A 54,859-nucleotide genomic window follows, 5' to 3' on the forward strand; every position below is an offset into this window, starting at 1 on the left:
CTTGCCGGTGCGGCTGAAGCGGAAGAAGGCGAACAGCGCCACCGTCACCACGATCGCCCCGGCCCCGGCGCGCAGCCGCACCGCGTCGAGCAGCAGCGGCCCGATCTCCACCGTGTCGAAGCTGTAGGGCACCATGACGTTGCGCGAATCCGGCCCGAACAGCATCAGCATGGCGTTCAGGATGATCGTCGCGATGCCCAGCAGCAGGATGAACTGCATGTGCTCGGGCCGCTCCACGAAGCGGTTGACCAGCCCGCGCTGGAGCAGCCAGCCGAAGGCGAACAGCACCGCCGCCACGATGGGCGCCGCCAGGATCGGGTCGAGCCCGAGCAGGCTGGCCAGCAGCACGGCGCCGTACATGCCGGCGACCATCATCTCGCCATGCGCGAAATTGACCACGCGCACCACGCCGAAGATGACCGACAGGCCGAGCGCCGCCAGCCCATAGACCAGTCCGGTCAGCAGGCCCGACGCGGCGATGTTCAGGTAATAGTCAAACGGCATGCATCATTCGCCCTTGGGAGAGCCCCGGATGGCCAAGCCTGAGCGGCGTAGCAGTCCTTCGTAGTCGTGACAAGTTTCCTGTGCGGATCGGGCGGCGCTCAGCGGCGCTTTGCCTCCTCCAGTCGCACGCTCAGGGCGTCGCGCAGGCACGCCTCCGCGGCGGCGGCGACCGCCGGGTCCTCCTCCATGCCGCGGCGGACCCAGCAACGGGCGGTGATGCGGTCGTCGAAGCGGCGCTCCTCCTGGAGCAGCGCGTAGGCCGCGGCGTCGCGGCGCTCCGCCGGCAGGGCGGCGAGGTGGCGCTGGTGCAGTCCGCGCGCCCGCCCGTCCAGCGCGGCAAGGTCCGGCACCGTGCAGATCATCCGGCGCAGCGGCGCGCCGGCCGTGGCGCAGCGCGGATCGGGCAGGATGGGAAGCGGCGGCGCAACCTTTGGCGGCGGTGCCGGAATCGGTGGCGAGGAAGTCGCCGCGGCGACCGCGACGGCGGGTTGTGGCGACGGGAGGACGGCCGACCCGGAGACGACTCGGACAGGGGTTCCGACCGGCACCATCTCGAACAGGACGGCGATGTCGGCGGGCAGCATGCGGAAGCAGCCGCCGCTGGCCCGGCGGCCCACCGAATCCGGCTCGTTGGTGCCGTGGATGGCGATGGCCGTCCAGCCGAGGTCGAGCGCGAACTTGCCCAGCGGGTTGGATGGCCCCGGCGGCACCGCCACCGGCAACGCCGGATTCTCCCGGCGCTGGTTGGCGGTGGGGTGCCAAATCGGGTTGCGCCGCTTGCGCAGAACCCGGCTGTCGCCCAGCGGAATCGCCACGCCGGGCCGTCCGATGGCGACCGGGAAGGAGCGCGGCGGGCGCCCCTCCTCCAGCAGATGAAGCCGGCGCTTTGTCAGGCTGATGACGATTCGCCGCGGCGGAGTCACCCCGGCGGTGGTTTCGGAGGTGGTGCCGGCATCCTGCGCGCGCAGGACGCCAGGCGAAACGAGCGCGAGGGCAATCGCCAGGGTTGCCGTCGGGACAAGATGCCACAAGAATGTCGCGGTGCGCTGCATGGGAAAAGTTCAGCGCATCCGCCCTAAAAGCGCGTAAACATGCCGTCAGGGACCAAGCAGCAGGAACGCCGACCATGGACACCATCGAACAGACGCTGGCCGTTGCGACCGAACACCACCGCGCCGGCCGCACCACGGAGGCGGAACGCCTGTACCGGGAGGTGCTGGCGGCGTCGCCCGGCCATCCGGACGCGCTGCACCTGCTCGGCGTTGTCGCTCTGCAAGGCGGTCGTCCGGCGGAGGCGGTGGACCTGATCGGACAGGCGGTGGCCGGCGACCCGACCTCGCCCCTGCTGCAGGCCAATCTCGGCCACGCCCTGCACGCCACCGGCCAGGCCCGCGACGCGGCGTTGTGCTTCGCCCGCGCCCTGACCCTGCTGACCAACGAGGGCGAAGGCTGGGGCAACGTCAGCGCGCTGACCGGGCTGATCCGCCGCTACGACGACGAGACCCGCCGCGCCGCGGCCGCCGAGGTCGACGCGGCGTACGCCATGGGCGACGTGATGCGCCGCCATTCGCTGCTGTTCCTGCTCGACGGTGACATCGCCCACTACGCGGCGCTGACGGATGCCGTCCTGGAAGACCCGATGCGCTTCACCGTGCCGTCGATCCACTACGCGTTCTGGGGCATGGCGATGCAGCTGTTCCAGGGCGCGGCGCGGCGCGGCGACAGCGGCGCGTTCCAATCCGGGAATTTCACCGATTACTACCGCCTGATGGTGGACGAGACGGCGCTGCGTTTCCACCTGCGCCGCCGCATGAAGCGCGCCACGCCGCGCGGAGAGGTCAAGCGGATCGCCCTGATCACCAACCAGATGCTCGGCGCCGGGCACCAGCCCACCGCGGACGCCTTCGACTTCGCCCGCCGCCTGCAGGACGAGTTCGGGCGCGAGGTGGTCATCATCAACCCCAACGCCATGGCGATCACCGGCGAAAACGGCTTCGTCCCCGAATACACCTACAACATCACCGAGGAATACGAGGGGGAGCAGGTCATCGCCGCCTTCGGCGCGCGGGTCCGCATGATGTCCTTCCCGCAGAAGCGCTTCGACGAGGAGAAGGTGAACGCCATCGTCGATTACGTGGACGGCTTCGACCCCGACGTCATCGTCGCCTTCGGCGGGTCCAACGTGGTGGCCGACCTGTTCTCCGGCGCGCGCCCGGTGATCTGCCTGCCGACCTCCTCCGGCTTGCCGCTGTCGATGGCCCGGCTCGTGCTGGGCTATGGCGAGGCCGACACCACCCAGGGCTGGCCGGCGGACATGGCGGAACGTTTCCGCCCCTTCTCCTTCGGTTGGACCCTGCCGCCCGCCGGACCGGAGCGCAGCCGCGCCGATTTCGGCCTTCCCGACGCCGGTCCGGATGGCGGGCCGCTGTTCCTCGTGGTCGGCAACCGCCTGGACCAGGAGGCCGGGCCGGAGTTCCTGGCGCTGGCCGATTCGCTGCTCGACCGCCTGCCGGAGGCCCGCATCGCCGTCGCCGGCGGCGTGGAATCGCTGCCGCAGCGGATCGCCGCCCTGCGCAACGCCGACCGTGTCCACACGCTGGGTGACGTGGATGACGTGCGGGCGCTGCACCGCCTCGCCACCGCCTATCTGAACCCGCGCCGGCAGGGCGGCGGCGGCAGCGCGGCCTTCGCGCTGGCCGACGGGGTACCGGTGGTGACCGTCGCGGCGGGCGACGTGGCGGCCGTGGCCGGTCCGGCCTTCACGGTGTCCGACGACGACGCCTATCTGGAGCGCGCCGCCGCCCTGGCGAGCGATCCGGCCTTCCGCGACCGGCAGTCGGCCGAGGCCCGCGCCCGCTTCGCCGAGGCCGGCGACCGCCGCACGTCGGTGGAGCGCCTGCTCGCCTACGCGCTGGAAGCCCAGACGGCGTAAGGGAACGGCATGAAAACGAAGGGGACGCGGCCGCTCCGACCGCGTCCCCCCTTTCACTCCCCGTCGATCAGGCGCGCTTGCCCCAGCCCGGCATCGGGAACACCGGGTCCATCTCCGCCGAGTCCTTGGGCAGGACCACGGTCGGGCGCAGGTTGCGGTTCTGCAGGCAGGCGGAGACGAGTTGGGTGTTCTGCCCCTTCTCGTCGAAGGTGATGGCCGGGCCGACCATCATCTTGTCCTTCAGGTTGGTCTGGCGCAGCGCCTCCAGCAGGGTGGCCGGTTCCGCGGTCCCGGCGCGCTTGAAGGCGTCGGCGGCGACCAGGATCGCCTCCAGCGTGAAGGCGACGTTGAAGGCGTAGCCCTCGAAGCGGTCGTTCGGATACTGCTTCTTGAAGGCCGCCTCGACGCGCTTGGTCAGCTCCGCCTTGGGGTCGTACCAGGGCAGGTTGGTGATGGCGTAGTCGGCGTACTTGCCCAGCACCTTGTAGAACTGCTCGTCATACAGGCCGGGCGAGCCGGGGGAGACGATGCCCTTGGGCTCCCAGCGCTGCTTGACCATCTCGCGCACCAGCATGATGGCGTCGTTGGCGCGGGTGGTGACGATGGCGAGTTCGGCGCCGGTCGCCTTGGCCTTGGCCACCTCGACCGCGAGGTCCTGGGCCTTGGGGTCGTAGGAGATGCTGTCGACGATGCCGAAGGGCATGTCCAGCTTCGGGAACAGGGCGTCCATCGCCTGCTTGTTCGCCATGCCGAAGGTGTCGTTGGCGTGCAGGAACACCGCCGTCTTCGGGGTGACGCCGCTGACCGCGAACAGGTCCTTCATCAGCGCCAGCCCGTTGGTGACGAGCATGGTGGAGGTCGGGAAGTTGCGGAAGACGGTCTTGTAGCCCTGCTCGGTCAGGCGGTCGGCGGCGGCGATGTTCATCACCAGGGGCACGCCGCGCTGTTCGCAGACCTGGGCGGCGGCGGCGGTCTGGCCGCTGTCGAAGGCGCCGACGATGACGTTGGCGCCGTCGTTGATCAGCTTCTCGGCGCGCGAGCGGGCGACGTCCACGTTCGATTCGGTGTCGGCGGACAGGATCTCGACCTTGTAGCCGAGTTCGCCGAGGATGGCCGGTGCGATCTCGGCGCCGCGCTGGCAGGCTTGGCCCGCCTGGGCGAGCAGGCCGGAGCGGGGCAGCAGCACGCCCACCTTCAGCGCGGTGCCCTGCGCAAAGGCCGGCGCCCGGCCGAAGGCGGCGAGCGCGCCGGCCGAGAGGGCGACCGAGGCCGCGGCGGTGCCGAACTGACGGCGGGTGAGTCCTCCCATGGACCCATTCTTGCTGATGCGATGATCGTTCATTATCGGGTGTTTCCCTGAGGCGTGGTCCCGGAGCGGATGATTTCCCCGCAATTGCCTTTGTGTCAAAGTGGAATCCACCGGAAGGCGACACACGGACGAAACGGACCCCACCGAATGGCGACCATCGAGGAGGCGCTCGGCATCGCGCTCGACCATCTGAAGGCCGGGCGGCAGGCCGAAGCGATGGACCTGTACGGGCGAATCCTGGACGCCGATCCCGACAACCCGAACGCGCTGCACCGGCTGGGCCTGCTCGCCGCGCTGGACGGCGACCGGGAGCGCGGCATGGCGATGATCGCGCGTTCGGTGGAGCGGGACGGCGGGGACGCCGACGCGCACTTCAACCTCGGCGCCCTGCTCCACGTCGCTTGGCGGACGGAGGAGGCGATCGCCGCCTACCGCCGTGCGCTGGCGCTGCGCCCCGACTTTCCCGATGCCGAATATCACCTGAGCGAGGCCCTGCAGGCCATCGGCCGCATCGGGGAGGCGCTGGAGGTGCTGGACGCGCTGCTGGCCCGCCACCCGCACTTCGTGCCCGGCTGGCGGCAGAAGGGCGACATCGAGGCCGACCTCGGCCGCCCCGGCGCCGCCGTGTCCTTCTACGAGATGGCCCTCGCCATCGACCCGCGGGACGAGGGGTCGCGCGACCGGCTGGCGGCGCAGGCCACGGCCTACCGCGCCCGCCGGGCGATCCTCGACGGGGCCGGGCCGGACGGGCGGCTGGACCTGCGCGACGTCACCATCCTGGTCCCCTTCCGCGCCGACAGCGAGGACCGCAAGCGCAACCTGCGCTGGATCGTCTCCTTCCTCCTCAAGCACGCCGACACCGCCGTCCTGATCGGCGAGGACAAGGCGGGGCCGAGCGACGTCGCCGACGCGCTGGGGCCGGAGTTGGCCGCCCGCTGCCGGCACCTGCATCTGACCGGCAACGACACGCCCTTCACGCACAAGGCCCACCTGCTCAACCGCATGGTCGAGGCGGCGGAGACCCCCATCGTCGCCCTGCACGACACCGACGTCGTGGTCGACCCCGTGCAATACGCGCTGGCCCGCGACGCGGTGCGCCGCGGGGCGGCCATGGCCTTTCCCTACAACGGGCTGTTCTTCTGGATTCTGGGGCGGGAAGTCCACCGCTTCGGCCACACCCTGTCGGCGGCGCCGCTGAACGCGGTCTGCCCGCGCTTCCCGCTGATGCACCGCGATTCTCCGGGCGGCGGCGCCTTCTTCGACCGGGCGGCGCTGCTGGCGGCGGGCGGCTACAACGAGCGCTTCGTCTCCTGGGGCTATGAGGACGACGAGATCGTCGAGCGGCTGCGCCGTCTGGGCCTGCGGGTCGAGCGGGTGCCCGGGCCGCTCTACCATCTGGAGCACGCACGGCCGGAGAACTCCACCGACCGGAACCCCTTCATCGACGCCAACAAGGCGGAGCTGGAGCGCATCCAGGCCATGGACGCCGACGCGCTGCGCGCCGAGATCGCAGCCGGGCGCCTGCGCCGCCCGCTGCTCTCCAGCGCGGGGTAGGAAGGGGGGCCGGTCAGCCGGCCTTGTCCAAGGCGAACTGGTCCGCTGCAAACTGGGCGAACGCCTCCATCGCCATGCCCACGACTTCCTCTAATTTAAGACTTTCTAATTCATTGAAATTGTACGGCCTCGCAAAGGGAAAAGGGGAGCAACCCTGCCCTGCCCGCTGTTTCGGTGTGGCTCCCTTCACCATGCCAGCGACCGATCATGCCTCTGCGCTCCGCGCCACCTCTCGCCGACAAGGACCCCTTCGACATCGACGAGGCGTTCCGGCGCCTGCGCCAAGCCGTGGCCGGACGCCCGAAGGCCGCCATGTTCGCGCTGCGCGACCGCGGCTACGGCAGCCCCTTCGAGCAGCTGGTCGGCAGCCTGATCTCCGCGCGGACGCGCGACGAGACGACCATCGTGGTGTGCGAACGGCTGTTCGCGGTGGCGCGCACGCCGCAACAGATGGTCGCCCTGACGCCGGAGGAGCTGACCCGTCTGCTCGACGGCGCGACCTTTCCTGAGCCGAAGGCCCGCGACATCCGGGCGCTGTCCCGCCGCATCCTCACGGAGCACGCCGGCGAGGTTCCCGACACGCCGGACGCCCTGATGGCCTTCCACGGAGTCGGCCCGAAGATCGCGGCGCTGACCCTGGCGATCGGTTTCGGCATTCCGGCGGTGGCGGTGGACGTGCATGTGCACCGGATCGTCAACCGCTGGGGCTTCGTCGCCGCCCCGACGCCAGAGCGCACCATGGTCGCGCTGATGGAGTTGCTGCCCCGCCATTACTGGGTGGAGATCAACGAGCGGCTGGTGCCCTTCGGCAAATGGATCTGCACCGGTGACCGCCCGCGCTGCTCGACCTGCGCCATGCTGTCCATGTGCCGGCAGGTGGGGGTGACGACCCACCGCTGAGGGGCCGTTGGCCGCGGCTTTGATGCAGATCATCGCGCCGCTTTGCGGGATTCCGTCCTTCTGTCCAGCAACGGGCCCGCCCGAGGACGACCCAAGGAAGACCGCCGATGATCCTGTACGCCCTGCGCTGCGCCTGCGGCCACGAATTCGAGCAGTGGTTCAAGAACATGGCCGATTACGACACCCGCAAGGCCGACGGCCTGCCCTGCCCGTCCTGCGGCGGGACCGAGGTGTCGAAGGCGATCATGGCGCCGCGCGTCGGCGCGTCCAAGCCGTCGCCCGCGCCGATGCCCGCCTGCAACCCGTCCGGCTGCGGCAACGCCATGTGCCCGATGTCGCAGATGGCCTGAAGCGAGATGGCCTGAGAAGACGGAGTCCTACCGCCGGCCGCGCCCACCGCTGCTGAGCGGCGGCAGGGCGCCGGTGGTCAGCTCCTCACGGCGGCGNNCGCTGCCGAAGCTCGGTTCGCGGCGCTGNTCGCGGGGGCCGTCGTTGCGCGGCGCCGGCCGCGNAGCGTTGGCCCGCCCNCTGCGCCACCACGCGAAGCCGATGCCGAGCACCGTCGCCCCGATCACCCCCATCACGCCGTAGCGGGCGCCGTTGGCGGCCCAGCCCGGCAGCATCGATCCGNTGTCCGCCGCCGCCTCGACCACCGGCACCGGCTGACCGGACGGCGTGGTCGCGGTGACGCTGGCCCGCGGCGCGGCTTGCGGCACCGGCCCCTGTGACGACGCCGTGGCGGAGGTGGCGGGGGCCGACGAAGCGGGAGCCCCGGCCCCGCCCGACGAAGAACTGCTGCTGGTCACGGGCGGGCCGGCGCTGAACTGCGCGCCGCCGCCGACGCTGCCCGTCCCGCCGTCGATCCGCTGGGTGGGCGCGGCGCGGGGCACCACCTCGCGCTGCGGCTCGCGCGGCGCCTGTCCGGGACCGCCGCCGCCGACCTTCTGCTGGGCGAGGTTCCCGACCGTCGCGGGGGCCTTGCCCTCCCGCTCGCCCATCATCTTGGCAATGGTCGCCTTGTCGAGCTGGTTGGTCACCGGCAGTCCGTGGGCGGCCTGATACTTGCCGAGCGCGGCCTTCGTCTCGGCGTGCATCTGGCCGTTGGCCCGCCCGCCGATGTTGTAGCCCTTGTCCTTCAGGATGGTCTGGGCCCATTGGATGTCCGCGGTCGATTGCGCCCGAACCGGAGCGCCCGCCAGCAGACCCGTCGCCAGAACCGGCATTACCACAGCCAACGCGACCGCGCGGCGCGCGCGGTGCGAACCACCCGTCATGACCATCCTCCGTCCGAGACGCCAACCGAACATCACTTGCCCAATATCGCGGATGCCCGACCGTGTTACCAGATTGCGGCGGATTTCCGGGCGCGATTTTTGTGCGCCTGCGTTGCGGCCGCATCAGGTCCCCCTCCCCTTGGTGCCCCCGGAAGGAGCGGCGGATTCCCCATCCGTTAACCGATGCGCGCGCAAAAACGTGGTATAGATCCACACACGGTGCCTTCTGGGGCGCTTTGCGGGAGGCCATGGCATGGCGACTCTGAGACACGCGATCCTGGCCGGCGGCATCCTGATGCTGGCGGCCTGCGGCAGCACCCCGGCCTACCGGGAGTGGACCGCCACAGAGACCACGGCGACCGCCGCCTACGACGAGTGCACCGAGCAGGTGGACAACACCATGCGCCTGCGCGGCTATCCCTACCGCCCGTTGCCTGAGACGCCGCAGTTCCGCTACCGCAAGGAAATCTTCGCCCTGTGCATGCGCCGCAAGGGCTACACCGCCGAGGATTGAGCGCCCGTCATGGCCCCGGCAGGCCGTAGCCCAGATACAGCACCCCGCCGATCAGCAGCCCGGCCAGCACCACCGCGGCGTAGAATTTCAGGGGCAGCGGGACCGTCTCCCGCCGCTGCGGCCCCTTGGCCGCGATCCCGGCCCTGGCGGCGGAGCGGGGCGCCGTCCTCGCCGGAACGCCTTGCCGGCCCGCCCCGGCCGTTCCTCCCTGGTTCGGGTCGTGCAGCTCGATGAGCTTCCAGTTGAACTCGATGCCGTCGCCGCCGGCCCCGGCGTTGTGGTCGAGTTGAATCAGGCGGAAATAGGCGCGCGGGTTCACCCGCACCATCAGGTTGAAGCGGGCGCGGGCGTGGTCGAGGTCCTCCCCGACCTCCAGCGTCTTCCAGCCCTTGCCGCGCGCCTTCTGAATGGCGAAGCGCGTCGGCTGGCCGGCGGCAACAGGCGCCATGATCGCAACCCCATCCCTTTACGCCGAGCCCCTCACACCGAGGTCGGAACGCCCTTCTTGCGGATCACGTCGGCGTACCAGTGGTAGCTGGCCTTGGGACGGCGCTCCAGCGTCTGGCGATCCACTTCGATCAGGCCGAAGCGGCGCTGGTAGCCCTCGGCCCACTCGAAATTGTCGAGCAGACTCCACACGAACCAGCCCCGCAGGTCGACCCCCTCCTCCAGCGCCTGATGACCGGCCAGCATGTGGCGGCGCAGATAGCTGATGCGGTCGTTGTCCTGGACGAAGCCCTTCGGCCCCATCTGCTCGGGATAGGCGGCACCGTTCTCCATCACGTAGACCGGGGGGTTGCCGTACTCCTGCTTCAGCTCGATCAGGATCTCGGCGATGCCGTCGGGCTCCACCGGCCAGCCCATCCCGGTCGTCGGCGTGCCTTCCGGCGGGGAGCCGTAGCCGGTGCCGAACAGGCCCGCCGGGTCCGGCTGCTGGTGCATCCGGCTGTAGTAGTTGATGCCCAGGAAGTCGATGGGCTGGCGGATCGCCTCCAGGTCGCCGGCCTTGACCAGCGGGGCGAAGCCGTCGCGCAGAAGCTCCGGATACTCCCCACGCAGCAGCGGGTCGAGGCAGGCGCGGTTCCACACCGCGTCCCACATCAGCGAGGCCGCGTAATTGGCGTCCAGCCCGCCGACCGGCCAGACCGGCTGGAGCGACAGCACGGTGCCGAGCTGCCAGCCCTTGGCCCCACCTGCGGCGCGCAGAGCCTTCAGCGCCATGCCCTGGGCGAGGTTCTGGTGGTGGATCGCCTTGAAGTAGTTGCCCTTGCCGGTCATTCCCGGCGCGTGCCCGCCCAGCCCGTGGCCGAAGATGGCGTGGACGGACGGCTCGTTCAGCATGGTCCAGTGCTTGGCGCGGTCACCGATCCGCGCGGCGACGAGTTGGGCGTAGTCGGTGAACCAGCCGGCGATGTCGCGGTTGGTCCAGCCGCCGCGGTCCTGAAGCGCCTGGGGCAGGTCCCAATGGTACAGGCAGGGCCAGGGCGCGATGCCCTTGGCCAGCAGCGCGTCGGTCAGCCGGTCGTAGAAGTCCAGCCCCTCGGCGTTGGCCGGGCCGGTGCCGGTCGGCTGGACGCGCGGCCAGGCGACGGAGAAACGATAGGCGTTCATCCCCGCCTTCGCCATCAGGTCCACATCCTCGGCGTAGCGGTTGTAATGGTCGCAGGCCACGTCGCCGGTGTCGCCGTTCGCCACCTTGCCGAAGGAATGGCTGAAGGTGTCCCACACGCTGGGGCCGCGCCCGCCGGCGGTGACCGCCCCCTCGATCTGGTAGGAGGAGGTCGAGGCGCCCCAAACGAACTTGTCGGGGAAGGCGGCCAGCACTTCCGACGGCTGGGCCACCGCGGCGCGGCGCGTCGTCAGAAAGGCCCCGGCCGAGGCCGCCAGACCGGTGGCCGCCGCCGCCTTCAGGAAACTCCGCCGCCGCATACCGAATTCCTCTCGCCGTCCGGGTCGTCCGCGACAATGTAAGAAGACCGGGCGTCAGCGCAACAGGCGCCTCGCATCGGAATGCCCATGTAACCGGTTTGGCCGGTGTGGGCGTAACCTGGACCGTGAGGTATGATGGCGCCATGAACGGACTCGTCATGTTTCTGCTGATCGTGGCGCTCGGCCTCGTCGTGGCGTCGCTGTTCTCCGGGCTGTTTTTCATGGCGCGCGGTGGACAGGGCGATTCGCGCAAATCGAACCGGGCGATGCGGATGCGCGTGGCGCTCCAGGGGGTGGCGCTGGTGCTGTTCCTGCTCGCCATCCTGACCCACGGCTGATTGAGGACACCCACAGGAATCATGGTCAAGCTGACCCGCATCTACACCCGCGGCGGGGACCGCGGCCAGACCTCGCTCGGCGACGGGCGCCGCGTGGCCAAGCATGACCCGCGCGTCACCGCCTACGGCACGGTGGACGAGGCGAACGCCGTCATCGGGCTGGTCCGCCTGCACACCGCGGACCAGCTGGAGACCGACGCCATGCTGGCGCGAATCCAGAACGACCTGTTCGACCTGGGCGCCGACCTCTGCACCCCGGAGGCGGAGGACCCGGCCTACCCGCCGTTGCGCATCCTGGAGTCGCAGGTGGACCGGCTGGAGGCCGAGATCGACGCGATGAACGCCGACCTCGCCCCGCTCAACTCCTTCATTCTCCCCGGCGGCTCGCCGGCGGCGGCGCATCTGCATCTGGCCCGCACCGTGGTGCGCCGGGCCGAGCGGCTGATGACCGAGCTGGCGGAGGTGGAACCGGTCAGCCCGACGGCGGTGAAATACGCCAACCGCCTGTCCGACCACCTGTTCGTGCTGAGCCGGAAACTGAACGCCAACGGAACGGCCGACGTGCTGTGGGTTCCGGGCGCAAACCGTTGATGCAATTCCGCCTCCTTCGCGCTTGCGGCGTAGGCGGCGTTGACAGCCAAAACGTCAACTCCTATGGTCGCAGCGCTGTCACAAGCTGCCCGATTCGGCGCCAGCGGCGAAGGTGCGCCTGCATAATTCAAGAAAAGGGTGGGATATGAAGGTCCTCGTCCCGGTCAAGCGGGTGGTCGATTACAACGTCAAGATCCGCGTCAAGGCGGACGGTTCCGGCGTTGAGACCGCCAACGTGAAGATGAGCATGAACCCCTTCGACGAGATCGCCGTCGAAGAGGCCGTCCGCCTCAAGGAAGCCGGCAAGGCGACCGAGGTCATCGTGGTCACCGTCGGCCCGACGGCCGCCCAGGAGACGCTGCGCACCGGCCTCGCCATGGGCGCCGACCGCGGCATCCTGGTGCAGACCGACGCCGAGACGCAGCCGCTGGCCGTCGCCAAGGTGCTCAAGGCGCTGGTCGACAAGGAAGGCCCCCATAAAGACGGGATTGGGCTGGTCATCCTCGGCAAGCAGGCGATCGACGACGACTGCAACCAGACCGGCCAGATGCTCGCCGCCCTGCTGGGCTGGCCGCAGGGCACCTTCGCCTCCAAGGTCGCGCCGGGCGACGGCTCGGTCACCGTGACCCGTGAGATCGACGGCGGGCTGGAGACGGTGCAGCTGACCCTGCCGGCCGTGGTCACCGCCGACCTGCGCCTCAACGAGCCGCGCTACGCCTCGCTGCCCAACATCATGAAGGCCAAGAAGAAGCCCATCGAGACGCTGGCCCCCGACGCGCTGGGTGTCGACGTGGCGCCGCGCCTGACCACGCTCAAGGTCGCCGAGCCGGCCAAGCGCAAGGCCGGCGTCAAGGTCGCCGACGTCGCCGCCCTGGTCGACAAGCTGAAGAACGAAGCCCGCGCGATCTGAAGGGCCAGCGTGCTCTGAAGGGAAAGTGATCTGACATGTCCATTCTCGTCATCGCCGAACACGACAACGCCGCGCTGAAGGCGGCCACGCTGAACGCGGTCAGCGCCGCCGCCAAGATCGGCGGAGAGATCCACGTGCTGGTCGCCGGCCAGGGTGCCCAGGCCGTCGCCGAGGCCGCCGCCAAGGTGGCCGGCGTGGCCAAGGTGCTGCTGGCCGACGACGCGGCCTACGCCCACCCGCTGCCGGAGAACGTTGCGCCGCTGGTCGTCGGGCTGGCCAAGGGCTACGGTCCCGAAAAGTATGAACATCTTCTGGCCGCCGCCTCGTCGGAGGGCAAGAACCTGCTGCCGCGGGTCGCCGCGCTGCTCGACGTCGCGGCGATCTCCGACATCACCGGGGTGGTCTCCGCCGACACGTTCGAGCGGCCGATCTACGCCGGCAACGCCATCGCCACGGTGAAGTCCGCCGACCCGATCAAGGTCGTCACGGTGCGCACCACCGCCTTCGAGGCGGCCGCCGCCACCGGCGGTTCGGCGACGGTCGAGAGCATCGCCGGGACGGGCGACGCCGGTTCGGCCAAGTTCGTCGGCCAGGAGCTGACGAAGTCGGAGCGTCCGGAGCTGACCCAGGCCAAGATCGTGGTGTCGGGCGGGCGCGGCATGCAGTCGGGCGAGAACTTCAAGCTGCTGGAGGCGCTGGCCGACAAGCTCGGTGCGGCGGTCGGCGCCAGCCGGGCGGCGGTGGACGCCGGCTTCGTGCCGAACGACTACCAGGTCGGCCAGACCGGCAAGATCGTGGCGCCCGAGCTGTACATCGCCGTCGGCATCTCCGGTGCCATTCAGCACCTCGCCGGCATGAAGGACAGCAAGGTCATCGTCGCGATCAACAAGGACGAGGAGGCGCCGATCTTCCAGGTCGCCGACTACGGCCTCGTCGCCGACCTGTTCAAGGCGGTGCCGGAGCTGACGGCCGCGCTGGACAAGGCGTAACCGGCCAGTCCTCTTCCGAAGACCAGCGGGCCAAAGACAAGCGGGAAAGCTCATATGTCCACGATCAAGAAGATTGGCATCATCGGTGCCGGCCAGATGGGCAGCGGCATCGCCCACGTCTGCGCGCAGGCGGGGTACGAGGTCGTCATCTCCGACATCAGCGCGGAGATTCTGCAGAAGTCGGTGGCCGCCATCTCCAAGAACATGGACCGTCAGGTTCAGAAGGGGAAGCTGACGGAGGCCGACAAGACGGCGGCGATCGCCCGCATCTCCACCGGCTCCGACCTGTCCGTGTTCCATGACGCCGATCTCGTGGTCGAGGCCGCGACGGAGAACGAAGCGCTCAAGCGCGAGATCTTCAAGAAGCTGGTCCCGAACCTGAAGCCCGAGGCGCTGATCGCGACGAACACCTCGTCGATCTCGATCACCCGCCTTGCGGCGTCGACGGACCGCCCGTCCAAGTTCATGGGCATGCATTTCATGAACCCGGTGCCGGTGATGCAGCTCGTCGAGCTGATCCGCGGCATCGCGACCGACGAGGCGACCTTCAACGCGATTGCCGAGCTGACGGCGAACATCGGCAAGACCGCGGCGGTGGCCGAGGACTTCCCGGCCTTCATTGTCAACCGCATCCTGCTGCCGATGATCAACGAGGCGGTCTACACCCTCTACGAGGGGGTGGGCGGCGTCCAGGCCATCGACACGGCGCTGAAGCTGGGCGCCAACCACCCGATGGGCCCGCTGGAACTGGCGGACTTCATCGGTCTGGACACCTGTCTGGCGGTCATGCAGGTCCTCTACGAGGGTCTGGCCGACAGCAAGTACCGCCCCTGCCCGCTGCTGGTGAAGTATGTCGAGGCCGGCTGGGTCGGCCGCAAGGTCGGCCGCGGCTTCTACGACTACTCCAAGAACCCGCCGGTCCCGACCCGCTGACGCGGCGGCTCCGAACGGACGTTTTGGCGAAGCCCGTTCCGGGAAACCGGGGCGGGCTTCGTTCTTTTGCGGAACCGCTGCGCTCGCGCTCTGTTCGTCCCGCAGGGGAACGGCGGAAAGGACGGGGGCGATGCGGCGCGGCTTCCTGACGGCGATGCTTGTGGTCGGCCCGCTGGCGGCCGGTCTCTCCGGCCCGGCCCTGGCACAGACACCGGGCTCCATCCCGGCGTCGCCCTCCACCCTGTCCCGGCAGGAGCGCAACTTCATCGCCGAGGCGCTGGCCGACGGCATGGCCGAGCAGGCGCTGGGCAAGCTGGCCCAGGACCGGGCCGAGACGGAGCCGGTCCGCCGCTTCGCCCGCCGCATGGCCGACGACCATGGGCTGAAGACCGACCGGCTGGCCGGCATGGCGCTGCGCCACGGCATTCCCATCCCGCGCGAATTGGGCCTGTCCGCCCGCGCCCACATGTCCAGCCTGCGCGACACGCCGGAGGAGGCCTTCGACCGCCGCTACATGGCCGCGGAGGAGGAGACCCATGCCCGCGCCATCAAGCTGTACGAGGCGCAGGCCGAACGCGGCGGCGAGACGGGCGATTTCGCCCGCGACGCCCTGCCCATGCTGCACAGCCATTTCGAGGAGGCGCGGGGCATCATGGCCGAGTTGGCGCGCGGCCCGGCCCCGCCGCAGACCCAGGCGCCGCCGGGGGATGCCCCGCCGGGGACATCCGGATCGTCGGAGTGACATGAATTCCCTCGCCCCAGAGGGGAGAAGGAGCTTGGCCCGCATCACCCGCCCGTCTTCACCACCCCACCGCGGCTGTCGCGGTTCGGGCCGCCGCCATGGCCCATGTGCTTGCGCAGGAAGGCGATGACCTCCGGCGAATCCCACTCCACCGCGCCCTCGATGCGGCCAAGCTCGCGGCCTTCCTGATCCACCAGCAGGGTCGTCGGCAGGCCGCGCAGCTTCAGCGTCTGCATGGAGGCGCTCGACGGGTCGAGGTAGAGGGCGAGGTTCTTCACGCCGGTCCGCTGGTAGAAGGGCTGCACCTGATCCTTGCCGCCGCGGTCCACCGACAGCGCCACCACCTGGAAGCCCGGCCCGCCCAGCTGCGCCTGCAGGCGGTCGAGCGCCGGCATCTCCTTCACGCAGGGCGCGCACCACGTCGCCCACAGGTTCAGCAGGACCAAGCGGTCCTTGAATTCCGAGAGGTCGACCCGGCGCCCCTCGCCGTCCAGGAAGGGCAGTTCCGGCACCGGCGCCAGCGGCTCCATGTAGCGGAACTTGTCGAGACCCACCGCCGTCACTCCGGGAGAGGGCTGGTCCAGCGTCAGCACGGCGGGCGGCGGCGGGGCCGACGGTCCGGCCAGCGCCATCCAAAGCCCGGCACCGCCCAGCGTCACACAAAAGATTGCGGTGGCCGCCAAAGTCCGCATACTCACGCTTCCCGTCCTCCCATCCGTATTGTGTCCGTCATGAGCGCCGAACAGCCCAAGCCGAACTCACAAGACCGCGCCACCCAAGACGGCTCGGCCCCGGCCGCCAGCCAGATGTGGGGCGGCCGCTTCGCCCGCGGTCCCGCCGCCATCATGGAGAGGATCAACGCCTCCATCGGCTTCGACAAGCGGCTGGCCGACCAGGACATCGCCGGGTCGAAGGCCCACGCCGCCATGCTGGCGCGCCAGGGCATCATAACCCAGGCCGACGCCGATGCCATCCGCGAAGGGCTGGACCGGGTCAAGGAAGAGATCGACTCCGGAGCCTTCACCTTCAAGGTGGAACTGGAGGACATCCACATGAACGTGGAGGCCCGGCTGGCCGAGCTGATCGGCGAGCCGGCCAAGCGCCTGCACACCGGGCGGTCGCGCAACGATCAGGTGGCGACCGACTTCAAGCTGTGGGTGCGCGACGCGCTCGACCGCGCCGATCAGGGGCTGAAGGCGCTCCAGGCCGCGCTGATCGATCTGGCGGAGAAGCACACCGACACCGTGATGCCGGGCTTCACCCACCTTCAGGCCGCCCAGCCGGTCAGCTTCGGACACCATCTGCTGGCCTATGTGGAGATGTTCGGGCGCGACCGCGGCCGCCTGCGCGACGCCCGCGCCCGGCTGAACGAATGCCCGCTCGGCTCCGCCGCGCTGGCCGGCACGCCCTACCCCATCGACCGCTTCATGACGGCGGAGGCGCTGGGCTTTGACCGGCCGACGGCGAACTCGCTGGACGCCGTGTCCGACCGCGACTTCGCGCTGGAGTATCTGGCCGCCGCCAGCATCTGCGGCATGCACCTCTCCCGCTTCGCGGAGGAGATCGTGCTGTGGTGCTCGGCCCAGTTCCGCTTCATCAAGCTGACGGACGCCTTCACCACCGGCTCATCGATCATGCCGCAGAAGAAGAACCCGGACGCGGCGGAACTGGTGCGCGCCAAGGCCGGGCGCGTCATCGGCAGCCTGAACAGCCTGCTGGTCGCCATGAAGGGCCTGCCGCTGGCCTATTCCAAGGACATGCAGGAGGACAAGGAGCCGGTCTTCGAGGCCGACGACACGCTGGCCCTGTGCATCGCCGCCATGGAAGGCATGGTGCGCGACATGCAGCCGAACGTGCCGGCGCTGCGCGAGGCGACCGACCGCGGCTTCCTCAACGCCACCGACCTCGCCGACTGGCTGGTGCGGGAGCTGAACATCCCCTTCCGCGAGGCGCACCACATCACCGGGCGCGCCGTGAAGGCGGCGGAAGACAAGCGCGTCGGCCTGACCGCCCTGACGCTGGAGGAGTTGCAGGCCATCGAGCCGCGCATCACCGAATCCGTCTTCCCGGCGCTGAGCATCGAGGCGTCGCTGGACAGCCGGCGCAGCTTCGGCGGCGCCTCCCCCGTCCGCGTGCGCGAAGCCGTCGCGGCGGCGCGGGAGCGCTTCCTGTGAGACGCCCGCTGCTGATCCTGGCGACCGCCGCCGTCGCGCTGACGCTGGCCGGCTGCGGCAAGAAGCCGAGCTTCGTCGATCCCCCGCAGGGCCGGGAGGCCGACAAATTCCCCGGCACCTACCCGAACCCGAAGACCGATCCCAAGCCCGGTCAGCCGTCCTCCGGAGCCCGCTTCCCATGAGCGCCTTCGCCTACCGCAACGGCGTGATGCACGCCGAATCCGTGCCGCTATCCACCATCGCGGCGGAGGTCGGCACGCCCTTCTACTGCTACTCCACGGCGGCGCTGGAGGCGCATTACAGCGCCTACGCCGGGGCCTTCGCGGGGCAGGACGCCGACGTCTGCTACGCGGTGAAGGCCAATTCCAACCTCGCGGTCATCCGCGCCTTCGCCCGGCTGGGCGCCGGCGCCGACGTGGTGTCGGGCGGCGAGATGCGCCGCGCGCTGGCCGGGGGCATCCCGGCGGGCAAGATCATCTTCTCCGGCGTCGGCAAGACGCGCGAGGAGATGCGCGCCGCGCTGGAGGCCGGAATCCACCAGATCAACGTGGAGTCCATCCCCGAGGTGGAGGCCCTGTCGGAGGTGGCGGTCAGCCTGGGCGTCACCGCGCCCATCGCCTTCCGCGTGAATCCGGACGTGGACGCCAAGACCCACGCCAAGATCGCGACGGGCAAGAAGGAGAACAAGTTCGGCGTCGACTACGACCACGCGCGGGAGGTCTACGCCCAGGCCGCCAAGCTGCCGGGGATCAGGCCGGTGGCCATCGCCGTCCACATCGGGTCGCAGCTGACCGACCTCGCCCCCTTCCGCGCCGCCTACGAGCGGGTCGCGGCGCTGCTCCACGTCCTGCGCGAGGACGGGCACGACATCACCCGGCTCGACCTCGGCGGCGGGCTGGGCATCGTCTACAAGCACGAGGCGCCGCCGGACATCGCCGACTACGCCGCCATGGTGAAGTCGATCACCGGCAACCTCGGCTGCCGCATCTCGCTGGAGCCGGGCCGCTCGCTGGTCGGCAACGCCGGCATCCTGGTGTCGCGGGTGATCTACCTGAAGCAGGGGTTGCACCGCCGCTTCGTCATCATCGACGCGGCGATGAACGACCTGATCCGCCCCACCCTCTACGAGGCCTACCACGGCATCGTCCCGGTGACCGAGCCCGCCAAGGGCGCTGTCACCGAGCCCTACGACGTCGTCGGCCCAGTCTGCGAGAGCGGCGACACCTTCGCGCTCCAGCGCGCCCTGCCGGCCATGGCGCCGGACGAGCTGGTGGCGATCCTGTCGGCGGGGGCCTATGGCGCGGTCATGTCCTCCACCTACAACACCCGCCCGCTGATCCCGGAGGTGCTGGTGAACGGCGACCAGTTCTCCGTCATCCGGCCGCGCGTGTCGGTGGAGGAACTGCTGGCGCTGGACCGCGTACCGGGCTGGCTGAAGGCCTGATCCAGCTTTTCAACCCGGCGCTTCACACGCGCCGGTGGAACAGCGTCAGGAAGGGGGCATCCAACCCGAAGGGAGCCCCTTTCCATGACGTCCATCCGCCTGAACGGCGCCTTCCGCGACGCCGTCGCCGACATCACCCTGGCCGTCGCCCAAGACCCCAACCTCGTCGCGCTGGTCATGCGCTGGAACGAGGACGACACTCTCCTCTGGACGCTCAACTCCCTGCCCAACGGCCAGAACACCGTCCCCGGCGGCGGTGCGGCGCACGCCGAAGAGGCGCTGATCGTCAATTGGGCCGGTTATGTCGCGCAGAACAACGGGAACGAACCCGACACCGTCGAAATCCTGCTGACCAAGAGCCCCTGCATGGACCGCTCCCCGGCCCGCCAGATGGCCGGCGGCGCCTGGGCGCCGGGCTGTTCGTCCAAGCTGCGCCAGCTCGTCCTGGCGAAGCCCGCCAACGATTGGCGCATCTGCTTCCTCACCTACTACCAGGAGGACATTCGCATCGACGCGCAGGCCTATGGCGCCGTCGCGGAATTCACGGGAATCGCCAAAGCCGACGTCTATCTGTGGGCCGACCGGCACAGAGGTTGAACCGGGAGCGCCCGCAGCGCGCAATAACCGCTGCACAGAATCACCCGTAAGGCGTATGATTCCCCGTTCGAGAAACGGGCGGGGAAGATCATGGAGTGGGACGCGGCCTATGCCATCGGCCAGAGCGCAGTGGACGGAGACCACCAGCGCCTGTTTCAGCTGTTCAACCAGTTCAGCGCGGCCATCGCCGCCGGCGAGACCCGGGAATCCGCGAACCGCTTCCTGCGTGAGCTGGCCGATTACTCGGCCTATCATTTCCGCCGCGAGGAAGGGCTGATGCACGCCATCGGGTACCCCGACTACGCGAAGCACAAGAAGATGCACGACACCTTCGCCGACTTCGTCCGCCGGCAATCCGACTCCGAAGAACGCGATTTGGAGGAGGTCCAGTTCCTCCAGAGCTATGTCGAGATGTGGCTCTGCGGCCATATTCTGGTCATGGACAAGTGGTTTGGTGAATGGCTCGATGGCCGGGCCGGGAAATCCGGCGCGGCAGAGCCTATATCCTGACGGGTCCCCGGCTGCCGCCTCTCCCCCCAGGCCGGGACCAGGACTGCGGCAACCGGCTGGACGGGAGTGCGGGATGAGCGACAGCAACGACGGGTTCCGGTTCCCCCTGCGCAAGGAGGCGCCCCCCGCCCCTGTTCCGCGGGAGCCCCGCCTCCGCATGGGGCAGGCCCGCGCCGCCCTGCTCTGGGAACGTCTGTGGCCAGCGCTCTGGGCGCCCATCACCATCGCCGGGGCCTTCCTCGCTTTGGCCCTGCTGAACGTCTTCCTGCTTCTGCCGGGCTGGCTGCACGCGCTGGTCCTGCTGCTGTTCGTCGCCGCCATCGGCTGGACGGGGTGGCGCGGGCTGCGCGCCTTCCGCCTGCCGGACGAGGACGCCGCCCGCCGCCGGCTGGAGCGCGACAGCGGCCTGCCCCACCGTCCCCTCCACGCGCTGCGCGACAGGCCCTCCGGCAACGACCCCGTCGCCGCGGAGCTGTGGCGCCTGCACCAGGAACGGGTGCGCGCCGCCATGCGGCGGCTGCGCGTCGCCATGCCGCTGTCGGACGGCCTCGCCGCCCAAGACCGCTACGCCCTGCGCGCTCTGGTCGCCCTCGTGCTGGTCGCCGCGGGCGGCGCGACCTGGGGCGACTGGAAGCCGCGTCTGGCCGCCGCCATCACCCCGCATTTCGGCGGAACGGCGACGGCGTCCGTCGCGACGCTCGACCTCTGGGTGACGCCGCCGGAATACACCGGCCTGCCGCCGGTCTTCCTGAAGTCGGCCAACCCCGCCCACACGCCGAGCCTTGCCGACCCCGTGCCGGTTCCCAAGGGCAGCCTCGTGCTGGCCCGCGTCACCGGCGGCGGCGGCACGCCATCGTTGGAGGCCGGCAGCAAGTCCGCGTCCTTCGAGGCGGTGGACTCGTCCACCTTCCAGATCCAGCAGCCCATCGAGGACGGCAACCGCATCGCCGTGACCCAGGGGTCCACCCTGCTGGGCGGCTGGAATGTGCGGATCATCCCGGACAACCCGCCGACCATCGCCTACGCCAGCCCCCCGGCCAAGGGGGAGCGCGGCGCGCTGCGGCTGGACTACACCGCGCAGGACGATTACGGGCTGGCCGAGGCCAAGGCGGTCGTCCGGCTGGACCTGCCGGAGGGCGAAGCCCCGGCGCTCGACCGCAGCCCGCTGGAGCTGCCGCTGGCCCTGCCCGGCGTCCGCCCGCGCGAGGCGCGCAACGCCGCCTTCCACGACCTGACCGCCCATCCCTGGGCCGGGCTGAACGTCACCATCCGCCTGACCGCCCTCGACGGCGCCGGCCAGACCGGCAGCACGGAGGACGTGGCGATGGTCCTGCCGGAGCGCGTCTTCAACCACCCCGTCGCCCGCGCCATCGTGGAGGAGCGCAAGAAGCTGACCCTGCGGCCGCAGCAGCTCCGCATCGAAGTGGCCCGCGCCCTGGCCGAGATTTCCTCCCGGCCCAGCCAGTTCGGCGGCGATCTGGTGGCCTTCCTGGCAATGCGCACCGCGGTGAACCGCCTGCTGCTCGACGAGGAGGGGGCCTCCGTCCCCGCTGTCCAGAAACTGCTGTGGGAGACCGCGCTGCGCATCGAGGACGGCGGCCTGTCGCTGGCCGAGCGCGACCTGCGCGACGCCGAGCAACGCCTTGCCGAGGCGCTGGAGCGCGGTGCCGACGACCAGGAGCTGAAGAAGCTGATGGACGAGCTTCAGGCGGCGCTCGACAAGTTCCTCGACGCCATGGAGCAGCAGATGCGCGAGGCGCTGGAGCGCGGCGAGCAAATCCCCATGGTGCCGCCGGAAATGGCCGACCAGATGATGGACCGCCAGGACCTTCAGCGCATGATGGAGCAGATGCGGCAGATGGCCGAGACCGGCGCCCGCGACGCGGCGCGGCAGATGCTGTCCCAGCTCCAGCAGATGATGGAGCAGATGCGCAACGGCGCCATGGCCCAGATGCAGCAGCAGGGCCAGAACGAGGCGGCGCAAATGATGCGCGAGCTTCAGGAGCTGACGCAGCGGCAGCAGCAGCTGCTCGACCAGACCTTCCGCCAGTCGCAGGAGCAGATGGGTCAGCAGGACGGGCAGCAGGGCCAGCAGCAGGGGCCGCGTAACCGCCAGGGCCGTCCGCAGCAGGGGCAGCAAGGCCAGCAGGGCCAGTCCGGCAGCCCGCTGATGCAGCAGCAGGCCGAACAGCAGGAAGCGCTGCGCCGCCAGCTCGGCGAGCTGATGCGCCGCATGGGCGAGCAGCAGGGCGGAGAGATCCCCCGCCCGCTGGGCCGCGCCGAGCGGGCCATGCGCGACGCCGGCCAAGCGCTCCAGCAGGGACAGCCCGGCTCCGCCGTTCCGTCGCAGACCCAGGCGATGGACGAGCTTCAGCAGGGCATGCAGGCGATGGCCGAGCAGATGATGCAGCAGATGATGGGCCAGCAGGGTCCGGCGATGAGCGGGCAGCAGCCCGGACAGGCGCAGCAACGCCAGGGCCAGGGCCGCAACCGCGACCCGCTGGGCCGCCGTCCCTCGGGCTTCGGCAACTACAACAACGAGGACGTGAAGATCCCCGAGGAGGCCGAACTCCAGCGCGCCCGCGAAATCCTCGACGAGCTGCGCCGCCGCTCCGGCCAGTACGGCCGCCCGCAGATGGAGCGCGAGTACATCGACCGCCTGCTGAAGCAGTTCTGAGGGTGTGCCCCCTCCCCGGCCCTCCCCCTCTTCGAGGGAGAGGGTGCCTTAAGCGAAGCGGCGTCCGTCCCCTCCACCTCGGAGAGGGGGAGGGTTAGGGAGGGGGCAGAGTCGAAGCCCAAGCGTCATTGCCCGAATGTCGAGGACAAAGGCGTCCCGCATGGTAAGCAGACCCCGTGCCTTTTGCGGGGCCGGGGGACCGGGCGGCTTTACCGGAGGGCGACGCTGGTGCAGTATCCGCCGCGCAAGGCGTCGCCGCTTGCCCTTCCGGCACGGACGCCCCCGGACACAACGAACGTTTCCTCATGGTCGCGGTCCTTTCGAACCACGGGTCGGGCGGGCTGGCCCCGCAGCGCCCGGAACTGACGCTCGGCAGCAAGTTCCGCATGATCAACTGGGGGCTGGTGCTCCTGGTCTGCATCATCACGTCGGTCGGGGTGGCCCTGCTCTACTCGGCCGCCGGCGGCAACTGGAAGCCCTGGGCGCAGCCGCAACTCGTGCGCGCCGTCCCCGGCCTCGTCCTGATGCTGATGATCGCGCTGGTCGACGTGCGGCATCTGATGAAGTCGGCCTACGCCATCTTCCTGATCGTGCTCTGCCTGCTGGTCGCGGTGGAGTTGATGGGCCGCATCGGCATGGGCGCCCAGCGCTGGATCGACCTGGGTTTCTTCCAGCTCCAGCCGTCGGAGCTGATGAAGCCGGCCCTGACCCTGGCGCTGGCCCGTTACTTCCACGGCATCTCGCTGGACCAGATCGGTCGCCCGCTGCTGCTGATCCCGCCCTTGCTGCTGGTCTTCGTCCCGGTGGCGCTGGTGCTGATGCAGCCGAACCTGGGCACCTCGCTGCTGCTGATCATGGGCAGCGGGGCCGTCTTCTTCGCGGCGGGCGTGAGGATCTGGAAGTTCCTGCTGGTCATCGGCGGCGGGCTGGCGGCGATCCCCGTCGCCTGGGAATTCCTGCACGATTACCAGAAACAGCGCGTCTACACCTTTCTCGACCCGGAGACCGATCCGCTCGGCGCCGGCTACAACATCCTCCAATCGAAGATCGCCCTGGGGTCCGGCGGGCTGTTCGGCAAGGGCTTCATGTCCGGCTCGCAGAGCCAGCTGATGTTCCTGCCGGAGAAGCACACCGACTTCATCTTCGTGGTGCTGGCGGAGGAGTTCGGGATGGTCGGCGCGCTGATCCTGCTGGCGCTCTACCTGATGCTGTTCATCTACGGCGTGGTCATCGCGCTGAGCTGCCGCAGCCAGTTCGCCCGGCTGGTCGCGGTCGGCATGACCGCGCAGTTCTTCCTCTACGTGATGGTCAACGTGTCGATGGTGACCGGCCTGATCCCGGTGGTGGGAATCCCGCTGCCGCTGGTGTCCTACGGCGGGTCGGCGATGATGACGCTGATGATCGGCGTGGGGCTTCTGCTCAGCATGTCGGTCCACCGCGAGGTCCGCATCCCCAAAAGCGGCGTCACCGAGTTGTGACGCTGCCCTTCGGAGCGCTCTGTCAGCCCTCCGAGATTTCGCCGTTCTCCTGGATCAGCACCTTGTCGATGCGACGACCGTCCATATCGACGACCTCGAAGCGCAAGCCGTTCCAGTGGAAATTCTCCGCGGCGGTGGGCACATGGCCCAGCCGGTCGAGCATGAAGCCGGCGATGGTGTGGTAATCGCCCTCGCCCTTCAGCCCCCTCACGCCGACCAGCGACTCCACCTCCTCCACCGGAGTCATGCCATCCACCAGCCAGGAGCCGTCCTCGCGCTGGACCGCGAAGCCGTCGCCTTCCTGCCCTTGTTCGGGCATCTCGCCGGCGATGGCCTCCATGATGTCGGTCACGGTGGCGATGCCCTCGACGCTGCCGTACTCGTCCACCACCACGGCCATGTGGATGCTGGCCTGCTTGAACAGCTCCAGCAACCGCAGGACGGGGGTGCCGTCATGGACGATCAGCGGCTCCACCATGGCCTCGCGCAGGTCGAAGCGGCGGCCCTGGAGCGCCTGGTTGAGCAGCGCCTTGCTGGACACGATGCCCTGCACCTCGTCCACGTCGCCGCGGCAGACCAGGAAGCGGGAATAGCCGCTGGCCTGGATTTCCTTGGCGATGGCGTCGGGCGGGTCGTCGAGGTCGATCCACACGAGGTCCGGGCGCGGCGTCATGATCGACCGCGCCGTGCGGTCGGACAGGCGGAACACGCCCTCGATCATCTGCCGCTCGGCGGGTTCGAAGACGCCGCTCTGGGTGCCCTCCTTGATGAGGCTCTTGACCTCCTCCTCGGTGACGGTCTGCTCGCGCGCGGTGGGCAGGCGCAGCAGCTTCATCACGCCCTCGGTCGAAACGCCCAGCAGCCAGACCAGCGGCATGGCGATGCGCGACAGCACGCTCATCGGACCGGCCACGCCGGCGGCGATGCGCTCCGCGTTGACCAGCGCCATGCGCTTGGGCACCAGTTCGCCGATGATCAGCGACAGGTAGGTGATCGCGGCGACGACCAGCGCGAAGCCGACCTGCTGCCCATAGGGGGCGATCCAGGAGACGTTGGCGTCCAGGACGGTGCCAAGCCGGTCGGCCAGGGTCGCGCCGCCATAGGCGCCGGCGATGATGCCGATCAGCGTGATGCCGACCTGCACGGTGGAGAGGAAGTTGCCGGGGTCCTCCGACAGTTTCAGCGCGGCGCGGGCGCCCTTGCTGCGCGTTTCCTCGGCCATCTGCTGAAGCCGCGCGCGTCGCGACGACACCAGCGCCATTTCCGACATCGCGAAAAAGGCGTTCAGCAGGATCAGCAAAATGATGACCAGAACTTCCCAGATCATGGCGGCGAGCCCGTGGGCGCTCCCTTTTATGAAAACAGTTTGTGGAAAATCAGCATGCCGGCCTGCCCGAAACCGAACAGGACGGCGGCGACGATGACGATGGCGATCAGACCGGCAATCAGGCCGGCGACGACGAAGGCCCCGTCCTTCTCGATCAGCCCCAGCGCGATCAGCGCGATGGCGAAGGCCGGCGGCTGGTTGCCGAAAACGATGGGAAGGGCCAGGATTCCGGCCAGGATCATCACGGCCACGCCGAGCAGCCGCTCCGCCGTCGGGGCGGTCATCGCCGGAAGGCGCGGGCGGAGATGCCGCTCCAGCCGGTCGACGTGGGGCTTCGCCTTCGCGATCACGCGCAGGAAGGCGTCGCGGTCGAGCGTGAGGGCGGCCAGCCGTCGCGGCAGCCAGGGGCGGTCGCGCCCGGCGGCGATCTGGGCGCCGATCAGCAGCATCGGCAGGCCGGTCGCCGTGGACAGGCCCGGCACCGGCAGGATGTTCGGAATGGACAGGATCAGAAGCAGGGCGCCGAAGGCGCGGTCGCCCAGAATGCCCACGAGGTCGCCCAGCGCGATCCGCGCGCCATGGTCGTGGTTCAGGAAATCGTCCAGCACCGCCGAAGCGGGGTTCACCGGCGGGAAACCGGTGGTCGCGGCATCGCCGCGGTCGACGCCCTCCGGAGGCCGAAGGTCCGGGGACGTGTCGGGAGGTCGGCCGTCGCTCACGGCGCTCCCCACGGAGGCCGCCCGAAACGGCGGAAGGGTAAACCCATGGACCTTTCGCGTCGCAACATCGTAAGGGCTCCTTTTACAGCATCGCCGGTCGGCGCGCCAGCCCGTCTGTGGAATGCCCCGCCTCTCAAGGGGATGATGCCACCAACGGCAGGTCCACCGTGAAGGTCGAGCCGCGCCCCGGCGCCGAATCGGCGGTGATGCGCCCGCCATGCCCCTCGACGATGGAGCGGCAGATGTACAGGCCGAGGCCGACCGTCCCTTCCCCCTCGGTGCCCAGCCGGCCGGTGCGGGCGAAGGGCTGGAAAAGCTGCGCCAGCTCGGCCGGAGGAATGCCACGCCCGTCGTCGGACACGCGCAGGCGCGCCCGGCCGCCCCCTTCGCCGCCCACCTCCCCCGCGGCCTCGCTGAGGGCGACGCGAACCCGCCCGCCCCGGTCGGAGTATTTGACGGCGTTCGACAGGAGGTTGTTGAGAAGCTGATCCAGCTTGGCCGGATCGACGTCGGCCATGGGCAACGGGCGTTCGGGCACGGACAGCTCGATGGTGATGCATTTGCCCTCGGCCAACACGCGATTCATCGAGACGTTCCGCCGGACCAGCGCCGCCAGATCGGACGGTCGCCGCGCCAACCGCAGCCGCCCCGCCTGGAGCGCCGCCAGGGACAGCGCGTCCTCCACCATGTGGCGCATCGACAGGCTGGATTCCCGGATACGCTCCAGGCAGGCGCGCTCCGTCGCCTCCAGCCGCCCGTCCAGCCGCTGCTCCAACAGCTCCGCGAAGCCGACGACGACCTGGAGCGGCGTGCGCAGATCGTGGGCCAGCATGCCCATCAGCCGGTTCTTCTGCTCGTTGCTGGCGGCCAGTTCGGCGTTGGCCTTGGCGAGCGCCCGCTGGACGTTGGCGAGTTCGTTGTTGAGGAGGGTCATCTCGTCGAACAGCGCGTCCGCGCCGGGAAGCTCCGGCGTCGCAACCGCCGACCCGAGGGGGGCGAGCCGCCGGGCCAGCCGCGGATTGAGCGCGTCCAGCGCTTCCGTCAGCGCCGGGAACCCGCCGGGCGCCCGCGTCACGGCCAGCACCATGCCCTCCGCGTCGCTCAGTCCGCTGACATGGAGCACCCCGGCAGGGTCGAGCCGGCTGGGCACGGGATGATCGAGCGCCCGGCCCGACTTCCGCAGGCCGCTGAACAGGTCCAGCGCCCCCGCCACCGCGTCCGGGCCGAACAGGGCCGGAAAGGGCGTGCCGGGCTTTCCGGTCAATCCTGGCAGTCCGGCCCCCACCCGGTGCAAGGCGCGCAGCCGCCCGTCGTGGTCGCAGGTCAGGACCAAGCCGTCCATGTCCCCTCCTTCACGCCACGCTCATCAAGCGATACTCATCAGGCAACACCGGCGGCGCGGTCGGGGACGGCCGGACCGATCAGCCGCTCCGCGATGGCGACGGCCTCCTGCGCGCCGGGGGCGAAGGCGTCGGCGCCGACCGTCCTCCACAAATCCGGGACGAGGTTGAAGGGGTAGCCGCCGACCAGCACCTGCGGCGGCCGCTCCCACGGTTCGGCGCGCACCGCGGCGACGAGGGCGGCAACCCGTCCGACATGGGCGGTGATGGTGGCCGATACCGCCAGAATCTGGGCGTTCCGCTCCCGCAGCGCGTGGACGATGCTGCTCGCGGGCGTGTTGGCGCCGAGATAGTGGCTGTCCCAGCCGGCCATCTCGAAGAAGTCGGCGACCATGCGGATGCCGATCTCGTGCTGCTCCCCGCCGACGCAGGTGGCGACCATGGACAGGCCGCGCCGCTCGGCGGCGAAGATCGCCGGGTAGAGCTGGCCCATGATCGCCTGGGTGGCGGCGGTGGCGAAATGCTCGTGCGCCACGGTGATCGCCTGCGTCTGCCACAGCCGCCCGATCTCGCGCAGGGCCGGTTGGAACACATGCAGGTAAAGGTCGGGCACCGTCGCCCCGGCGGCCGTGGCCTCCGTCACCAGCGCCGCCGCCCGGCGCCGGTCCCCGGCCAGCAGCGCATCCACATAGGAGCGCGCGAGCGCGCCGAGCGGCGCGTCCGGCCGGACGAAGGGCGGCGCCTCCCGCGGCAGACCGGGCAGCGCCGACAGCCCCTCCTCCACGCAGGCATGCGCGCGCGCCGCCGTGGCGGGATCGACCCGGACGGCCACCACGTCGCGGAGGATTTCCAGGCTTTCGCCCAGTTCCTCGTCCGGAATGCCGATCCCGGCGAAGAGGATCTTGACCCAGGCCACATACTCGCGGAACAGCGCCGGGCTGTCGCTCGCCACCGCCTCCGCCAGATACAGAAGGTGAAAGCCGACATCCTCGACGCAACGTTCCCGACCGGCCTCGCCGTAACGGGCGTAGAGCGCCGGCCAGCGCTCGAACTGGATGGCGACGACGGCGCGCGCCAACTCCTCGCGGCGGTCCACGATGGGATTCGAGGCGATCCGCAGCGGACCTGGAATGGGCCGGACGGTCCCCGGCATGGCACGGCGTCTCCGGTCAAAGGGGTGGTCGGAAAGAAGGTGCCCCCTCGCATCCGTTCCCGCAACGCCTGACTGCACCAAATGGGTCAGTTTCCGACCGATCACTCCTTATGATTGCGAAAGCCCTGTCACCGGCCTTTCTGAAGGACGAAGCTCAGACGCTTCACGAGGTCGGTCTTCGACACCGGCTTCACCAGATAGCCGGAGATGCCGTAGGCGATGGCCCGCTTGACGGTGTCCGCCTCGCGGTGGCCGGTCAGGACGATCACCGGAAGGTCGGCCAGGGGATTGCCCGTGGCCGTCCGCAGGGCGTGCAGCAGGTCCAGCCCGCTCATCCGCGGCATCTCCAGATCGCAGATGGCGAGGTCGACCTTTTCGGGATGGTCACGCAGGATGGCCAGCGCCGACACGCCGTCGGACGCCTCCCACACTTGGCGGACCTTCAGATCCTGCAGCAGGCGGCTCATCAGCCGGCGGGTGAAGTCGTCGTCTTCGATCAGCAGGACGCGCAGGTCGTTGATGCTGCGGTTCAGCACCCCATCCTTCGCAGGCTCGTTCAGCATCGGCGCGGCCATCCCTATCCGTGTCGTTGCACTGGGGAAACGCAGGCATACGTTACATCGACCGGAACGACCGGAGAAGCCTGTAAATGATGCAAAATTTGTAACTTATGCAACCCAGGGCGAGCGCGGGCGCGGCGCCGTCACGGTCGATGGCGGCCTTGCGCCGGGGGCCGTTGTCCGCCCCGTCCGCGATCTGCTAAACCCGCGCAGCCCGATCGAGCGATCGGGTCGACGGCCGGGGCCAGCTCTTGAGCATGGCCCCGCACCCCGCCCGCGGTTTGGAACGGTCCCCACCATGCAACTCGATCTTCTCAAGAGACCGGACGGGCGCACCGCCATCCTGATGCCGTCCGGCTTCGTTCTCGACCTGCTGACGCCGGACGCCACAGGCATGCCGATCGAGGACATCGCCCAGTGCCTGTCGTCCCAGCCGCGTTGGGGCGGGGCGGCCCGGCCCTGGTACTCGGTCGCCGAGCATTCGGTGATGGTCTCGCGTCTGGTGCCACCGCCCCTGGCCTACTCGGCCCTGATGCACGACTGCGAGGAGTTTCTCGGCGACTGGCCGTCGCCGGTGAAGGTGATGCTGGACCGCGACTACGTCAAACAGCGGCTTCATCCGGTCAAGGACGCGCTGCGCCGCTGGTTCGGCTTCGACGACGAGGTGCCGGCCATCAAGCAGGCCGACCTCGTCTGCATGGCGACGGAACTGCGCGACCTGTTGCCGCCCGCCTGGCTGGATTGGGGGCATCTGCCGCCCGCCCACCCGGACAGGATCGTCCCGGTCGGCCCCGATCGGGCCTACGCGCTCTTTCTGAGCCGATACGAGGAGTTGAAGCACCTCGCCCAGCCGCAAACCAAATCCAAGAAGGCCAAAGTCGCGCGGAGCGGGCGCAAGCCGCAGCCCTGAACACCACGCCAAGACCGCACCGAAAGGGCGCACGTACACCCTGTACGTCCCGCAAATCCTCCCTGCCCGCCGGACTGCGGCAAGTATCATACAGTAATCTACCTGCCGTGCGTCTCCGGACGCTCCAAACTGGAGCGCGATGCAATTTCAGGGATGAGCCCATGACGGCGATCCACCAGACGGCGATCCACCACGGTCCGGGAGAGGCGTAACCATGGCCGTTCCTGCGATCCAGGCGGTGCTGGTCGGCGCCTATGTGCTGCGCCAGCGCCTCAAGGGCAACCGGCGCTTCCCGCTGGTGCTGATGATGGAGCCGCTGTTCCGCTGCAACCTCGCCTGCGCGGGTTGCGGCAAGATCGACTATCCCGACCCGATTCTGCGCCGTCGCCTGTCCGTGGAGGACGCCCTGGGCGCGGTGGACGAATGCGGCGCCCCGGTGGTCTCCATCGCCGGAGGGGAGCCGCTGCTGCACCCCGAAATCCACACCATCGCCGCCGGCATCGTGGCGCGGCGCAAGTTCGTCTATCTCTGCACCAACGCCCTGCTTATGGAAAAGCGGCTCGACCGCTTCACCCCCAGCCCCTTCTTCACCTGGTCGGTCCATCTGGACGGCGGGCGGGAGGAGCATGACAAGGCCGTCTGCCAGCCGGGCGTCTACGACCGCGCCGTCGCGGCGATCCGCGCCGCCAAGGCGCGCGGCTTTCGCGTCAACATCAATTGCACTTTGTTCGACGGGGCGGAACCGGAGAAGGTTGCCGCCTTCTTCGACGAGGCCATGGCCGCCGGCATCGACGCCGTCACCGTGTCGCCCGGCTACGCCTACGAGCGCGCGCCGGACCAGGAGCATTTCCTGAACCGCCGCAAGACCAAGGAACTGTTCCGCGAGGTCTTCGCGCGGGGGCGGGGCCGGAAGTGGCGCTTCTCGCAATCGTCCCTCTTCCTGGATTTCCTGGCCGGCAACCGCACCTACCGCTGCTCGCCCTGGGGCAACCCGACGCGCAACGTCTTCGGCTGGCAGCGCCCCTGCTACCTGCTGGGCGAGGGCTACGCCCCGACCTTCAAGGCGCTGATGGAGGAGACGGACTGGGACGCCTACGGCACCGGCAATTACGAGAAGTGCGCCGACTGCATGGTCCACAGCGGCTATGAGCCGACCGCGGTGGAGGACACGCTGCGCAATCCCCTTTCGGCGCTGGCGGTCAGCCTGCGCGGGCCGCGCACGGACGGGCCGATGGCACCGGAGATCCCGCTGGACCGCCAGCGCCCGGCGGAGGAGGTCTTTTCACGCCACGTCGCGGACACGCTGCGCCGGATCGAGGCCGAGCGGACCGCCGCCGAGTAAATCCACCGGAATGGCTCGGGCGGCCCTACGCAGCGACGCCAGGGCTTTGCCGAGGTCCCAGGCCAGCCGGCCCAGCGCGACGAGTTCGCGGGGGTCGGCGGCCAGCCGCGCCAGCACGGCGCCGGGGGCCATGCGCCCCTCCCCGTCCAGCCCAGCCAACGCCGCCGCGGGCAGCGCCCGCCACGCCGGGTCGGCAACTGCGCGCAGCACGGCGAAGGGCCGCCCCCAGGCTTGGCAGGCCCGCGCAACGGCAAGGCTTTCAAGATCGACCGCCGCGGCGCCGGTCAGAGCGCGCAGCCGGGCCTTGTCCCCGACCGTCACCGCGGGCATCCGCGCCCCCACCACCATGCCGGAATGGGCCTGCGGCAGGGCGTTGCGCAGGCGGTTCCGCCAAGATTGGCAGGTTTCATGGACGGCACCGTCCTTATCGACGACGGCGCTCGCCAGGACCAGCGAACCGGGCCGCAGGTCGGGCGCCAAGCCGCCGGCGATGCCGAAGCTGACAATCCCGCCGGCGCCCCCCTCCAGCAAGCGATGCGCTGCCGCCATGGCGGCGGCGTGCCCCGTGGCGCAGGCGACGGGCAGCCCGCCGCGCCGGGCGATCCGGGCCTCCAACGCCATGCCGGTGAGGATCGCGGCGGCCATCACTCGCCTCCCTATGGCGATAACCAGTAACGCAGCGTCAACGCCGTCTCCACGCCATCCCCCCCCACCGTCACGGCGGCGTCGCGGAAGCTCGGCGGGGCCAGGAGCACCGGGGCGTCGTTGCCGAAACCGAAGCCCTCCCGCGGCACGCCGAGGAGGTTGCGGTCCAGTTGCCCATTGCCGTTCTCGTCGTGGTAGGCGCGCAGGGCGTAGGTCCCCGGAGGCACGTCGGGCACGGTGACGCGCACCGAACCCTCGGCCGCCGGGGCGGCGACCCGGAAGGCGCAGCGCCCAGCCGGGTAGGCCGCTTCCTCGCAAACGGCGAGGACGATCAGCCCGTCGCCGTTGCGCACGCCCTGGACGGTCACGGTCAGCGCCGCGGCCAAGACCGCCGCCGCTGCCCTCACATCCGCCCCATCATGCCCGCCCCATCATGCCCTCAGGGCCCGGTAGCGGGCCAGCGCCCACAGCGGAAAGCTCGCCGCGTAGCCGTGGTACTTCAGATAGAAGACGCGCGGGAAGCCCACGGCGGTGAAGGGTTCCTCGCTCCACAGCCCTTCGGCGTCGCGGGCCGACAGCAGATACTCGACGCCGCGGTCGACCGCCGGGTGGTTGCCCTTGCCGGCGGCCATCAGCCCGAGCAGCGCCCAGGCGGTCTGCGAGGCGGTGGAGACCGGCCCCTCGCCGCGCGGGTTGCCGGCCCAATAGCTGGCGCCGTCCTCGCCCCAGCCGCCGTCCGCGCGCTGGTGCGCCAGCAGCCACTGGGCGGCGCGCTGCACGGCCACCGCGGAGTGCGGCACCCCGGCGGCGTTCAGGGCCTCCAGCGCCGACCAGGTGCCGTAGACGTAGTTGGTGCCCCAGCGCCCGAACCAGGCGCCGTCGCTCTCCTGCTCGCGCTCCAGGAAGGTCAGGCCGCGGCGGGTCGGCACGGTGTCGCGCCCCTCGCCCAGCCGGGCCAGCATCATGACGCAGCGCGCCGTCACGTCGGAGGTCGGCGGGTCGAGCAAGGCGCCGTGGTCGGCGAAGGGGATGTGGTTGAGGAAGTCGTGCTGGTTCTCGGCGTCGAAGGCGCCCCAGCCGCCGTTGCGGCTCTGCATGCCGACGATCCAGTCCCGCGCGCGGCGGATCGGCTCGCCGTAGCGGTCGGCGTCCAGCCGTTGCAAGGCCATCACCACCATGGCGGTGTCGTCGGTGTCCGGGTAATGGGCGTTGTTGTACTGGAAGGCCCAGCCGCCCGAGGCCAGCCCCGGCCGCTGCCACGCCCAATCCCCCTCGACGTCCAGGATTTGCCGGTCGATCAGCCAGTCCGCCCCGCACCGGGCCGCGGCGCGGGCCCGCGGGCTGCCGGTCTCCAGCAGGGCGTTGCAGATGATTGCGGTGTCCCAGACCGGCGACAGGCAGGGCTGGCAATAGACCCGCCCCGGCTGCCGCACCACCAGCCCGCGCAGCGCGCGGCGTGCCATCGCCGCGTCGGGATGGTCGGGCGGCATGCCCAGGCAATGGAACATCAGCACCGCGTTGACCATTGCCGGGAAGATGGCGCCCAGCCCGTCCTCGCCGTTCAGCCGCTCCGTCACGAAGCGCACGGCGCGGTCGATGGCCGTCTGGCGCCCGTTGGCCGGAAGGCGGGGCTCCACCGCGTGCAACGCCGCGTCGAGCGCGCGGAACAGCGTGGCCCAGCCGCCACGGCTGTTGTTGCTGTGCCAGTTGCGCACCCGCTCGGGCGGCTCGATGAACAACTCGGCAATGTCGATGCCGCGCGGGTTGCGGGCGCGCAGCCGGTGCGCCATGACGACCAGCAGCGGCACCACCACCGTCCGTGACCAGTAGGAGATGCGCGAAATGTGGAAGGGCGACCAGGGCGGCAGGTTCATGATTTCCACCGGCATGGCCGGCACGGCCCGCCAGGGTATCTGTCCGAACTGGGCCAGCAGGATGCGGGTGAAGACGTTGCAGCGCGCGGCCCCGCCCCGCGCCAGGATCGCCTCGCGGGCGCGGCGCATGTGCGGCGCGTCGAGGCTGTCCCCCGCGGCCTTCAGCGCGAAGTAGGCCTTCACGCTGCAGCTGATGTCCATGGCACCGCCGAAGAACAGCGGCCAGCCACCATCCTTCCCCTGCCGCCCCCGTATGAAGGCCGCCAACCCGGCCTCCAGTTCAGAGTCGATCTCGTCCAGGATGTGGTGCAGCAGCAGATACTCGGACGGAATAGCGACGTCGGCCTCCAGTTCGAACACCCAATGTCCGTCGTCCTGCTGGTGCCGGATCAGGGCGTCCGTGGCGTCCGCCACAGCATCGCCCACGGCCTTGCCCGAAGGCTCGGCTTGGCGAACCCGCAAGGTTGTGCTTGCGTTGTGGTCTTGCATCGGCGCTCCCGCTCTGCCCCCCATTTCCCCACCGCGGAGGTATCAGGGTATTGTGGTGCCGTACTTCGCCCATTGGTTGGAAGTAACATACAGTAGCGTACGTTGGGTGCCACAGGTTGTCCTGTCAGACTGCGCACGCTGCCAAAGGAGACGTACAGCGTGACGGAGAAGCAAGGGGTCCTTGACCGCATGGCGGACTTTGGCCGCGCCATGATCGGGGGTCTCGGCACCCTGTCCTGCCAGTGGCCTGGGGTGACGCTCGCCCTCGGCGTGCTGCTGTCCGTGCTGGCCGGCTGGTACTCCGCCGAAAATCTGACCATGAGCACCAGCACGGCGGACATGATCTCGTCGCAGGCGACCTACCGCCAACACACGGAGGAATACCGGCAGGCTTTTTCCTTCTCCGACGATCAGATAGTCGTGGTGGTGGACAGCCCTTCCCCCGACCAGTCGGATGCCGCCGCCGTACGTCTGGCGGAGCTTATGTCCGCCCGCACCGACGTGCTGTCGGCGGTGGAGGTACCCTCCACCGACCCGTACTTCCGCCAGTACGGCTTGCTGTTTCTCGACACGGAAAAATTGCAAGATCTGGCCACCCGGCTGGCCAACGCGCAGGCGGCGCTGGGCGCGCTGAACGCCGCCCCGAACCTCCAGGGCTTGGCCGACCTGCTGGACCTGATCCTGACCCACGTGGACGAGGGAGCGCCGGCCTCCCCCGCTGACCTGCTGAACCGGCTGGCGGTCAGCACGGCGACGGTGATCGACGGACAGCCGGCGCCGCTGTCCTGGACGGGGCTGGTGCAGGCCGCGGAGGAGGAAGACCGGGCGGCCAACCGCCGCTTCGTCCTGGCCCGGCCCGTTCTGGACAACAGCTCCTTCGGGCGGGGACGCCCCCCGGTGAACGCGACGCGCGAGGCCATCGCCGCCGTCCAGGCGGAGCCGGTCGGACAAGGGGTCGAGATGCGGGTCACCGGCACGGTCCCCCTGCGCCAAACGGAGCTGGACACGGTCGCCAACAGCGCCGGCCTCGCCACCATCCTGTCCTTCATCCTGGTGTCAGCGGTGCTGATCGCCGGAATGCGGTCGGGGCGGCTGATCGCCTGCATCATGGTGGTTCTGCTGCTGGGCCTGACGCTGAGCGCCGGGGCGGCAGCGTTGACCGTGGGGCGGCTGAACCTGATCTCCGTCACCTGCGCGGTGATGTTCTTCGGGCTTGGCGACGATTACGGCGGACATCTCGGCCTGCGCTATCAGGAGGAGTTGCGCCGTGGCCTGCCTCCGCGGGCCGCCGCCATCGAGGCGGTGCGGGCGGTCGGGCCGGCGCTGGTGCTCAGCACCCTGTGCGCCATCATCGGCTTCCTGTCCTTCGTGCCGACCGCCTATCTGGGACTGGCGGAGTTCGGCATCATCTCCGCGCTCGGCATGGCGGTGGCCCTGTTCATCAGCCTGACCCTCCTGCCCGCCCTGATCGTACTGCTGCGCCCCGGCCCCGGGGTGCCCCAGCCGGAGCGCGAGGACCGGGGGTTCGCCGGCTGGGTCACCCGCCGCCATCGCGCCATCCTGGCCCTGGCCGGTGCCAGCGCCGTCCTGTCCGTCGCGGCTCTGCCGCTGGTGCGGCTCGACGTCAACCCGCTGAACCTTCAGGACGAGCGGACAGAGGCCGTCGCCACCTACCGCGATCTGGCGGCCGTCCCGCGCACATCCCCCTATTCCGTCAATGTCCTGACCCCGAATCTCGAAGCAGCCCAGGCGCTGGCCGACCGGCTGCGCGCGCTGCCGGAATCCGGGGGTGTGCGCACCTTCGCCAGCTTCATCCCCAAGGATCAGGAGGCCAAGCTGCCCATCCTGGCGGACATGTCGCTGCTCCTCGGCCCCAGCCTGACCGCACCCGCTGCGTCGGCGGCACTGGATCAAGACGGGCTTGAGCGGGCCTTCGACATGCTGAAGACAGTGCTGGGAAGCTATCTGTCGGAAAAGCCGACTGGCCCGAACGACCTCCGCGCCGCTGTGCAGCGCTTTGCCGACGCACTGGCTCGCGTCCAACCGGCACAGCTCGCCACGCTCGACCGCGCGCTGACGGGAGGCGTTCCGCCGCTGCTCGACCGGCTGCGGGAGGGCATGGCAGTCGAACAGCCGGTCACCGCGGCCGACGTGCCGGACAGCCTGAAGGCGCGTTGGATCGCCGCTGACGGACGCGCCCGTGTCGAGGTCCTGCCCACCCATGACATTTCCGACAGCCGCGACATGGCCGAGTTCGCCGATGCGGTACTGGCCGTAGCCCCCAACGCCACGGGCGCCCCGGTGACGGTGACGGAGGGTGCGCGGGTCGTCAGTTCCGCCTTCCTGGAGGCGACGGCGCTGACGCTGGTGCTGATGGTGCTTCTGCTGGTCGCCGTGCAGCGCTCGGTGACCGGGATGGTGCTGATCCTGGCGCCGCTGGTCCTGGCCGCCCTGTGGACCATGGCGACCGCCGGGTTGCTGGACATTCCCTTCAACTTCGCCAACGTGATCGTCATCCCGCTGCTGTTCGCGCTCGGCGTGTCGAGCAGCATCCACATGGTTTCGCGCGGTCAGGATCTGGTGCGGGAAGGGGCGTCGGACAGCGCCTTCGGCATCGAGCTTCTGGTGACCAGCACGCCGCGCGCCGTCCTGGTCAGCACGCTGACCACCAGCACCGCCTTCGCGACGTTGGCGCTGTCCAACCACCGCGGGCTGTCCAGCATGGGGGTGCTGCTGGCGGTGTCGATCACCTACACGGTCATCTCGTCGCTGGTGGTTCTGCCGGCGCTGATGATCCTGTGGCACCGCTGGCGGCTTCGTCGCAGACCAGCAGCCCCGGTGCGGTCACCGACCCGATGACCAGCCGCCCGTTCCACGAGAGGGCGACCGTGGCGGCCGAAAAGCGTTGTCCATCTTCGTTCAGCAGGATCTCCACCCCGGCGGGGCCGAGCGCCGCGACGCGGGTTGGCGACGCCGCCCCGCCCGGCCAGCCGTAACGGTGCAGCGCCAATCGGACCGGCGACGGGTGCAGCGCCGCCAGCAGGCGGCCGTCCAGGGCCATCGTCAGGTTGTCCGGCCCGCCCGGCATGGCGATGCGCCGCGGCGGGGCCTGCGGGTCGGACAGGCGGTAGACGAGCAAAGCCTCCTCCCGCGTAGCGGCGACGGTCAGCCGGTCGTGGCTCGGGTCGGGGAACAGGCCGTTGGCGAAGCCGATCCCGCCGATCAGGACGCGGGCCGTTCCGTTGTCCACCACACCGACGAAGCCGTGGCGCCCGCCGAGGACGTTGTCCTGCATCACGGCGCCCCAGCCGCAGCCGCCGTGGCTGCTGGTGAAGAGAAAACGCTCACCGTCGAGGAAGGCCACGTCGTTGGCCCGGCAGAGCAAGGGGCTGACGGTGGTGCCCTGGTGGGTCAGGGTGGCGCCGTCCAGGCGGTAGCGCTCGACCGTCGCCGACCCTTCCTCCTGGCGGCTGATGGCGAGCAGGGAGAGCGCGCCGTCCGGTTCCGCGCGCAGGTCGATGCCCGCCGGGCGCAGGCCGGTGGCGAGGGGGACGGCGGCGACGGCCAGAGCGTCGAGGGATCGCAGGTTCAGCAGATAGAGCCCGCCCGTGGTTCCGGCCCGGCGGTCGTAGGCGGACAGCACCGCCTGACCGCGCGCGGCGTCGAGCGCCATGTCCTCGATGCCAATGACGGGAGTGCCGTTGGCGGTGACGGAGACCGTGCGGCAGGTAGCGTAGGCGGGGTGGGTGAGGAAAGTGAGAAGGAGAAGTGCGATTGCCCCCTCCATAACCCTCCCCCGCCTTTGGCGAGGGAGGGAACTTTGAGCGGAGCGGCGGCAGTCCCCTCTCCCGCGAAAGCGGGGGAGGGTTAGGGAGGGGGCAAAAGCCCTCACGCCACACCGGCCCCCCAGCGCGCGACGAAGGGCGCCCATTCGCGGTCCACCCGTTCGCGCCCCTCGTCGGACAGGCGGTGGCGGTTCTTCGCGTAATCGCTCACCGCCCCCAGATACGCCTCGAACTTCGGCCGCGCCACCGTGTATCCCGGCAACTCCAGCGTTTGGTACAGCCGCTCCACCTCCTCCAACGGCGCCCGCTCGAAGCGTTCGAACGGCACCTCGGCGAAGCGGTTCGCCGGCAGGTCGGCCGTGTCGTCGATCAGCGCCTGCATGATGCGCGGGTAGTGGTCCAGCACCACCCGCTCCACGTCGATGTGCCCGTGCGGCTGGAGCGCCAGCCGCGCCAGCAGCGTCCGGTAGAAGCCCACCGTGGACACGAACACCGCCCGCGGGTCGCGATGGATGTGGATGAAGCGCGCGTCGGGCCAGATCTCCCGCATCATGGCCACCCGCGCGCTGTAGACCGGGTTCTTCAGCAGGATGCAGCGCCCGCCCTGTGCGATCGACACCTTCTCCAGGAAATAGAGGAAGCGGCGCTTCCAGGCGTCCCGCTCCGCCGCCGTGCAACCATCGAAATAGAGGCCGCGGCGCAGGTTCTCGTCGAACCGTTCCGGAAAATAGAGGCCATGGTAGAAGGAGACCGGCGACATGTTCGCCAGCGCGATCTCGTCCTCTTGCGGGCTGTCGGCCTTGACCGGCACGTTGTCGATGTAGCGCCGCTCCGGCAGGGCGCGGGCCAGCAACGGCCGCAGGACCGAGCCCAGCCCCAGCATGTCCCAGGGCAGACCGACCGCGAAGGGGTCGATGATGCCGAATTGCGGGTCGCGGCTCAGCACGTTGTAGAGATGGGTGGTGCCGCTGCGCCAATGGCCCAGGATGAAGACCGGCGGCGGCAAACCGGCAGACATCCGGCGCCGCGCCGCCACCCACCCGGCCTCCGCCAGCGAGAAGGGCGCGCGCCCGACGGCCGAGCCCAGCGCCGCCAGCGCCGTCGTCCAGCCGCGCCCCTTCGGCCCGCCATTGCGCGCCAGCACGGTCAGCAGCGTGACGGCGTCGCAGCCATACAGCGGATGGTCCGGGATCGGCATCCATCCGCTTTCCCTCTTCGCCGATCCACCCATCCGGACACCTCCCTTCGACAGCGCCACGCAGGAGGATAGACCGGCCCGGACGCTGTTACATCCCATACGGACGGTTGAATCCATCTGCCCCGAACGGGCAGATTCCCATCGACTCTTGCCGGAACAGGACGGGGCGCACCGCGATGACTGGGTCTTTCTCACGCCGAACATGGATGCGCGCCGCGCTCGCGCTGGCCGTCCTGGCGGCTGGCCTGCTGCCGGTCCCCGCTGTGGCCCAGCAAGCCGGCACCACGCCGGGCGCCCGCGCCACGGTGGCGCGGCTGAACGAAGCCATCCTGTCCCTGATGCGGGAGGCCGCGGGACGGGAGCCGGCGCGGGCGCGGCTTCAGCGCTTCCTGCCGGTGATGCTCGACACCTTCGACCTGGAAGCGGCGCTCCGCGTCGCCGCCGCTCCCTATTTCGACCAGTCGGCGGAGCCGGAGAAGCGGCAGGCGCTCGACGCCTTCGCCCGGCGCAGCGCCGCGCAGTACGTCGACCGGTTCGACAGCTACGACGGCCAGCGGCTCGAGATCGTCGGCGAGCGGCCGGCTCCGCGCGGGATGCTGCTGGTCGACACCGATCTGGTGCGCGCGGGCAAGACGCCGGTGCGCTTGAGCTATCTGCTGCGTCCCGAGGGCGACCGCTGGCGCATCCTCGACGTGCTGGCGAAGGGCACGGTCAGCCAGCTCGCCACCCAGCGCTCGGAATTTCAGAACACGCTGCGCGGCGGCGGGCTGGCCGCCCTGACCCGCGATCTGAACAGCAACGCCGACCGCATCCTCGGCGGGGCCTAGAGGCGGAGGCGGAGGCGCATGGGCATCACCCTCGTCACCGGGGGCTGCGGCTTCATCGGCGGGCATCTGGTGGCGGCGCTGGCGGCGCGGGGCGAGCGGGTGCGCATCCTCGACCTCCAGGATCCGCCGGACGGCCTGCCGCCGGACGTGGAGGTCCAGCGCGGCTCCATCCTCGACGCGGCGGCGGTGGGCGGTGCGCTGGAGGGGGTGGAGCGGGTCCATCACCTCGCCGCCGTCGCCACGCTGTGGGACCCCGACCCGACCGTCTTCGACCGAGTGAACCGGCAAGGCACGCGGGTGGTTCTGGACGCGGCCGCGCGGACGCCGGGGTTGCAGCGCTTCATCCATTGCTCGACGGAGGCCGTGATGATCGGCCACCCGCCGCCCCGCCGGCTGGACGAGCGCGCCGATCCGGGACTGGAGGCGCTGGCCGGTCCCTACTGCCGGTCCAAGTATCTCGCGGAGAAGGACGCGCTGGCCGCCGCGGCGCAGGGGCTGCCGGTGGTGGTGGTCAACCCCACGGCGCCCATCGGCCCCGGCGACCGGCTGCCCACCCCGCCGAACGCCATGCTGCGCCTGTTCCGGCGCGGCGGGCCGCGGCTGATCCTCGATTGCGTGCTGAACCTCGTGGACGTGCGCGATGTCGCGCAGGGGATGATCCTGGCGGCGGAACGCGGGCGGGTCGGCGAGCGCTACATCCTGGGGGGAATGGATATCGGGTTGGGCGATCTGGCGGAGCGGATCGACCGGCTGTGCGGCAGGGTGCCGCTCCGCCGCCATTCCGTGCCGCCCGCCCTGGTGCTGGCGGCCGCGCGGGTGGAGGAATGGCTGTCCGACCATGTGACCCGCCGTCCGCCCACGGCGTCGGTGACAGGCGTCCGGCTGGCGCTGGGCGGCGGCGGCTTCGACAGCGGCAAGGCGGTGCGGGAGTTGGGCTACACGGTCAGGCCGCTGGAGGCGAGTTTGCGGGCGGCGCTGGGGTAGGTGTTTGCCCCCACCTTCCCACGGCTTCGCCGCGGGCCCCTTCCCTCCCCCGCGATCGCAGGAGAGGGAGTTCATCCCCTCCCCTGCGTCAGCGGGGGAGGGTCAGGGTGGGGGCTCGTGGCAACAACTCACCCCACCCTCCTCCAGATCCCGCAGGATCGGGCAATCCGGCCGCTCGTCACCGTGGCAGGCGTGAGCCAGATGCGTCAGCGTGTCGCTCATCGCGCGCAGCTCGGCGATCTTGGCCTCCAGCTCCGCCACATGGTCGAGCGCCACGCGCTTCACCTCGGCGCTGGAGCGGCTGCGGTCCTGCCACAGCCCGACCAGGATCTGGATGCGCTCGATGCTGAAGCCCAGCGTCCGCGCCCGCTTGACGAAGCGCAGGACATTCACGTCGCTGGACGAATAGACGCGGTAGCCTGCCGCCGTCCGCCCGGCCGCCGGAATCAGGCCGATGGACTCGTAGTAGCGGATCAGCTTGGCGTTGACGCCGGACGCCTTCGCCGCGTCGCCGATGGTCATGCCGCCCATGCTCATGGCTTCCACCCCCGCAGCGACAGGGCGTTCAGGACGACGCTGACCGAACTCAGCGCCATCGCCGCCCCGGCCAGCACCGGGCTGAGCAGGCCCGAGGCCGCCAGCGGGATGCCCACCAGATTGTAGATGAAGGCCCAGAACAGCCCCTGGCGGATCTTGGAGTAGGTGCGGCGCGACACGTCGATGGCGCCGGCGACCAACGCCGGGTCGCCGCGCATCAGCGTGACCCCGGCGGTGTGCATCGCCACGTCGGTGCCGGTCGCCATGGCGATGCCGACATCGGCGGCGGCCAGCGCCGGGGCGTCGTTGATGCCGTCGCCAACCATGCCGACGACCTTGCCCTCCGCCTTCAGCGTCGCCACCACCTCGGCCTTGCCGTCCGGCAGCACCTCCGCGAAGACACGGTCGATGCCCAGGTCGGCGGCCACCGCGCGGGCGGCCCCGGCGCCATCGCCGGTGACCATCACCGTCTCCACCCCCTGCGCCTTCAGGGAGCGGACGGCGGCGCGGGCGCTCTCCTTCACCGTGTCGCCGAAGGCGACGAGGCCCAGAACGCGCCGCTCCGGCGCCGTTTCGGCGAGCCAGGACAGGGTGCGCCCGGCGGACTCCAGCGCCGCCGCCCGCGCCTCCAGCGCCGCATCGGACAAGCCGTTCTCCGCGATCAGCCGCTTGCTGCCCAGCAGCAGCGCACGGCCCTCCACGCTGGCCGACACGCCGCGCCCGGCCAGAGCCTTGAAGCCCTCCGGTGTGACGGCAGCCACGCCGCGCTCCGCCGCACGGTCGCGGACGGCGCGGGCGAGCGGGTGTTCGCTGCCGGTCTGGAGCGCCGCGGCCAGCCGCAGCAGCTCCGCGTCGTCGGCGCCGTCCGCCGGCACCAGATCGGTGACGCGGGGCTTGCCCTCGGTCAGCGTGCCGGTCTTGTCGAAGGCGACGGCGGTGATGGCGTGGGCGCGCTCCAGCGCCTCCGCGTCCTTGATGAGGATGCCGTGACGCGCCGCCGCGCCGGTGCCGACCATGATGGCGGTCGGCGTGGCGAGGCCCAGCGCGCAGGGGCAGGCGATGACCAGGACCGACACCGCCGTGATGATCGCCGTCTCCGCGTTCCCCGTGCCGATCCACCAGCCGGCGAGCGTCACCGCAGCGATGCCCAGCACCACCGGCACGAAGACCGCCGCCACCTTGTCGACCAGCCGCTGGATCGGCGCCTTGGACGCCTGCGCGCCCTCGACCATACGGACGATCTTGGCGAGCATCGTCTCGGCGCCCACCGCCACCGTCTCGACCAGCAGCAGCCCATCCACGTTGATCGATCCGCCGGTGACACGGGAGCCCGGCGCCTTCTCCACCGGCAGACTTTCGCCGGTCAGCATGGATTCGTCGACACTGCCCGCCCCCTCCGCCACGCGCCCGTCCACGGGGATGCGCTCGCCGGGGCGGACCGCCACATGGTCGCCCACGCGCACCTGGGCGATGGGCAGGTCCACCTCCACACCGTCGCGGCGGACGCGGGCGGTGTCGGGGCGAAGCTGCATCAGCGCGCGGATCGCCGCCGCCGTCCGGCCCTTGGCGCGGGCCTCCAGCCACTTGCCGAGCAGCACGAAGGTGATGAGCACCGCCGACGCCTCGAAATAGAGGTGTGGCGTGTGGCCCGGATGCGCCGTCAGCATCATGTAGACGCTGAGCCCCCAGGCCGCGGAGGTGCCGAGCGCCACCAGCAGATCCATGTTGCCGGACCCGGCGCGCGCCGCCATGAAACCGGCCCGGTAGAAGCGCCAGCCCAGCCAGAACTGCACCGGCGTCGCCAGTAGGAACTGCGCCCAGGGCGGCAGCATCAGGTTCAGCCCCAGCAGGTCCCCGGCCATGCCGACAACCAGCGGCGCCGACAGCGCGGCGGCGATCAGCACATGATGAAGGTCCCGCCGGTTGCGGTTCTGCGCCGGGTCCTCCGCCGTCATCGCGGATTCGGTGTCGGCGACGGGGGCGGCGGTGAAGCCGGTCATCTCCACCGCTTCGGCCAGCCGGGCGGCGTCCACCGTCCCGGCATAGGCGGTGACGTGCGCCCGCTCCGTCGCGAGGTTCACGGCGGCGGACTCCACCCCCGGAACGCGCAGCAGCGCCTTTTCGACCCGCGCGACGCAGGAGGCGCAGGTCATGCCGCCGACCGTCAGGTCGAAGTCCTGCCTCTGCGGTTCGAAGCCGACGTTTTCGATGGCCTCCGCCACCGCCCGCGGATCGGGATCGCCCGCGAAGGCGACCCGCGCCCGCTCGGTGGCGAGGTTGACCGACACGCCGGTGACGCCCGGCAGGCGCGACAGCGCCTTTTCCACCCGCCCCACGCAGGAGGCGCAGGTCATGCCGGAAATGCCGATGTCGAGGTCGGTGGTGGCGGACATGATCGTCCTTTCTTCGTCGTCAACCGGCTTCCCCAGACAAGGCTTCCAATGATTGGAAGGTCAAGGGCGCCGAAAACCTTTACGCGACCGGCAGCCCTTCGGCCTCGAAGCCGGCCTTGTCGAGAGCCGTCCGCAAGGCGTCGGCGCTGGGCGCCCCGCTGACGCGGACGTCCTTCGACTCCAGGTCGATCTGCACATCCTTGACCCCGGCGACGGCGCCGAGCGCACGGCGAACGGAGGCGGCGCAGCCGCCGCAGGTCATACCGGGAACCTTGAACGCAATCATGACGAACTCCTTCCCACAAGGTGGTGTTGCCGTCAGCTTCCGCCTTCCAACGATTGGAAGGTCAAGAGGAAATTCACCGTCCCGATCATGGACCCGATCACTGCCGTGGTACCGCCGGAACCAACCGCTCCGCTCGCGCATTCATGGGCCATGGACATCACCCGCCAGCGCAGCTTTCTCCATGACGAAGCTCAATTCGCCCGCGCTTTGGCCCGCGCATCGGCGGGGGCGATCATTTTCGCCCTGCCGCTGCTGATGACCATGGAGATGTGGGAGCTGGGCTTCTACATGGACCGCTTCCGGCTGGCCCTGTTCATCCTGGTGACCCTGCCGGTGCTGTTCGGCCTGTCCTACTTCGCCGGCTTCGAAGAGACCTTCTGCTGGCAGGACGACCTGATCGACGCGCTGTCGGCCTTCGCCGTCGGCTTCCTGATGTCGGCGGTGCTGCTGACCGTCTTCGCCATCGTGCGTCTGGACCAGCCGTTGCCGGAGATCATCGGCAAGATTGCCCTCCAATCCGTGCCGGCCAGCATCGGTGCCATGCTGGCGCGCAAGCAGCTCGGCCAGCAGGACGACGCCGACAGGGAGCGGCGCATCCGCTCCAGCTATCCGGGGGAACTGTTCCTGATGGGGGCGGGGGCGCTGTTCGTCGGCTTCAACGTCGCCCCGACCGAGGAGATGATCCTGATCTCCTACAAGATGTCGCCCTGGCATGCGGCGGCGCTGGCGGTGCTGTCGCTGGGGCTGCTGCACATCTTCGTCTACACGGTCGGCTTCGCCGGTCAGGAGAGCGCCGAGGACGACGGGTTCCTGTCCGTCTTCCTGCGCTTCTCGGTCGCCGGCTACGGCATCGCCCTGCTCATCAGCCTCTATCTTCTGTGGACCTTCGAGCGGATCGCCGGCCTGTCGATGATGGAGCTGGTGACCGCCACGGTGGTGCTGGGCTTCCCCAGCGCGCTGGGTGCCGCCACCGCCCGCCTGATCGTGTGACGGGAGGGACGCCGATGGCCGACATCCGGGAAAACGACATCACGTCGAGGGACGAGGACGGCAGCGCGTCGGTGTCGCGGTTGGCCTGGATCTCGTCGGGGCTGGGGCTCTTGCTATTCCTGGGCTCGGTGGGGGTGCTGGGTTACGAGGGCATCACCCGCGGCAGCGGCCCACCGGCGATCACCGCCGTTATCGAGGAGGTGGTTCCCGCCGGGCCACGCTGGCTCGCCCACATCCGGCTCACCAACGACGGTGGCAAGACCGGCGCGAAGGTCCAGGTGGAGGGACAGCTCATGGCGGGCGACGAGGCTTTGGAAAGCTCCGTAGTCGAGTTCGACTATGTGCCCGCCGGCTCCGAACAGAAGGGCGGCCTGTTCTTCGACCGCGACCCGCGGGCGCACGCGCTGCGCCTGCGCGTGCTGGGCTACGTGGAGCCCTGAACCAAGCGGCCCCCGGCCTGTTGTCGTGGTACCGGCAACAGAGGACACCGACCCCGCGATGACCCGCCTGACCATCGACGAGGCGCAGCAGCGCATCCGCCTTTTTCTGACCGGCGACATGGTGGAGGCGCTGCGCGCCGTGGATTACGAATCCCCGCCGCTGGCCGACCAGCCGTCCGGCCTGACGCTGGAGGCGGCACGGCGGGCCGCGGTGCGCTTCAGCCACGTCGAAGGGGCGTCCGACTGCCTGTACCGCGTCGACGCCTTCGATGAATCGCTGGTGATGCGGCTGCAACTGAACGTCCGCCGCTTCGTGGCGATCTATCAGGTGCCGGTCGCCGATCCGGTGGCCAGCGCCACCATCTCCCCGCATTTCGAGCGCTGGGCCATCGGCGCCGGCCACGCCGGCTGGACCATCGGCTGGCGCGACGGCGCCGATCCCTGGCAGCCCGACCGGCGCGTGGTGGAAACCTACTGCTACGCCATGCTGCCGGAGGACTTCCTCGACAACCCGCTGGAGCAGCTCTACTGGCGGACGGACCTCGTGCAGATGACCCGCGCCTTCATGCTGGAGGCCCGCCGCATGGGCATCCGTCTGGCCGTCCCGGAAGGGATGTGAAGATTCCCGAGATACCCTCTCCCGCCCCGGGAGAGGGAGGGACCCGCCGCGCGAGCGGCGGGAGGGTGAGGGTACCGCCGAGAATTCGCGCATCAATCCTCGCACGACCCTCACCCGGCCCTCCGGGCCACCCTCTCCCGGGACGGGAGAGGGGTTCATGCCTCACGCCAGATCGAACAGCAGCACCTCGGCGCTGACCACGCCGTCCAGCGTCAGGGATTCCTCCTTGCTGATCGCGGCGCCGTCGCCTTCCTTCAGGATCTCGCCGTTCAGCCGGACCTGACCGCGGGCGACCTGCACCCAGGCGTGGCGGCCCGGACGCAGCTCGTGGGTCACGCTGTCGCCCTCGTCCAGAAGCGTGGCGTAGAGGTCCACGTCCTGGTGGATGACCACGCTGCCGTCGCGCCCGTCCTGGGAGCCGACGAGGCGTAGGCGGCCCTGCTTCTCCTCCCGCTCGAAGGCCTTCTGCTCATAGCCGGGGACCATCCCCTCCTCGTTGGGCAGGATCCAGATCTGCAGGAAGTGCACCGGGTCCTTCTTGGACGCGTTGTACTCGCTGTGCCGGATGCCCGACCCGGCGCTCATCCGCTGCACGTCGCCGGGGCGGATGACCGAGCTGGTGCCCAGCGTGTCCTTGTGCTCCAGCGCGCCGTCCAGCACATAGGACACGATCTCCATGTCGGCGTGCCCATGGGTGGGGAAGCCGGCGCCGGGGATCACGCGGTCGTCGTTGATGACGCGCAGCGCGCGGAAGCCCATATGGGCCGGGTCGTAATAGTGGCCGAACGAGAAGCTGTGCTTGCTGTTCAGCCAGCCCATGTTGACGGCGCCCCGTTCGTCGCGGTTGCGGATCGTGATCATCTCTGCTCCTCCTCGTCCTGTGCGAGGCCCTGTGGCCCCTCGTCTGGAGAGGAATGTGCTCCCGTTTCCGCAAAACAACAATTGCCGGAGTTGCGGCTTATCTGTTCCATGAGACGCAACAAACGGCTATGATGGCGGCTCCCCTCAACCAGCGTCGCCGACCGCCATCATGCCCGCCATCATACCCGATGTTTCGCCCCTTCTCCTCGCCATGGACCTGACCGGGATCTTCATCTTCGGGCTGACGGGAGGGACGCTGGCCGTGCGGCACCGCCTGGACATCTTCGGCGTGATGGTGCTGGCGCTGGTCACGGCGCTGGCCGGCGGCGTGCTGCGCGACCTGCTGATCGGGGCGATCCCGCCGGCCACCATGCAGGACGAGCGGTACCTGATCACGGCGCTGGCCTCGGGCCTGTTCGCCTTCTTCTTCCACCCCTTCATCAACCGTCTGGTCAAGCCGGTGATGGTGCTGGACGCAGCCGGCCTTGGCATCTTCGCGGTGGCCGGCTGCGGCAAGGCGCTGGCCTATGGGCTGGGCCCGCTGCCCGCGGTTCTGCTGGGCGTGCTGACCGCCTGCGGCGGCGGGCTGGTGCGCGACGTGCTGGTGGCCGAGGTGCCGCGGGTGCTGCGCGAGGAGATTTACGCGGTGGCCGCCCTGCTGGGTGCGGCGATCGTCATCGCCGGGGCCATGCTGGACCTGCCGAAGGCGCCGGTCGCCATCGCCGGGGCGGCGGCGGCCTTCCTGCTGCGGGTGGTCAGCGTGCTGCGCGGCTGGAGCGCGCCGCGCGCCCCCGGTTCATGACATTTGCGGTGAACAACCAAAGGCTTCGGCTGTTGGAATGGGCATGAGCGACACCGTGACCGACAACCCGGCCATGAGCCGGTTCGAACTGGACGTGAACGGCCAGACGGTCTTCGCGACCTACCGCCGCCGCGGCACCATCCTGCACATCCCCTATGTGGAGGCGCCGCCGTCTCTGCGCGGCACCGGGGCCGCCGGGCGGCTGCTGGAGGGAGTGATGGCCATCGCCCGCGCCGAGGGGCTGACCATCGTCCCGATCTGCGGCTACGCCGCCAACTGGATGCACCGCCACCGCGAGCATCACGATCTGCTGGCGCGGTAGGTCTCACGACGGTCCCGGCGGCCGATGCCCGTCGGTCGCCGCGAACACCTCCTTGGCAGCGAACAGCCCGTTGAGAGCGGCCGGGAAGCCCGCGTAGACCGCCATCTGCATGAGGATCTCGACGATCTCGTCGCGGGTCAGCCCGACGTTCAAACCGGCCTCAATGTGCACCTTGAGCTGGGGTGTTGCGTTCCCCATGGCGGCGAGCGCCGCAATGGTGGCGATCTCGCGGGAGCGCAGATCGAGCCCGGGCCGCGAATAGATGTCGCCGAAGGGAAATTCGAACACATAGGTTGCGAAGTCCGGCGCAATGTTGGCAAGCGCCGCCACCACCTTGTGGCCGGCCTCGCCATCGATTTCGGCAAGCGCCCGTTGCCCGCGCTCAAGCCGGCTTTCTTCGACCCCGGATTCGATTTTTGACCGGTGCAGCGTCATCGTCAGTCTTCCTCTGTTCCGTTTCGACGTAACCGTCGATCTTGGTATCGAGGACGAGAAGACAGGCGTTCAGTTCATCGACCTGGGCGCGCACGCGCTCGCGGTGTTGCTCCAGCAACGCCCGCCGTTCCGCTTCGGTCCCGGCGCCCGCCTCACGAAGCGCCGCATAGCGGAGCATGTCGCGGATCGGCATGCCGGTCGTCTTCAGACGGCCGAGAAACTCGATCCAGGTCAGGATCGAGGCGTCGTAATCGCGGTGGCGGGACTGGTTCCGGTCGGCATAGGGCAGCAGCCCGATCCGCTCATAGTAGCGGATGGTGTGGGCCGTCAGTCCCGAGCGTTTCGCGAGGTCTCCGATCTTCATGAGCGTCTGCTTCTCATCACGATGCACAGGACGCTACGGGTTCGAGCGCGCTCTAAGTCAAGAGCGATTCCGCCACCACGACCGCCGAGGCGTCACAGGCCGAGATAGGCTTGTTTCACCGCGGGGTCGGCCAGCAGCTCCTCGCCCGTGCCGGCCAGAACGACGCGCCCGTTCTCCAGCACATAGGCGCGTTGTGCCAACTTCAGCGAAGCAGCGACGTTCTGCTCCACCAGGATGATCGTCATGCCCTCGGCGGCGAGCGCGCGGATGGTGCGGAACAGCTCCTGCACCATGGTCGGGGAGAGGCCGAGCGACGGCTCATCGAACATGATCAGATCGGGCTTGCCCATCAGGCAGCGCCCGATGGCCAGCATCTGCTGCTCACCGCCCGACAGGGTGCCGGCGGCCTGCTCCAGCCGTTCCTGCAGGCGGGGGAAGAGGGTCAGCACCCGCTCGAACGTGTCCTTCGCCCCGGCGCGGGCGCGCGGGATGACGGCGCCCATCTCCAGATTCTCGCGGATGCTGAGCGTCGGGAAGATCTGGCGCCCCTCCGCCACCTGCCCGATGCCGAGGTCGCAGACGACGTGGCTGGGCAGGCCGGCGATGTCCTTGCCGCGGAAGCGGATGGTGCCGCGGGCCGGCTTCAGGATGCCGGAGATGGTGCGGATCAGCGAGGTCTTGCCCGCCCCGTTGGCGCCGACGATGGCGGTCGTCGTGCCCTCCGCCACCGCGATGGACACGCCGTCGAGCGCCTGGGCGTCGCCGTAGAAGAGGTCGAGGTCGGATACGGTCAGCATGCGGGGTCTTGCGTCGTGGCGGCCATCATGGAGAGGGCCGCCACCTTAGCGCAGGCGCCGCCGGAACCGAACGGCTTTTGCTTCAGCCCACACTACTTCAGGAAGAACAGGATGCTCATCGCCAAGCCCACCGCAATGATGCCCGCGCGCAGGATGCGCGACGGAATCCTGCGCCCGACCCGCGCCCCGACATAGCCGCCGGCCACGGCCGCGATGGTCATCAGCGCGGCGTAGGACCACTCCACCGCCCCGCCGACCGCGTAGGCGGCGACCGCGATGGCGGTCAGCACGGCGGAGAACAGGTTCTTCAGCGCGTTCATGGCGTTCAGGTTGGTCATCCCGAACAGGCTCAGCTGCGCCAGCAGCAGGATGCCGAGGCCGCCGTTGAAATAGCCGCCATAGACCGACACCGCGAACAGCGTGGCGAGCATCGCCCCTGTCCCGTGCAGCCCCACCGCCCGCAGCCGGGCCGCCAGCATGCCGCCGAAGGCGAACAGCGCCGTGGCGACCAGCAGCAGCCAGGGCACGATGCTGCGGAACACCGAATCCGGGGTCACCAGCAGCAGCGCCGCCCCGATCAGCCCGCCGGTCAGGCTGACCACCGACAGCGTGACCAGCCCGACCCCACCCACCGGCTCCAGGTCGTGGCGGTAGCCGTAGACGCCGCTGGCGTAGCCGGGCAGCAGCGCCACCGTGCCGGTGGCGTTCGCCGCGACGGGCGGGACCCCGGCGTAGATCAGCGCGGGAAGCGTGAGAAAGCTGCCGCCGCCGGCAACGGCGTTCATCGCCCCGGCCAGGAAAGCTGCGGCGAGCAGGAGCAGAGATGTCGTCACCATCGTTCGGGTCGTTTTCGTTTCTTGTTATTTTTAAGTCCCTCTCCCAGGACGGGAGAGGGGTTTGGGAAGCCTACCCCCTCGTCCGCAACTCGCGGCGGATGATCTTGCCCGTGGTCGTCATCGGCAGGCTGTCCACGAACTCCACGGCGCGCGGGTATTCATGGGCGGCGAGGCGGGTCTTCACATGGGCCTGGATCTCCGCCGCCAGTTCGTCGCTGGGGCGCACGCCGTCCTGGAGGACGATGAAGGCCTTCACGATCTCGGTGCGCAGGGGGTCAGGCACGCCGACCACGGCGGCCATGCGGACGGCGGGGTGGCCGATCAGGCAATCCTCGATCTCGCCGGGGCCGATGCGGTAGCCGGCCGACGTGATCACGTCGTCGTCCCGCCCGACGAAGCGAATGTAGCCGTCGGCGTCCAGTTCGCCCTGGTCGCCGGTGACCAGCCAGTCGCCGACAAACTTCGCGGCGGTGGCCTCCGGGTTGTTCCAGTATTGCAGGAACATCACCGGGTCCGGGCGGTGCACGGCGATCAGGCCGATCTCACCGGGAGGAAGGCGGTTGCCCTGCCCGTCGATCACCGCCACGTCGTGGCCGGGCGCCGGGCGGCCCATGACGCCGGGCTTGGGCGGCATGACCGTGGCGCAGGAGGACACGATCATGTTGCACTCGGTCTGGCCGTAGAACTCGTTGATGGTCAGCCCGAAGGTCTGGCGGCCCCAATCGAGAAGCTCGGCCCCCAACGTCTCGCCGCCGCTGGCGACGGAGCGCATGCTGTAATTCCAGCGCGTCTGCGGGTCCTTCACCGCGCGCATCATCTTCAGCGCGGTCGGCGGCAGGAAGGCGTTGCGCACCTGGAAATCGGCGATCAGGCGGAAGGCCTCCTCCGCGTCGAACTTCTCGAAGCGGTGGGAGACGACGGTCACGCCATGGTGCCAGGCGGGCATCAGCACGTCGAGCAAACCGCCGATCCACGCCCAGTCCGCCGGAGTCCAGATGCGGTCGCCCGGCTGCGGGAACAGGTCGTGGGAAATCTCCACCCCCGGCAGATGGCCGAGCAGCACCCGGTGCGCGTGCAGCGCGCCCTTGGGCTGGCCGGTGGTGCCGGAGGTGTAGATGATCACCGCCGGGTCATCGGCCGCCGTGTCCACCGGCGCGAAGTCCTCCGACGCCGCATCGACCAGCGCGTGCCAGTCCAGCTCGCCCTCTCCGGCCTCGTCGATGCGCAGGACGAGTTTCAGTTCGGGCAGGCGGTCGCGGATCTGGGCGATCTTGGCCGCACCCACGGCGTCGGTCACCACCGCCCGCGCCCCGCAATTGCCGAGGCGGTATTCCAGCGCTTCGACGCCGAACAGCGAGAAGAGGGGGACGGCGACGCCGCCCATCTTGTAGACGGCGACGTGGCTGACCGCCGTCTCCGGCGCCTGGGGCAGCAGGATGCCCACGCGGTCGCCGCGCGCCACCCCATGGGCGGCCAGCGCGTTGGCGAGGCGGTTCGACAGGCGGCGGATGTCGGCGAAGCTGTAGGTCTCCACCGCGCCATCGCGGCGCTTGTGGATCAGGGCGGTGCGGTCCGGATCGCGCTCCGCCCACGTGTCGCAGACGTCCACGCCGATGTTGTAACGCTCCGGCACCGACCAGACGAAACGGTCGCGCAGGCCCTCGTAGCTGTCCGCTTCCGGCAGCATGCTTTCCTCCCGACGGGTTCTTGCCGGCCGCTTGACCGCGGCCATTTCCTTGCATCATAGGGGCAACGGCGGCGTTCCGTCACGCGGACGGAATAGTTTGCGGGGCTGCCATGTTCATCGACACAGGGTTCATCAGCACAGGTTCCGTTCCGTGGGGTTCGAGATGAAGGCCAAGGGGATCGTTGCGGTCGTGTTGTCCGTGGGCCTGCTGGCCGGCTGCGCCAGCCCCTATGGCTATGGGTATGGCGCCGGGTATGGTGGTGGGTATGGCGGTGGCGGGTACGGGGCCAACTATGGCGGCGGCTACGCCCCCGCTTATGGCAACAAGGCGACGGCGGGCACGCTGCTGGGCGGCGTGGTCGGCGGCCTCGCCGGGTCGCGCTTCGGCGGCGGCACGGGCAAGCTGGTGGCGGTCGGCGTCGGCACGCTGCTCGGCGCCGCGCTCGGCAACGCCGCCGGTCAGTCGATGGACCGCGCCGACCTGATGTACGCGCAGCAGGCGGCGGGACAGGCTTACATGGCGCCGACCGGCGCGACCGTGCAGTGGAACAACCCGCAGACCGGCAACTGGGGCACCTACACCCCGACCCGCGACGGCACCGGTCCCTATGGCGAGCCGTGCCGGGAATTCCAGACCAGCATCGTGGTCGGCGGGCAGCTTCAGCAGGGCTATGGCACCGCCTGCCGCCAGTCGGACGGAAGCTGGCGCATGGTGAGCTGACGCGCGCTCTTCAGCCATGCGGTGAAATGCTCTACACAAGCGGGCATGGCGACGATCAAGGACGTGCTGGCCGCGGCGCTGGCCCACCATCAGGCCGGACGGCTGGCGCAGGCCGCCGCCGGCTATCAGTCCGTCCTCGACACGCTGCCCGACCATCCCGACGCGCTGCATCTGCTGGGCGTCGTCTATCTCCAGGCCGGACATCCGGCGGAGGCCGCGCCGCGCATCCGCGCCGCCATCCGCGCCGACGCCACCATCGCCGACTATCACGACAATCTGGGCAGCGCGCTGCGCGCCCTGGACCGGGCGGCGGAGGCGGCGGACGCCCACCGCGCGGCGATCCGCCTGCGCCCGGCCTTCGCGCAGGCCCATTACAACCTCGGCAACGCGCTGGACCGGCTGGGCCGGCTGGAGGAGGCCGCGGATGCCTACCGGCAGGCCGCCGCGTTGCGCCCCGGCTACGCGCGGGCGCGCTTCAACCTCGGCAACACGCTGACGGCGCTCGGCCGGCTGGGCGAGGCGGACGAGGCCTTCCGCGCCGCGCTGGCCGACGATCCCGGATTCGGGGAGGCGCACGCCAACCGCGCCTCGCTGATGTTGCAACGCGGCCGGGTGGCGGAGGCTCAGCGCGCCTTGCGCCGCGCGCTGGCGCTGCGCCCCGACCACGCCACGGCGCTCGCCAACCTGTCGGCCGCCTTGCTGGCCCTCGACGCCCCCGCCGACGCCGAACAGGCGGCACGCCGCGCCGAATCCGTGCGCCCGGACTTCGCGGAAGCGGCGCTGCGCCGGGGCGACGCGCTGCAAAAGCGCAACCGTCTGGCCGAAGCCGCTCGTGCCTACGCCCGGGCCGCCGCCCTGTGTCCCGATCTGGCGGAGGCTTACGCGAACCTCGCGCTGGTGCGCCAGACGCAGGGCGACCTGGACGCCGCTGAGGCCGGCTACCGCCGCGCGCTGACCGTGCGGCCCGATCTGGCCGAGGTGCGCTCCAACCTCGCCTATCTGGAGCTGTTCCGGCCCGGCGTGACGCTGGCCCGCGTGCTGGAGGCGCACCGCGGCTGGGACGCCGTGCACGGCGCGCCGTTGCGGCCCGAATGGACGCCGCGCGCTCCGGCGGTTCGGGACGACTCCCGTCCGTTGCGCGTCGGCATCCTGTCCGGTGACTTCCGCCGCCACCCGGCGGGGCAATACGCGGTGCGGGCGGTGGAGGCGCTGCCGGACTTCGGCGTCGAACTGACCCTCTACGCCAACCAGTTGGAAGCGGACGACCTGACCGACCGCTTCCGCGCCGCGGCGGCGCGCTGGGTGCCGGTCGCCGAC

56 protein-coding genes (2 of these 56 running past the window's edge) are annotated in these 54,859 nt (G+C 70.0%); 30 read left to right on the forward strand and 26 right to left on the reverse strand.

The genetic code is table 11. The features are described 5' to 3' along the window. A protein-coding gene (locus ABAZ39_RS19600; RefSeq protein ID WP_040134463.1) for a branched-chain amino acid ABC transporter permease crosses the window boundary here: on the reverse strand, positions 1–504 show its 5' portion. Its footprint begins 366 nt before the window's first position; only the first 504 of its 870 coding nucleotides appear in the window; the start codon lies at positions 502–504; the stop codon falls past the left edge of the window. A 98-nt stretch (positions 505–602) separates the two neighbouring features. Further along, positions 603–1,556 carry a L,D-transpeptidase gene (locus tag ABAZ39_RS33195; protein WP_051658274.1) on the reverse strand — a complete coding sequence of 318 codons (954 nt, stop codon included), beginning with the start codon at positions 1,554–1,556 and terminating at the stop codon, positions 603–605. Positions 1,557–1,630: 74 nt separating this feature from the next. Here ABAZ39_RS33195 and ABAZ39_RS19610 point away from each other — a divergent pair, with 74 nt between their 5' ends. Then, on the forward strand, positions 1,631–3,436 hold the full coding sequence (locus tag ABAZ39_RS19610; RefSeq protein ID WP_040134464.1) for a tetratricopeptide repeat protein: 1,806 nt from the start codon (positions 1,631–1,633) through the stop codon (positions 3,434–3,436). 67 nt (positions 3,437–3,503) lie between these two features. Here ABAZ39_RS19610 and ABAZ39_RS19615 read toward each other — a convergent pair whose 3' ends face one another. Beyond that, positions 3,504–4,745, reverse strand: coding sequence for an ABC transporter substrate-binding protein (locus tag ABAZ39_RS19615; RefSeq protein ID WP_247881660.1), 1,242 nt, complete (start codon positions 4,743–4,745; stop codon positions 3,504–3,506). A 147-nt stretch (positions 4,746–4,892) separates the two neighbouring features. Between ABAZ39_RS19615 and ABAZ39_RS19620 the strand changes: the two genes are divergently transcribed. From ABAZ39_RS19620 to ABAZ39_RS19630, 3 genes are all read left to right on the forward strand, one after another. Then, positions 4,893–6,299: a tetratricopeptide repeat protein gene (locus ABAZ39_RS19620; RefSeq protein WP_040134466.1), complete on the forward strand. Its 1,407-nt coding sequence runs from the start codon at positions 4,893–4,895 to the stop codon at positions 6,297–6,299. Positions 6,300–6,506: 207 nt separating this feature from the next. Then, on the forward strand, positions 6,507–7,199 hold the full coding sequence (locus ABAZ39_RS19625) for an endonuclease III domain-containing protein (protein WP_040134467.1): 693 nt from the start codon (positions 6,507–6,509) through the stop codon (positions 7,197–7,199). Positions 7,200–7,306: 107 nt separating this feature from the next. Further along, positions 7,307–7,549, forward strand: coding sequence for a DUF1178 family protein (locus ABAZ39_RS19630; RefSeq protein WP_040134468.1), 243 nt, complete (start codon positions 7,307–7,309; stop codon positions 7,547–7,549). A 27-nt stretch (positions 7,550–7,576) separates the two neighbouring features. Here the strand turns inward: ABAZ39_RS19630 and ABAZ39_RS19635 are convergent, their stop codons facing one another. After that, positions 7,577–8,506, reverse strand: a complete 930-nt coding sequence (locus tag ABAZ39_RS19635) for a peptidoglycan-binding domain-containing protein (protein ID WP_443983711.1) — start codon at positions 8,504–8,506, stop codon at positions 7,577–7,579. A 220-nt stretch (positions 8,507–8,726) separates the two neighbouring features. Here ABAZ39_RS19635 and ABAZ39_RS19640 point away from each other — a divergent pair, with 220 nt between their 5' ends. Then, complete coding sequence (locus tag ABAZ39_RS19640) at positions 8,727–8,987, forward strand: hypothetical protein (protein ID WP_040134470.1); 261 nt, start codon at positions 8,727–8,729, stop codon at positions 8,985–8,987. 7 nt (positions 8,988–8,994) lie between these two features. Here the strand turns inward: ABAZ39_RS19640 and ABAZ39_RS19645 are convergent, their stop codons facing one another. Together ABAZ39_RS19645 and ABAZ39_RS19650 are read right to left on the reverse strand one after the other, a co-directional pair. Further along, positions 8,995–9,435 carry a hypothetical protein gene (locus ABAZ39_RS19645; protein ID WP_040134471.1) on the reverse strand — a complete coding sequence of 147 codons (441 nt, stop codon included), beginning with the start codon at positions 9,433–9,435 and terminating at the stop codon, positions 8,995–8,997. Positions 9,436–9,467: 32 nt separating this feature from the next. Continuing rightward, positions 9,468–10,916, reverse strand: a complete 1,449-nt coding sequence (locus ABAZ39_RS19650) for a GH1 family beta-glucosidase (protein WP_040134472.1) — start codon at positions 10,914–10,916, stop codon at positions 9,468–9,470. A gap of 143 nt (positions 10,917–11,059) precedes the next feature. Between ABAZ39_RS19650 and ABAZ39_RS19655 the strand changes: the two genes are divergently transcribed. The 6 genes from ABAZ39_RS19655 (at position 11,060) to ABAZ39_RS33200 (ending at position 15,419) form a co-directional block, all read left to right on the forward strand. Continuing rightward, positions 11,060–11,254, forward strand: coding sequence for a twin transmembrane helix small protein (locus ABAZ39_RS19655; protein WP_014197605.1), 195 nt, complete (start codon positions 11,060–11,062; stop codon positions 11,252–11,254). A gap of 21 nt (positions 11,255–11,275) precedes the next feature. Then, entirely contained in the window at positions 11,276–11,845 is a 570-nt protein-coding gene (locus tag ABAZ39_RS19660; protein WP_040134473.1) for a cob(I)yrinic acid a,c-diamide adenosyltransferase, read from the forward strand. Between the two features lie 145 nt (positions 11,846–11,990). Continuing rightward, positions 11,991–12,755: an electron transfer flavoprotein subunit beta/FixA family protein gene (locus tag ABAZ39_RS19665; RefSeq protein WP_040134474.1), complete on the forward strand. Its 765-nt coding sequence runs from the start codon at positions 11,991–11,993 to the stop codon at positions 12,753–12,755. Between the two features lie 35 nt (positions 12,756–12,790). Beyond that, entirely contained in the window at positions 12,791–13,744 is a 954-nt protein-coding gene (locus ABAZ39_RS19670) for an electron transfer flavoprotein subunit alpha/FixB family protein (protein WP_040134475.1), read from the forward strand. 54 nt (positions 13,745–13,798) lie between these two features. Further along, positions 13,799–14,677 carry a 3-hydroxybutyryl-CoA dehydrogenase gene (locus ABAZ39_RS19675; RefSeq protein ID WP_040134476.1) on the forward strand — a complete coding sequence of 293 codons (879 nt, stop codon included), beginning with the start codon at positions 13,799–13,801 and terminating at the stop codon, positions 14,675–14,677. A gap of 130 nt (positions 14,678–14,807) precedes the next feature. Next, positions 14,808–15,419 (forward strand): DUF4142 domain-containing protein, encoded by a 612-nt coding sequence (locus tag ABAZ39_RS33200; RefSeq protein WP_051658275.1) that lies wholly within the window; start codon positions 14,808–14,810, stop codon positions 15,417–15,419. Positions 15,420–15,463: 44 nt separating this feature from the next. Here the strand turns inward: ABAZ39_RS33200 and ABAZ39_RS19685 are convergent, their stop codons facing one another. After that, positions 15,464–16,111: a TlpA family protein disulfide reductase gene (locus ABAZ39_RS19685; RefSeq protein WP_040134477.1), complete on the reverse strand. Its 648-nt coding sequence runs from the start codon at positions 16,109–16,111 to the stop codon at positions 15,464–15,466. Between the two features lie 39 nt (positions 16,112–16,150). Here ABAZ39_RS19685 and argH point away from each other — a divergent pair, with 39 nt between their 5' ends. The 7 genes from argH (at position 16,151) to rodA (ending at position 24,299) form a co-directional block, all read left to right on the forward strand. Beyond that, positions 16,151–17,593, forward strand: coding sequence for an argininosuccinate lyase (gene argH, locus ABAZ39_RS19690; protein ID WP_040134478.1), 1,443 nt, complete (start codon positions 16,151–16,153; stop codon positions 17,591–17,593). Beyond that, the gene (locus ABAZ39_RS19695; RefSeq protein WP_040134479.1) at positions 17,590–17,775 is read left to right on the forward strand and encodes a hypothetical protein; all 186 of its coding nucleotides are present in this window, start codon (positions 17,590–17,592) and stop codon (positions 17,773–17,775) included. The genes argH and ABAZ39_RS19695 overlap by 4 nt, the downstream gene beginning before the upstream one ends. Continuing rightward, the gene (gene lysA, locus ABAZ39_RS19700; RefSeq protein WP_040134480.1) at positions 17,772–19,037 is read left to right on the forward strand and encodes a diaminopimelate decarboxylase; all 1,266 of its coding nucleotides are present in this window, start codon (positions 17,772–17,774) and stop codon (positions 19,035–19,037) included. The genes ABAZ39_RS19695 and lysA overlap by 4 nt, the downstream gene beginning before the upstream one ends. Positions 19,038–19,121: 84 nt before the next feature. Continuing rightward, positions 19,122–19,634 (forward strand): hypothetical protein, encoded by a 513-nt coding sequence (locus ABAZ39_RS19705; RefSeq protein WP_040134481.1) that lies wholly within the window; start codon positions 19,122–19,124, stop codon positions 19,632–19,634. Between the two features lie 90 nt (positions 19,635–19,724). Further along, entirely contained in the window at positions 19,725–20,144 is a 420-nt protein-coding gene (locus tag ABAZ39_RS33205; RefSeq protein ID WP_051658277.1) for a bacteriohemerythrin, read from the forward strand. Between the two features lie 73 nt (positions 20,145–20,217). Continuing rightward, complete coding sequence (locus ABAZ39_RS19715) at positions 20,218–22,821, forward strand: TIGR02302 family protein (RefSeq protein ID WP_040134482.1); 2,604 nt, start codon at positions 20,218–20,220, stop codon at positions 22,819–22,821. A 305-nt stretch (positions 22,822–23,126) separates the two neighbouring features. Then, positions 23,127–24,299 (forward strand): rod shape-determining protein RodA, encoded by a 1,173-nt coding sequence (gene rodA, locus ABAZ39_RS19720; RefSeq protein WP_040134483.1) that lies wholly within the window; start codon positions 23,127–23,129, stop codon positions 24,297–24,299. 22 nt (positions 24,300–24,321) lie between these two features. Here the strand turns inward: rodA and ABAZ39_RS19725 are convergent, their stop codons facing one another. From ABAZ39_RS19725 to ABAZ39_RS19745, 5 genes are all read right to left on the reverse strand, one after another. After that, positions 24,322–25,626 (reverse strand): hemolysin family protein, encoded by a 1,305-nt coding sequence (locus ABAZ39_RS19725; RefSeq protein WP_040134484.1) that lies wholly within the window; start codon positions 25,624–25,626, stop codon positions 24,322–24,324. A 26-nt stretch (positions 25,627–25,652) separates the two neighbouring features. Beyond that, entirely contained in the window at positions 25,653–26,345 is a 693-nt protein-coding gene (locus ABAZ39_RS19730) for an exopolysaccharide biosynthesis protein (RefSeq protein WP_040134485.1), read from the reverse strand. A gap of 133 nt (positions 26,346–26,478) precedes the next feature. Continuing rightward, positions 26,479–27,687, reverse strand: a complete 1,209-nt coding sequence (locus tag ABAZ39_RS19735; protein ID WP_051658278.1) for a sensor histidine kinase — start codon at positions 27,685–27,687, stop codon at positions 26,479–26,481. Between the two features lie 38 nt (positions 27,688–27,725). Continuing rightward, complete coding sequence (locus ABAZ39_RS19740; protein WP_051658279.1) at positions 27,726–28,838, reverse strand: cobalamin B12-binding domain-containing protein; 1,113 nt, start codon at positions 28,836–28,838, stop codon at positions 27,726–27,728. A gap of 128 nt (positions 28,839–28,966) precedes the next feature. After that, positions 28,967–29,401, reverse strand: coding sequence for a response regulator (locus tag ABAZ39_RS19745; protein WP_040135642.1), 435 nt, complete (start codon positions 29,399–29,401; stop codon positions 28,967–28,969). A 295-nt stretch (positions 29,402–29,696) separates the two neighbouring features. Between ABAZ39_RS19745 and ABAZ39_RS19750 the strand changes: the two genes are divergently transcribed. Then, entirely contained in the window at positions 29,697–30,308 is a 612-nt protein-coding gene (locus ABAZ39_RS19750; protein ID WP_040134486.1) for a hydrolase, read from the forward strand. Between the two features lie 214 nt (positions 30,309–30,522). Next, complete coding sequence (gene hpnH, locus ABAZ39_RS19755; protein WP_040134487.1) at positions 30,523–31,650, forward strand: adenosyl-hopene transferase HpnH; 1,128 nt, start codon at positions 30,523–30,525, stop codon at positions 31,648–31,650. On the opposite strand, the gene ABAZ39_RS19760 is transcribed toward hpnH, so the two are convergent. Genes ABAZ39_RS19760 through shc form a run of 3 tightly spaced genes read right to left on the reverse strand, consistent with a single transcriptional unit; the run spans position 31,591 to position 34,658 of the window. Continuing rightward, entirely contained in the window at positions 31,591–32,295 is a 705-nt protein-coding gene (locus tag ABAZ39_RS19760; RefSeq protein WP_051658280.1) for a phosphorylase family protein, read from the reverse strand. The genes hpnH and ABAZ39_RS19760 overlap by 60 nt on opposite strands. Before the next feature lie 11 nt (positions 32,296–32,306). Beyond that, entirely contained in the window at positions 32,307–32,702 is a 396-nt protein-coding gene (locus ABAZ39_RS19765; RefSeq protein ID WP_063922681.1) for a DUF2141 domain-containing protein, read from the reverse strand. 24 nt (positions 32,703–32,726) lie between these two features. Then, a complete protein-coding gene (gene shc / locus ABAZ39_RS19770) occupies positions 32,727–34,658 on the reverse strand; it encodes a squalene--hopene cyclase (protein WP_040134488.1) in 1,932 nt (643 codons plus the stop codon). Positions 34,659–34,817: 159 nt separating this feature from the next. Here shc and ABAZ39_RS19775 point away from each other — a divergent pair, with 159 nt between their 5' ends. Then, positions 34,818–37,517 (forward strand): MMPL family transporter, encoded by a 2,700-nt coding sequence (locus ABAZ39_RS19775; RefSeq protein WP_081863172.1) that lies wholly within the window; start codon positions 34,818–34,820, stop codon positions 37,515–37,517. Here the strand turns inward: ABAZ39_RS19775 and ABAZ39_RS34490 are convergent. Together ABAZ39_RS34490 and ABAZ39_RS19785 are read right to left on the reverse strand one after the other, a co-directional pair. Further along, positions 37,417–38,445, reverse strand: coding sequence for an SMP-30/gluconolactonase/LRE family protein (locus ABAZ39_RS34490; RefSeq protein WP_247881661.1), 1,029 nt, complete (start codon positions 38,443–38,445; stop codon positions 37,417–37,419). The two genes, ABAZ39_RS19775 and ABAZ39_RS34490, sit on opposite strands and share 101 nt — an antisense overlap. Positions 38,446–38,546: 101 nt before the next feature. Next, positions 38,547–39,641 carry a sulfotransferase family protein gene (locus ABAZ39_RS19785; RefSeq protein ID WP_040134491.1) on the reverse strand — a complete coding sequence of 365 codons (1,095 nt, stop codon included), beginning with the start codon at positions 39,639–39,641 and terminating at the stop codon, positions 38,547–38,549. Positions 39,642–39,847: 206 nt separating this feature from the next. Between ABAZ39_RS19785 and ABAZ39_RS19790 the strand changes: the two genes are divergently transcribed. Beyond that, on the forward strand, positions 39,848–40,468 hold the full coding sequence (locus tag ABAZ39_RS19790; RefSeq protein WP_040134492.1) for an ABC transporter substrate-binding protein: 621 nt from the start codon (positions 39,848–39,850) through the stop codon (positions 40,466–40,468). 18 nt (positions 40,469–40,486) lie between these two features. Then, positions 40,487–41,452, forward strand: coding sequence for an NAD-dependent epimerase/dehydratase family protein (locus ABAZ39_RS19795; RefSeq protein WP_051658282.1), 966 nt, complete (start codon positions 40,487–40,489; stop codon positions 41,450–41,452). Between the two features lie 102 nt (positions 41,453–41,554). Here the strand turns inward: ABAZ39_RS19795 and cueR are convergent, their stop codons facing one another. The 3 genes from cueR to ABAZ39_RS19810 all read right to left on the reverse strand — a co-directional run bounded on the left by cueR (position 41,555) and on the right by ABAZ39_RS19810 (position 44,668). Next, complete coding sequence (cueR, locus tag ABAZ39_RS19800) at positions 41,555–41,974, reverse strand: Cu(I)-responsive transcriptional regulator (RefSeq protein WP_040135650.1); 420 nt, start codon at positions 41,972–41,974, stop codon at positions 41,555–41,557. A gap of 11 nt (positions 41,975–41,985) precedes the next feature. Further along, positions 41,986–44,382 (reverse strand): heavy metal translocating P-type ATPase, encoded by a 2,397-nt coding sequence (locus ABAZ39_RS19805; protein WP_040134493.1) that lies wholly within the window; start codon positions 44,380–44,382, stop codon positions 41,986–41,988. 79 nt (positions 44,383–44,461) lie between these two features. Next, positions 44,462–44,668, reverse strand: coding sequence for a heavy-metal-associated domain-containing protein (locus ABAZ39_RS19810; protein WP_040134494.1), 207 nt, complete (start codon positions 44,666–44,668; stop codon positions 44,462–44,464). Positions 44,669–44,818: 150 nt separating this feature from the next. Here ABAZ39_RS19810 and ABAZ39_RS19815 point away from each other — a divergent pair, with 150 nt between their 5' ends. From ABAZ39_RS19815 to ABAZ39_RS19825, 3 genes are read left to right on the forward strand one after another with little or no spacing between them, the layout of a single operon-like run. Then, the gene (locus ABAZ39_RS19815; RefSeq protein WP_040134495.1) at positions 44,819–45,658 is read left to right on the forward strand and encodes a TIGR02587 family membrane protein; all 840 of its coding nucleotides are present in this window, start codon (positions 44,819–44,821) and stop codon (positions 45,656–45,658) included. A 14-nt stretch (positions 45,659–45,672) separates the two neighbouring features. Further along, positions 45,673–46,098 carry a hypothetical protein gene (locus ABAZ39_RS33210; protein WP_051658283.1) on the forward strand — a complete coding sequence of 142 codons (426 nt, stop codon included), beginning with the start codon at positions 45,673–45,675 and terminating at the stop codon, positions 46,096–46,098. Positions 46,099–46,156: 58 nt separating this feature from the next. Continuing rightward, positions 46,157–46,717 (forward strand): hypothetical protein, encoded by a 561-nt coding sequence (locus tag ABAZ39_RS19825; RefSeq protein WP_040134496.1) that lies wholly within the window; start codon positions 46,157–46,159, stop codon positions 46,715–46,717. 162 nt (positions 46,718–46,879) lie between these two features. On the opposite strand, the gene ABAZ39_RS19830 is transcribed toward ABAZ39_RS19825, so the two are convergent. After that, positions 46,880–47,578 (reverse strand): pirin family protein, encoded by a 699-nt coding sequence (locus ABAZ39_RS19830; protein WP_040134497.1) that lies wholly within the window; start codon positions 47,576–47,578, stop codon positions 46,880–46,882. Positions 47,579–47,747: 169 nt separating this feature from the next. Here ABAZ39_RS19830 and ABAZ39_RS19835 point away from each other — a divergent pair, with 169 nt between their 5' ends. Both ABAZ39_RS19835 and ABAZ39_RS19840 read left to right on the forward strand, forming a co-directional pair. After that, a complete protein-coding gene (locus tag ABAZ39_RS19835; RefSeq protein ID WP_035678407.1) occupies positions 47,748–48,380 on the forward strand; it encodes a trimeric intracellular cation channel family protein in 633 nt (210 codons plus the stop codon). A gap of 43 nt (positions 48,381–48,423) precedes the next feature. Next, complete coding sequence (locus ABAZ39_RS19840; RefSeq protein ID WP_035678432.1) at positions 48,424–48,702, forward strand: GNAT family N-acetyltransferase; 279 nt, start codon at positions 48,424–48,426, stop codon at positions 48,700–48,702. 3 nt (positions 48,703–48,705) lie between these two features. Here ABAZ39_RS19840 and ABAZ39_RS19845 read toward each other — a convergent pair whose 3' ends face one another. The 5 genes from ABAZ39_RS19845 to ABAZ39_RS19865 form a co-directional block, all read right to left on the reverse strand. Beyond that, a complete protein-coding gene (locus tag ABAZ39_RS19845; RefSeq protein WP_040134498.1) occupies positions 48,706–49,137 on the reverse strand; it encodes a carboxymuconolactone decarboxylase family protein in 432 nt (143 codons plus the stop codon). Beyond that, positions 49,085–49,501, reverse strand: coding sequence for a MerR family transcriptional regulator (locus ABAZ39_RS19850; protein WP_040134499.1), 417 nt, complete (start codon positions 49,499–49,501; stop codon positions 49,085–49,087). The genes ABAZ39_RS19845 and ABAZ39_RS19850 overlap by 53 nt, the downstream gene beginning before the upstream one ends. Positions 49,502–49,593: 92 nt before the next feature. Then, positions 49,594–50,298 (reverse strand): ABC transporter ATP-binding protein, encoded by a 705-nt coding sequence (locus tag ABAZ39_RS19855; protein WP_040134500.1) that lies wholly within the window; start codon positions 50,296–50,298, stop codon positions 49,594–49,596. A gap of 92 nt (positions 50,299–50,390) precedes the next feature. Further along, positions 50,391–51,134, reverse strand: a complete 744-nt coding sequence (locus tag ABAZ39_RS19860; protein WP_040134501.1) for a sulfite exporter TauE/SafE family protein — start codon at positions 51,132–51,134, stop codon at positions 50,391–50,393. 70 nt (positions 51,135–51,204) lie between these two features. After that, positions 51,205–52,821 carry an acyl-CoA synthetase gene (locus tag ABAZ39_RS19865; protein WP_040134502.1) on the reverse strand — a complete coding sequence of 539 codons (1,617 nt, stop codon included), beginning with the start codon at positions 52,819–52,821 and terminating at the stop codon, positions 51,205–51,207. A 151-nt stretch (positions 52,822–52,972) separates the two neighbouring features. Here ABAZ39_RS19865 and ABAZ39_RS19870 point away from each other — a divergent pair, with 151 nt between their 5' ends. After that, positions 52,973–53,542, forward strand: a complete 570-nt coding sequence (locus tag ABAZ39_RS19870; RefSeq protein ID WP_051658284.1) for an RT0821/Lpp0805 family surface protein — start codon at positions 52,973–52,975, stop codon at positions 53,540–53,542. 45 nt (positions 53,543–53,587) lie between these two features. Continuing rightward, positions 53,588–54,859: the 5' portion of an O-linked N-acetylglucosamine transferase family protein gene (locus ABAZ39_RS19875; protein WP_040134504.1), read on the forward strand. It continues 891 nt past the right edge of the window; only the first 1,272 of its 2,163 coding nucleotides appear in the window; it begins with the start codon at positions 53,588–53,590; its stop codon lies beyond the right edge, outside the window.

Origin of the sequence: Azospirillum argentinense, assembly GCF_000632475.1 — a bacterium.
Classification (GTDB): domain Bacteria; phylum Pseudomonadota; class Alphaproteobacteria; order Azospirillales; family Azospirillaceae; genus Azospirillum; species Azospirillum baldaniorum.

Coding starts and splice junctions, on each gene's coding strand:
- ABAZ39_RS33195 (WP_051658274.1), bottom strand. CDS start 1,556: ATGCAGCGCACCGCGACATTCTTGTGGCATCTTGTCCCGACGGCAACC.
- ABAZ39_RS19610 (WP_040134464.1), top strand. CDS start 1,631: ATGGACACCATCGAACAGACGCTGGCCGTTGCGACCGAACACCACCGC.
- ABAZ39_RS19615 (WP_247881660.1), bottom strand. CDS start 4,745: ATGGGAGGACTCACCCGCCGTCAGTTCGGCACCGCCGCGGCCTCGGTC.
- ABAZ39_RS19620 (WP_040134466.1), top strand. CDS start 4,893: ATGGCGACCATCGAGGAGGCGCTCGGCATCGCGCTCGACCATCTGAAG.
- ABAZ39_RS19625 (WP_040134467.1), top strand. CDS start 6,507: ATGCCTCTGCGCTCCGCGCCACCTCTCGCCGACAAGGACCCCTTCGAC.
- ABAZ39_RS19630 (WP_040134468.1), top strand. CDS start 7,307: ATGATCCTGTACGCCCTGCGCTGCGCCTGCGGCCACGAATTCGAGCAG.
- ABAZ39_RS19640 (WP_040134470.1), top strand. CDS start 8,727: ATGGCGACTCTGAGACACGCGATCCTGGCCGGCGGCATCCTGATGCTG.
- ABAZ39_RS19645 (WP_040134471.1), bottom strand. CDS start 9,435: ATGGCGCCTGTTGCCGCCGGCCAGCCGACGCGCTTCGCCATTCAGAAG.
- ABAZ39_RS19650 (WP_040134472.1), bottom strand. CDS start 10,916: ATGCGGCGGCGGAGTTTCCTGAAGGCGGCGGCGGCCACCGGTCTGGCG.
- ABAZ39_RS19655 (WP_014197605.1), top strand. CDS start 11,060: ATGAACGGACTCGTCATGTTTCTGCTGATCGTGGCGCTCGGCCTCGTC.
- ABAZ39_RS19660 (WP_040134473.1), top strand. CDS start 11,276: ATGGTCAAGCTGACCCGCATCTACACCCGCGGCGGGGACCGCGGCCAG.
- ABAZ39_RS19665 (WP_040134474.1), top strand. CDS start 11,991: ATGAAGGTCCTCGTCCCGGTCAAGCGGGTGGTCGATTACAACGTCAAG.
- ABAZ39_RS19670 (WP_040134475.1), top strand. CDS start 12,791: ATGTCCATTCTCGTCATCGCCGAACACGACAACGCCGCGCTGAAGGCG.
- ABAZ39_RS19675 (WP_040134476.1), top strand. CDS start 13,799: ATGTCCACGATCAAGAAGATTGGCATCATCGGTGCCGGCCAGATGGGC.
- ABAZ39_RS33200 (WP_051658275.1), top strand. CDS start 14,808: ATGCGGCGCGGCTTCCTGACGGCGATGCTTGTGGTCGGCCCGCTGGCG.
- ABAZ39_RS19685 (WP_040134477.1), bottom strand. CDS start 16,111: ATGCGGACTTTGGCGGCCACCGCAATCTTTTGTGTGACGCTGGGCGGT.
- argH (WP_040134478.1), top strand. CDS start 16,151: ATGAGCGCCGAACAGCCCAAGCCGAACTCACAAGACCGCGCCACCCAA.
- lysA (WP_040134480.1), top strand. CDS start 17,772: ATGAGCGCCTTCGCCTACCGCAACGGCGTGATGCACGCCGAATCCGTG.
- ABAZ39_RS19705 (WP_040134481.1), top strand. CDS start 19,122: ATGACGTCCATCCGCCTGAACGGCGCCTTCCGCGACGCCGTCGCCGAC.
- ABAZ39_RS33205 (WP_051658277.1), top strand. CDS start 19,725: ATGGAGTGGGACGCGGCCTATGCCATCGGCCAGAGCGCAGTGGACGGA.
- ABAZ39_RS19715 (WP_040134482.1), top strand. CDS start 20,218: ATGAGCGACAGCAACGACGGGTTCCGGTTCCCCCTGCGCAAGGAGGCG.
- rodA (WP_040134483.1), top strand. CDS start 23,127: ATGGTCGCGGTCCTTTCGAACCACGGGTCGGGCGGGCTGGCCCCGCAG.
- ABAZ39_RS19725 (WP_040134484.1), bottom strand. CDS start 25,626: ATGATCTGGGAAGTTCTGGTCATCATTTTGCTGATCCTGCTGAACGCC.
- ABAZ39_RS19735 (WP_051658278.1), bottom strand. CDS start 27,687: ATGGACGGCTTGGTCCTGACCTGCGACCACGACGGGCGGCTGCGCGCC.
- ABAZ39_RS19740 (WP_051658279.1), bottom strand. CDS start 28,838: ATGCCGGGGACCGTCCGGCCCATTCCAGGTCCGCTGCGGATCGCCTCG.
- ABAZ39_RS19745 (WP_040135642.1), bottom strand. CDS start 29,401: ATGCTGAACGAGCCTGCGAAGGATGGGGTGCTGAACCGCAGCATCAAC.
- ABAZ39_RS19750 (WP_040134486.1), top strand. CDS start 29,697: ATGCAACTCGATCTTCTCAAGAGACCGGACGGGCGCACCGCCATCCTG.
- hpnH (WP_040134487.1), top strand. CDS start 30,523: ATGGCCGTTCCTGCGATCCAGGCGGTGCTGGTCGGCGCCTATGTGCTG.
- ABAZ39_RS19760 (WP_051658280.1), bottom strand. CDS start 32,295: ATGGCCGCCGCGATCCTCACCGGCATGGCGTTGGAGGCCCGGATCGCC.
- shc (WP_040134488.1), bottom strand. CDS start 34,658: ATGCAAGACCACAACGCAAGCACAACCTTGCGGGTTCGCCAAGCCGAG.
- ABAZ39_RS34490 (WP_247881661.1), bottom strand. CDS start 38,445: ATGGAGGGGGCAATCGCACTTCTCCTTCTCACTTTCCTCACCCACCCC.
- ABAZ39_RS19785 (WP_040134491.1), bottom strand. CDS start 39,641: ATGCCGATCCCGGACCATCCGCTGTATGGCTGCGACGCCGTCACGCTG.
- ABAZ39_RS19790 (WP_040134492.1), top strand. CDS start 39,848: ATGCGCGCCGCGCTCGCGCTGGCCGTCCTGGCGGCTGGCCTGCTGCCG.
- ABAZ39_RS19795 (WP_051658282.1), top strand. CDS start 40,487: ATGGGCATCACCCTCGTCACCGGGGGCTGCGGCTTCATCGGCGGGCAT.
- cueR (WP_040135650.1), bottom strand. CDS start 41,974: ATGACCATCGGCGACGCGGCGAAGGCGTCCGGCGTCAACGCCAAGCTG.
- ABAZ39_RS19805 (WP_040134493.1), bottom strand. CDS start 44,382: ATGTCCGCCACCACCGACCTCGACATCGGCATTTCCGGCATGACCTGC.
- ABAZ39_RS19810 (WP_040134494.1), bottom strand. CDS start 44,668: ATGATTGCGTTCAAGGTTCCCGGTATGACCTGCGGCGGCTGCGCCGCC.
- ABAZ39_RS19815 (WP_040134495.1), top strand. CDS start 44,819: ATGGACATCACCCGCCAGCGCAGCTTTCTCCATGACGAAGCTCAATTC.
- ABAZ39_RS33210 (WP_051658283.1), top strand. CDS start 45,673: ATGGCCGACATCCGGGAAAACGACATCACGTCGAGGGACGAGGACGGC.
- ABAZ39_RS19825 (WP_040134496.1), top strand. CDS start 46,157: ATGACCCGCCTGACCATCGACGAGGCGCAGCAGCGCATCCGCCTTTTT.
- ABAZ39_RS19830 (WP_040134497.1), bottom strand. CDS start 47,578: ATGATCACGATCCGCAACCGCGACGAACGGGGCGCCGTCAACATGGGC.
- ABAZ39_RS19835 (WP_035678407.1), top strand. CDS start 47,748: ATGCCCGCCATCATACCCGATGTTTCGCCCCTTCTCCTCGCCATGGAC.
- ABAZ39_RS19840 (WP_035678432.1), top strand. CDS start 48,424: ATGAGCGACACCGTGACCGACAACCCGGCCATGAGCCGGTTCGAACTG.
- ABAZ39_RS19845 (WP_040134498.1), bottom strand. CDS start 49,137: ATGACGCTGCACCGGTCAAAAATCGAATCCGGGGTCGAAGAAAGCCGG.
- ABAZ39_RS19850 (WP_040134499.1), bottom strand. CDS start 49,501: ATGAAGATCGGAGACCTCGCGAAACGCTCGGGACTGACGGCCCACACC.
- ABAZ39_RS19855 (WP_040134500.1), bottom strand. CDS start 50,298: ATGCTGACCGTATCCGACCTCGACCTCTTCTACGGCGACGCCCAGGCG.
- ABAZ39_RS19860 (WP_040134501.1), bottom strand. CDS start 51,134: ATGGTGACGACATCTCTGCTCCTGCTCGCCGCAGCTTTCCTGGCCGGG.
- ABAZ39_RS19865 (WP_040134502.1), bottom strand. CDS start 52,821: ATGCTGCCGGAAGCGGACAGCTACGAGGGCCTGCGCGACCGTTTCGTC.